At 46.2% G+C, this 51,502-nt stretch carries 50 protein-coding genes (2 of these 50 only partly in view); 12 read left to right on the top strand and 38 right to left on the bottom strand.

The annotated features are described in order from the left end of the window. The 7 genes from glpX to NSQ58_RS25095 all read right to left on the bottom strand — a co-directional run. Positions 1-687: the 5' portion of a class II fructose-bisphosphatase gene (gene glpX / locus NSQ58_RS25125; protein ID WP_013310165.1), read on the bottom strand. 291 nt of this gene lie to the left of the window's left edge; only the first 687 of its 978 coding nucleotides appear in the window; its start codon is at positions 685-687; its stop codon lies off the left edge, out of view. 148 nt (positions 688-835) lie between these two features. After that, on the bottom strand, positions 836-1,639 hold the full coding sequence (locus NSQ58_RS25120) for a pyruvate, water dikinase regulatory protein (RefSeq protein ID WP_023988443.1): 804 nt from the start codon (positions 1,637-1,639) through the stop codon (positions 836-838). Between the two features lie 13 nt (positions 1,640-1,652). Further along, positions 1,653-2,267 (bottom strand): helix-turn-helix transcriptional regulator, encoded by a 615-nt coding sequence (locus NSQ58_RS25115; protein ID WP_223822107.1) that lies wholly within the window; start codon positions 2,265-2,267, stop codon positions 1,653-1,655. 237 nt (positions 2,268-2,504) lie between these two features. Then, positions 2,505-3,716 carry an ABC transporter permease gene (locus NSQ58_RS25110; protein WP_023988441.1) on the bottom strand — a complete coding sequence of 404 codons (1,212 nt, stop codon included), beginning with the start codon at positions 3,714-3,716 and terminating at the stop codon, positions 2,505-2,507. Then, a complete protein-coding gene (locus NSQ58_RS25105; protein WP_023988440.1) occupies positions 3,713-4,432 on the bottom strand; it encodes an ABC transporter ATP-binding protein in 720 nt (239 codons plus the stop codon). The genes NSQ58_RS25110 and NSQ58_RS25105 overlap by 4 nt, the downstream gene beginning before the upstream one ends. 6 nt (positions 4,433-4,438) lie before the next feature. Further along, positions 4,439-5,899, bottom strand: a complete 1,461-nt coding sequence (locus NSQ58_RS25100; RefSeq protein ID WP_341058399.1) for an efflux RND transporter periplasmic adaptor subunit — start codon at positions 5,897-5,899, stop codon at positions 4,439-4,441. A gap of 13 nt (positions 5,900-5,912) precedes the next feature. Continuing rightward, complete coding sequence (locus tag NSQ58_RS25095; RefSeq protein ID WP_341058397.1) at positions 5,913-7,076, bottom strand: TolC family protein; 1,164 nt, start codon at positions 7,074-7,076, stop codon at positions 5,913-5,915. Between the two features lie 319 nt (positions 7,077-7,395). Here NSQ58_RS25095 and NSQ58_RS25090 point away from each other — a divergent pair, with 319 nt between their 5' ends. Continuing rightward, on the top strand, positions 7,396-7,584 hold the full coding sequence (locus NSQ58_RS25090; protein ID WP_013370989.1) for a hypothetical protein: 189 nt from the start codon (positions 7,396-7,398) through the stop codon (positions 7,582-7,584). Between the two features lie 155 nt (positions 7,585-7,739). Here NSQ58_RS25090 and NSQ58_RS25085 read toward each other — a convergent pair whose 3' ends face one another. From NSQ58_RS25085 to NSQ58_RS25075, 3 genes are all read right to left on the bottom strand, one after another. Further along, positions 7,740-8,063 carry an MGMT family protein gene (locus NSQ58_RS25085; protein WP_023988438.1) on the bottom strand — a complete coding sequence of 108 codons (324 nt, stop codon included), beginning with the start codon at positions 8,061-8,063 and terminating at the stop codon, positions 7,740-7,742. Between the two features lie 115 nt (positions 8,064-8,178). Next, positions 8,179-9,339: a rhamnogalacturonan acetylesterase gene (locus NSQ58_RS25080; protein ID WP_068939702.1), complete on the bottom strand. Its 1,161-nt coding sequence runs from the start codon at positions 9,337-9,339 to the stop codon at positions 8,179-8,181. Positions 9,340-9,570: 231 nt separating this feature from the next. Further along, entirely contained in the window at positions 9,571-9,993 is a 423-nt protein-coding gene (locus NSQ58_RS25075; protein ID WP_028542329.1) for a hypothetical protein, read from the bottom strand. A gap of 168 nt (positions 9,994-10,161) precedes the next feature. Here NSQ58_RS25075 and NSQ58_RS25070 point away from each other — a divergent pair, with 168 nt between their 5' ends. The 4 genes from NSQ58_RS25070 to NSQ58_RS25055 all read left to right on the top strand — a co-directional run bounded on the left by NSQ58_RS25070 (position 10,162) and on the right by NSQ58_RS25055 (position 14,029). Further along, complete coding sequence (locus tag NSQ58_RS25070; protein WP_053325353.1) at positions 10,162-10,587, top strand: CHRD domain-containing protein; 426 nt, start codon at positions 10,162-10,164, stop codon at positions 10,585-10,587. A 317-nt stretch (positions 10,588-10,904) separates the two neighbouring features. Further along, positions 10,905-12,095, top strand: a complete 1,191-nt coding sequence (locus tag NSQ58_RS25065) for an acyltransferase (RefSeq protein ID WP_341058396.1) — start codon at positions 10,905-10,907, stop codon at positions 12,093-12,095. Positions 12,096-12,205: 110 nt separating this feature from the next. Beyond that, entirely contained in the window at positions 12,206-12,907 is a 702-nt protein-coding gene (locus tag NSQ58_RS25060) for a response regulator transcription factor (RefSeq protein WP_023988433.1), read from the top strand. A 15-nt stretch (positions 12,908-12,922) separates the two neighbouring features. Then, on the top strand, positions 12,923-14,029 hold the full coding sequence (locus tag NSQ58_RS25055; RefSeq protein ID WP_028542331.1) for a sensor histidine kinase: 1,107 nt from the start codon (positions 12,923-12,925) through the stop codon (positions 14,027-14,029). Positions 14,030-14,094: 65 nt separating this feature from the next. On the opposite strand, the gene NSQ58_RS25050 is transcribed toward NSQ58_RS25055, so the two are convergent. The 5 genes from NSQ58_RS25050 to NSQ58_RS25030 form a co-directional block, all read right to left on the bottom strand. Then, positions 14,095-15,531 carry a glycoside hydrolase family 1 protein gene (locus NSQ58_RS25050; protein WP_034095026.1) on the bottom strand — a complete coding sequence of 479 codons (1,437 nt, stop codon included), beginning with the start codon at positions 15,529-15,531 and terminating at the stop codon, positions 14,095-14,097. 19 nt (positions 15,532-15,550) lie between these two features. Continuing rightward, positions 15,551-17,440 (bottom strand): beta-glucoside-specific PTS transporter subunit IIABC, encoded by a 1,890-nt coding sequence (locus tag NSQ58_RS25045; protein WP_341058395.1) that lies wholly within the window; start codon positions 17,438-17,440, stop codon positions 15,551-15,553. Positions 17,441-17,557: 117 nt separating this feature from the next. Further along, positions 17,558-18,400, bottom strand: coding sequence for a BglG family transcription antiterminator LicT (licT, locus tag NSQ58_RS25040; RefSeq protein WP_023988429.1), 843 nt, complete (start codon positions 18,398-18,400; stop codon positions 17,558-17,560). Positions 18,401-18,658: 258 nt separating this feature from the next. Then, positions 18,659-19,513, bottom strand: a complete 855-nt coding sequence (locus NSQ58_RS25035; RefSeq protein WP_341058394.1) for a DMT family transporter — start codon at positions 19,511-19,513, stop codon at positions 18,659-18,661. A 17-nt stretch (positions 19,514-19,530) separates the two neighbouring features. Continuing rightward, the gene (locus NSQ58_RS25030) at positions 19,531-20,994 is read right to left on the bottom strand and encodes a glycoside hydrolase family 1 protein (RefSeq protein ID WP_068940817.1); all 1,464 of its coding nucleotides are present in this window, start codon (positions 20,992-20,994) and stop codon (positions 19,531-19,533) included. Between the two features lie 154 nt (positions 20,995-21,148). Between NSQ58_RS25030 and NSQ58_RS25025 the strand changes: the two genes are divergently transcribed. Beyond that, a complete protein-coding gene (locus NSQ58_RS25025) occupies positions 21,149-22,126 on the top strand; it encodes a LacI family DNA-binding transcriptional regulator (protein WP_028542335.1) in 978 nt (325 codons plus the stop codon). A 12-nt stretch (positions 22,127-22,138) separates the two neighbouring features. Here the strand turns inward: NSQ58_RS25025 and NSQ58_RS25020 are convergent, their stop codons facing one another. The 8 genes from NSQ58_RS25020 to NSQ58_RS24985 all read right to left on the bottom strand — a co-directional run bounded on the left by NSQ58_RS25020 (position 22,139) and on the right by NSQ58_RS24985 (position 32,571). Beyond that, positions 22,139-22,894, bottom strand: coding sequence for a LutC/YkgG family protein (locus tag NSQ58_RS25020; RefSeq protein WP_028542336.1), 756 nt, complete (start codon positions 22,892-22,894; stop codon positions 22,139-22,141). Next, on the bottom strand, positions 22,887-24,407 hold the full coding sequence (locus NSQ58_RS25015; RefSeq protein WP_053325349.1) for a LutB/LldF family L-lactate oxidation iron-sulfur protein: 1,521 nt from the start codon (positions 24,405-24,407) through the stop codon (positions 22,887-22,889). Before NSQ58_RS25015 ends, NSQ58_RS25020 begins: the two co-directional genes overlap by 8 nt. Continuing rightward, a complete protein-coding gene (locus NSQ58_RS25010) occupies positions 24,404-25,132 on the bottom strand; it encodes a (Fe-S)-binding protein (protein ID WP_023988423.1) in 729 nt (242 codons plus the stop codon). The genes NSQ58_RS25015 and NSQ58_RS25010 overlap by 4 nt, the downstream gene beginning before the upstream one ends. A 268-nt stretch (positions 25,133-25,400) precedes the next feature. Next, positions 25,401-26,159 carry a DeoR/GlpR family DNA-binding transcription regulator gene (locus tag NSQ58_RS25005; RefSeq protein ID WP_023988422.1) on the bottom strand — a complete coding sequence of 253 codons (759 nt, stop codon included), beginning with the start codon at positions 26,157-26,159 and terminating at the stop codon, positions 25,401-25,403. A gap of 20 nt (positions 26,160-26,179) precedes the next feature. Next, positions 26,180-27,655 (bottom strand): rhamnulokinase, encoded by a 1,476-nt coding sequence (rhaB, locus tag NSQ58_RS25000; RefSeq protein ID WP_068940813.1) that lies wholly within the window; start codon positions 27,653-27,655, stop codon positions 26,180-26,182. Then, positions 27,652-28,872 carry an L-rhamnose isomerase gene (rhaI, locus tag NSQ58_RS24995; protein WP_068940811.1) on the bottom strand — a complete coding sequence of 407 codons (1,221 nt, stop codon included), beginning with the start codon at positions 28,870-28,872 and terminating at the stop codon, positions 27,652-27,654. The genes rhaB and rhaI overlap by 4 nt, the downstream gene beginning before the upstream one ends. A 352-nt stretch (positions 28,873-29,224) precedes the next feature. Beyond that, positions 29,225-31,294, bottom strand: coding sequence for a bifunctional aldolase/short-chain dehydrogenase (locus tag NSQ58_RS24990; RefSeq protein ID WP_068940809.1), 2,070 nt, complete (start codon positions 31,292-31,294; stop codon positions 29,225-29,227). 263 nt (positions 31,295-31,557) lie between these two features. Beyond that, a complete protein-coding gene (locus NSQ58_RS24985; RefSeq protein WP_068940807.1) occupies positions 31,558-32,571 on the bottom strand; it encodes an LLM class flavin-dependent oxidoreductase in 1,014 nt (337 codons plus the stop codon). Between the two features lie 245 nt (positions 32,572-32,816). Between NSQ58_RS24985 and NSQ58_RS24980 the strand changes: the two genes are divergently transcribed. The 4 genes from NSQ58_RS24980 to NSQ58_RS24965 all read left to right on the top strand — a co-directional run bounded on the left by NSQ58_RS24980 (position 32,817) and on the right by NSQ58_RS24965 (position 36,964). Then, positions 32,817-33,293, top strand: coding sequence for an RrF2 family transcriptional regulator (locus tag NSQ58_RS24980; RefSeq protein WP_013310143.1), 477 nt, complete (start codon positions 32,817-32,819; stop codon positions 33,291-33,293). Between the two features lie 31 nt (positions 33,294-33,324). Then, a complete protein-coding gene (gene hslO, locus NSQ58_RS24975) occupies positions 33,325-34,206 on the top strand; it encodes an Hsp33 family molecular chaperone HslO (protein WP_068940805.1) in 882 nt (293 codons plus the stop codon). Between the two features lie 156 nt (positions 34,207-34,362). Then, positions 34,363-35,196, top strand: coding sequence for a class I SAM-dependent methyltransferase (locus tag NSQ58_RS24970; protein WP_068940803.1), 834 nt, complete (start codon positions 34,363-34,365; stop codon positions 35,194-35,196). Positions 35,197-36,094: 898 nt separating this feature from the next. Next, positions 36,095-36,964 carry an aminoglycoside 6-adenylyltransferase gene (locus NSQ58_RS24965; RefSeq protein ID WP_068940801.1) on the top strand — a complete coding sequence of 290 codons (870 nt, stop codon included), beginning with the start codon at positions 36,095-36,097 and terminating at the stop codon, positions 36,962-36,964. Positions 36,965-37,013: 49 nt separating this feature from the next. Here the strand turns inward: NSQ58_RS24965 and NSQ58_RS24960 are convergent, their stop codons facing one another. The 15 genes from NSQ58_RS24960 to NSQ58_RS24890 all read right to left on the bottom strand — a co-directional run bounded on the left by NSQ58_RS24960 (position 37,014) and on the right by NSQ58_RS24890 (position 49,292). Then, on the bottom strand, positions 37,014-38,882 hold the full coding sequence (locus NSQ58_RS24960; RefSeq protein ID WP_341058390.1) for an alpha/beta fold hydrolase: 1,869 nt from the start codon (positions 38,880-38,882) through the stop codon (positions 37,014-37,016). A gap of 60 nt (positions 38,883-38,942) precedes the next feature. Continuing rightward, positions 38,943-39,524, bottom strand: coding sequence for a TetR/AcrR family transcriptional regulator (locus NSQ58_RS24955; RefSeq protein ID WP_226887689.1), 582 nt, complete (start codon positions 39,522-39,524; stop codon positions 38,943-38,945). Between the two features lie 66 nt (positions 39,525-39,590). Further along, positions 39,591-39,935 (bottom strand): cupin domain-containing protein, encoded by a 345-nt coding sequence (locus tag NSQ58_RS24950; RefSeq protein ID WP_023988410.1) that lies wholly within the window; start codon positions 39,933-39,935, stop codon positions 39,591-39,593. 121 nt (positions 39,936-40,056) lie between these two features. Further along, positions 40,057-40,392 (bottom strand): YolD-like family protein, encoded by a 336-nt coding sequence (locus tag NSQ58_RS24945; RefSeq protein WP_013310132.1) that lies wholly within the window; start codon positions 40,390-40,392, stop codon positions 40,057-40,059. A 12-nt stretch (positions 40,393-40,404) separates the two neighbouring features. Continuing rightward, entirely contained in the window at positions 40,405-40,599 is a 195-nt protein-coding gene (locus NSQ58_RS24940; protein WP_341058388.1) for a hypothetical protein, read from the bottom strand. A 154-nt stretch (positions 40,600-40,753) separates the two neighbouring features. Continuing rightward, positions 40,754-41,137: a VOC family protein gene (locus NSQ58_RS24935; RefSeq protein WP_023988409.1), complete on the bottom strand. Its 384-nt coding sequence runs from the start codon at positions 41,135-41,137 to the stop codon at positions 40,754-40,756. Positions 41,138-41,203: 66 nt separating this feature from the next. After that, positions 41,204-41,692, bottom strand: coding sequence for a hypothetical protein (locus tag NSQ58_RS24930; RefSeq protein WP_023988408.1), 489 nt, complete (start codon positions 41,690-41,692; stop codon positions 41,204-41,206). Between the two features lie 85 nt (positions 41,693-41,777). Further along, positions 41,778-42,140: a response regulator gene (locus NSQ58_RS24925; RefSeq protein WP_023988407.1), complete on the bottom strand. Its 363-nt coding sequence runs from the start codon at positions 42,138-42,140 to the stop codon at positions 41,778-41,780. Positions 42,141-42,473: 333 nt separating this feature from the next. Then, on the bottom strand, positions 42,474-43,463 hold the full coding sequence (locus NSQ58_RS24920) for a metal ABC transporter substrate-binding protein (protein WP_069079665.1): 990 nt from the start codon (positions 43,461-43,463) through the stop codon (positions 42,474-42,476). Between the two features lie 52 nt (positions 43,464-43,515). After that, entirely contained in the window at positions 43,516-44,364 is an 849-nt protein-coding gene (locus NSQ58_RS24915) for a metal ABC transporter permease (protein ID WP_028542348.1), read from the bottom strand. Beyond that, positions 44,310-45,017 (bottom strand): metal ABC transporter ATP-binding protein, encoded by a 708-nt coding sequence (locus NSQ58_RS24910; protein ID WP_341058386.1) that lies wholly within the window; start codon positions 45,015-45,017, stop codon positions 44,310-44,312. The genes NSQ58_RS24915 and NSQ58_RS24910 overlap by 55 nt, the downstream gene beginning before the upstream one ends. 217 nt (positions 45,018-45,234) lie before the next feature. Next, the gene (locus NSQ58_RS24905; protein ID WP_076160280.1) at positions 45,235-46,257 is read right to left on the bottom strand and encodes an ABC transporter substrate-binding protein; all 1,023 of its coding nucleotides are present in this window, start codon (positions 46,255-46,257) and stop codon (positions 45,235-45,237) included. Between the two features lie 64 nt (positions 46,258-46,321). Further along, a complete protein-coding gene (locus tag NSQ58_RS24900; protein WP_341058383.1) occupies positions 46,322-47,110 on the bottom strand; it encodes an ABC transporter ATP-binding protein in 789 nt (262 codons plus the stop codon). Continuing rightward, positions 47,107-48,216, bottom strand: a complete 1,110-nt coding sequence (locus NSQ58_RS24895; protein ID WP_034095024.1) for a FecCD family ABC transporter permease — start codon at positions 48,214-48,216, stop codon at positions 47,107-47,109. Before NSQ58_RS24895 ends, NSQ58_RS24900 begins: the two co-directional genes overlap by 4 nt. Further along, a complete protein-coding gene (locus tag NSQ58_RS24890; RefSeq protein WP_071558807.1) occupies positions 48,213-49,292 on the bottom strand; it encodes a CobW family GTP-binding protein in 1,080 nt (359 codons plus the stop codon). The genes NSQ58_RS24895 and NSQ58_RS24890 overlap by 4 nt, the downstream gene beginning before the upstream one ends. 234 nt (positions 49,293-49,526) lie before the next feature. On the opposite strand from NSQ58_RS24890, the gene NSQ58_RS24885 reads away from it, so the two are divergent. Next, complete coding sequence (locus tag NSQ58_RS24885; protein WP_068940793.1) at positions 49,527-50,528, top strand: permease; 1,002 nt, start codon at positions 49,527-49,529, stop codon at positions 50,526-50,528. 8 nt (positions 50,529-50,536) lie between these two features. Next, positions 50,537-51,502, top strand: the 5' portion of a protein-coding gene (locus tag NSQ58_RS24880) for a TIGR03943 family putative permease subunit (RefSeq protein ID WP_071558808.1). Its footprint extends 12 nt past the window's final position; 966 of the gene's 978 nt are visible here — the first part of the coding sequence; the start codon lies at positions 50,537-50,539; its stop codon lies beyond the right edge, outside the window.

Here is a 51,502-nt window from a genome sequence, read left to right as displayed (position 1 = left end):
ACCCTGGATTTCTCCGCCCATGCATTTCAGCGCTGCAGCGGCCAATACACCCTCAGGAGCGCCACCAGAACCGATATGCAAATCTACACCGCTATCCAGGCATGTTTCAATCGCACCCATCACATCCCCATGGCCAAGCAGTTTGATTCGAACGCCGCTTTCCCGCAGAAGCTTGATGATCCCGGCGTGCCGTGTACGATCAAGAATAGACACGGTAAGATCAGACAAGGATTTACCGAGTACTCGTGCAGCTTTTGACAATGTAGTTGGAATTGGGTCCTCAAGTGATAGCTTTCCAGCCAATGCCGGGCCAACGGCCATTTTTTGCATGTACATATCTGGAGCGTGGAGTAGACTACCACGAGGTGCAGCAGCAATGACCGACAGAGCGTTATTCAAACCATTTGCTACTGTTTCGGTTCCCTCTAGTGGATCGACAGCGATGTCCATAGCCGGTCCCCTGCGATTGCCTACTCTTTCCCCGATATACAGCATGGGAGCCTCATCCATTTCGCCTTCGCCAATGACGACCGTGCCGTCCATGGATACCGCATTAAAATGAGTGCGGATGGCTACCGTAGCCGCCTCGTCTGCGCTATTCTTATCTCCACGCCCTGTCCATTGTGCTGATTGCAGTGCCGCTGCCTCTGTTACCCGAACGAATTCCAATGCCATTTGACTCTCCATACCTATCCCTCCACCTCTCCTAAAAATTAATTGTTACCCTTAAGCAAATGAACTATTTAGGGCAACTTTGCTGCAATCTTTCTATTTATCTATTAAACTCCTGTATCCTACGATTTTAATTTTTAGTTATATGAGCAACTACTAGGCTCTATAACATTCTGATAATTAAACCTGCCGTCTCTTCAATCGCCTTATCTGTAACATCAATAACCGGACAATTCAGCTCTTTAAACAAAGACTGCGCATACCCTATTTCCTCTTCTACCCTCATCGCTGTAGCATACTGCACATTATTAGGAAGCCCCATAACCTTTAGTCGCTCACTGCGTATTTTCAACAGTAACTCTGGCTCGATCGTTAATCCGAATACTCGACCACGCTGAACATCCTTCAACTGAACAGGCGGTGTCAGCTCCGGTACAATCGGTATGTTGACCGTTTTATAACCTTTATGCGCGAGAAACATGGATAAAGGGGTTTTGGAAATACGGGATACTCCAAGCAATACAATATCCGCTTTGAGAATGGCGCTCACATCTTTGCCATCATCATATTGAACCGCAAAATCCAAGGCCTCTACACGACGAAAATAGTTATCGTCCAGTCGGTGCAGCAGACCAGGCTTCTCTTTGGGATCGTTATGGAACGTATCAGCAAACGCCTGCATCATCGGTCCCATAATGTCGACAGCCCGCACATTCAGCCGGACAGCCTCCTCTTTCATCGCTTCTCTCAATTCTGGCTGTACCAGCGTATAAGCTACGAAGCCTTTACGCTCGGCAACTTCCTCCATCACCCGGCTCAGTTCGTCTTCATCCCTCACGTTCATAAATCTTTTGATCTCTGTGTCCGGTAACTCAAATTGGCGCATGGTCGCCTGTACGACAGCTTCTGCCGTCTCGCCAATCGAGTCTGAACAGATCGCTATAAAATGACTGCTCACCTGAACCATTCGATTCCTCCCATTAATCCTCTGCTACCATATCGAGCAACATTTTAATAATATTCGTTTTTGTAATGCGTCCCACAACTTTCCAGTGCTCCCCTGGCTTGTCGGAGTCGGAAGGGACGACAACAGGCAGGCTGTCGATTTGACGGGCAATAATTTTGCGCGCTGCCTCTAATACCGTATCCTCTGGGGAAACGGTGACAACATTCGCCTGTCGGGTCATCACAAGGCTGACAGGAATGGTTGCTGCATTGGGATTCCCTAACGTTACCTTAAGCAAATCCTTGCGGGAAGCTACCCCTGCCAAATCTCCGTCTTCATCAGTGACGATCAAATTGCTCACATTTTCCAAAAAGAGAGCTACGACAGCTTCCTGAATCGTGGTTGTTTCTCGTACGATGACTGGAACCCCATGAAGATCGCCGACCTTCATTTGCAACAGCCGGAATTTTTCCTCCCGGTTCGGCGTGCCCCGCTTTCCAACAAAATATCCGACCTTGGGCTTTGCATCTATGTAATTCAGAATGCCCAATTTGGATAGGTCGGTCCGAATGGTCGCCTTGCTGAGATTAAGCATTTCCGCAATCTGATCCCCGGTAATCGGGGCATGCTTTTGTACGATGTTTAAAATTTCTACTTGTCTTGCCGTAAGGTCGATGATGAACGTCCCTCCTTTTTTCTTGCGATCTAATATTGAATATAATACGTCATATATAACAATAAATCAACCTTAAAAAGCATATAAAACATCACATATATAAAATTAAGGCAGTTATTCATGTCTTTTTATCATTTAAAACACTTATTTAACACAAAAAACGGGTACTTTGCACCCTGCTCTTTCGAGTAAGGCGAAGTACCCGCTCCCTTATTCGTATCTTAAAGCATCAATTGGACGCAGCTTCGACGCCTTTCGCGCCGGATATACTCCGAACAACACTCCAACCCCCATACAGCACAGAAAAGAGTAAAGCACGGGCTCTATCGAATACACAATCGGCATTTGGACGAATTTCTCGAGCAGCTTTGCACCTCCGAGACCCACCATTACGCCAACCAGTCCACCCATCAGACTGAGAAAAACAGCCTCAGCCACAAACTGCAGCATAATATCACTGCGTTGCGCACCAATCGCTTTACGAATCCCGATCTCCCTCGTACGTTCCGTGACGGACACCAGCATAATATTCATAATGCCGACACCTCCAACGCCAAGCGCAATTGCAGCTACACCGGCCAGCAGCATATTCATAATCCGATCAACCCCGGACACTGTTTTTAAGATTTCCGTCTGGGTCATGATCTGAAAGTCATCGCCCTCTGATGGCTTTAGCTCATGTCTGGCACGTAGCACCTGCCGAATTTCAGCACTTGCCTGATTAATCTTCTCCTCTGTTGTTGCAGAGGCGTTCACCTGCTGAATACTCATATTGCCTAGCCGTTCCATCCCCGTTGTAATCGGTACATATACCTGCTGACCACTGTTACTCATATTGGAATTGGAATTTGCCAGCACACCAACCACCTTAAAAGGAAGCTGTTTAATCATGATCGTCTCACCGACCGCTCTTGAGGCATCCGGACCAAAAATATTACGGGCCGCATCACTCCCAAGCACGGCCACATTCATTTGTTTATCCACTTCATAGTGGGTAAACGACCTGCCTTGAGCTAGTGACAGCTTTCTCACATGAACGAATGCCAGCGAAGTCCCCTCAATTTGCGCGCTGACCTTATTGCGACTCCACGTAATATCTGCATTGGTCATGGCACTTGGCGCTACCTCTGCTACTGCTTTTTGCTCCTCTAGCGCATCGATATCTTCCAGAGATATTCCTTTCGTCTGACTGAACGACATGGAGCTGGAGCCATCATATGGAGCATAAGGATAGATCATCAGCAGATTATTTCCCATACTGTTGATCTGAGATGTAATCGTAGCCGTTGATCCTTTACCAATGGCTACAATCATAATCACAGCGGCCACTCCGATAATAATGCCCACCATGGTCAGCAAAGATCGCAGCATATTGGTTCGCAAACTGTTGAGCGATACACGGATAATTTCCTTAAACTTCATGCCTTCACTTCCTCTGCCGCCATTCTTCGTTTCCCAACAGGCTGATCCTCTTCAATCCGCCCATCCCGAAAATGAATCAGACGCTTGGCGTATTCCGCAACCTCCTGATCATGAGTAACCAGTACAACCGTTTTCCCCTGATCATTCAGACGCTGAAAAATCCCCATTATTTCAACACTTGTTTTGGAGTCCAATGCGCCTGTCGGTTCATCCGCCAAGAGAATGACCGGATTGTTCACAAGTGCGCGCGCAATAGACACCCGCTGCTGCTGACCGCCTGACAATTCGTTTGGCCTATTGTTCATCCGATCGCCTAGACCTACGCTAGTAAGAGCCTCCATTGCCCGCAAACGACGCTCCTTGGCAGGAATACCCGCATAGATCATAGGTAGTTCCACATTCTCCAAAGCCGTTGCTCGCGGGAGCAAATGGAATTTTTGAAATACAAATCCGATTTTCTGATTACGTATAATAGCCAGTTCATCCTCGCGGGCATCTAATATCGAATAGCCATCCAAATAAAATTGTCCCGATGTAGGTAAATCCAGACAGCCGATGACATTCATCATCGTGGACTTGCCTGATCCAGACGGTCCCATGATCGCGACAAAATCACCGTCAGCAATATCAAGTTGTACCTCACGCAGGGCATGAATTTCCTGATCTCCGACCTGATACACTTTTTTCAAATCCTCAATCTGAATGACGTATCTCATACCCTTTTAAAAACCTCCCTGCATGCCGCCCATAGCAGAAGGGTCCGGCGGAGGTTCAGGAGCAGGCACAATAAGCGTGTCACCCTCCTTTACACCTGACTTGAGCTCGACTCGATCTGGCGTGTAAAATCCGAGTTCTACGGGCTTGAATGTGCGCGCCCCTGGATTCGCAGCGTTATTAGCCGAAACATACACGCCATCCTGTCCCCCTTCCGATCTCAGCGCAGTAGCAGGTACGAACAATACATTTTTGTGTACTCCCAAAATAACGGCCACATTCATAATCATGCCCGTTTTGAGCTTGCCTTTCGGGTCATGAACAGACAATTCCATCAGATACGTCGTCATCCCTTCATCCGTAGAGGCTTCCGGTGAGACGAATTGCACCTTCCCTGGAAATGATTCACCCGGATATGCATTGGTAGTCAACACGGCTGAAAGACCCTTCTTTACTTTGACAATGTCGGTCTGACTTACCTTCACAACCACCTTAAGATCGTTGGAATCCGAGTTATTCATGACAATGAATGGAGCCGTCGGACTGGTCCCTACATCCCCGTTCACCTTCAAGATTACCCCGTCCCAAGGTGCTGTGACCTGAAGCTTGTTCAATTCATTTTTCTTCTGCTCCAGTTCCGTCGCCTGTCTTCGAACCTCTATCCGTGAGGCTTGAATATTGGATGCATCAGCCGGAACCTGAATTTTGCGAAGCTCTGCCATTGCCGTACGATATCCGATTTCAGCTTCTGAAATGGTGCGACGTTTTTGCGACATGATTTTGCGGAACTGTATATCCAGACCATCATAGTCCGTCTGTGCTTTATCCAGTGCTTGCTCTGCCTGCTCCAATTCACTGTTGGACACCGCACCGGCATCATGTAAAAACTTTTGGTCTTCATATGCCTTTCGCGCCTGTTCCAACTGCTTTTGGGAAGTTTTCTTCTGACTTTCGGCTTCTTCCAGCTCAAATGATTCTTGCGCTGTATCGATAGCCATTTTGGCCCGAAGTACATTTGTTTTCTGAATTTCAATATCCTCTGCCTTCGGACCTTTCTCCAATTCAGCCAGCTTGGATTTGGATATTTCCAAAGTATCAGACGCAGTCTGAATTTGCATTTTAATTTCTGAACTGTCCAGAAGAGCCAGCACCTGTCCTTTTTTCACCTTGTCCCCGGCTTTCACATTTACCACTGCCAGCTTGTTATCACCTGCACTCGTGAAGTTTAACTTCACTTCCTTGGACGCTTGCACGGTACCGGACGTGTCCAGCTTCTCACTCACATCGCCGCGCTCTACTTTAAGCGTCTCATCCTGAACCAAAGGTGCCGCCTGCTCCTTGGGCAGACTCAGATATACTGCTGTTCCGCCTCCACCTACAACCAGTAGAACAATTGCAGTCCATATCCACTTTTTTCTCCGTTTTTTCCGTAACTTGATTAAAGCATCATTTAAAACCGTTTCTGCCAACGCCTTTTCCTCCCTATGTGCTCCATGGCTTGTTCAACGTATACTCATTTTGATCCAACTCGATCGCCAGCTCTTCCATTTGCCGTTCAATCTGGTTCACTTTCAACTGATTATTTTTCAATTCCATCTCGATAATTAGACCTCTGTCCCACTTTTTGCGTGATAACTCCAAGGCCTCTTTTGCCGTACGCAAGCTTTCTTCCAGTTGTACATATTTTTTTTGGTTTTCCTTAACCGTGGCATACAAATTGCGGAGTGATTCGGCAAAATCCTTTTGACCTTTGTCGAGCTCCTCTTTAGCCGTATCGACATCCATTTTAGCTAGATCGTAAGCACCTGCTCCGCTGTTAAAATCGAAGTATCTCACATTAAGTTCCGAAGTTTTGATACTATCCTCCAGCTTCCATAAATTTGGATTCATGTCTGTCAGCTGTTGTATATGTATTTCGATATCCAGCTTCTTCGGTTCCTTGTACACGGGCCGATCAACCAATTCATAGGCTGTTCCGTTAGGCTGTCCCATGAGGAAGTTCAGAGCATCCCTAGATTTTTGCAACGCAATTTTCCCCTGCTCTACTGTTTGCTGAGCCTGGCTTCTGGTCTGTGTACTCTCGTTTTTCGCATACTCAGACAGCTTGCCGCGCGCAAATTTGGCAAGTGCAATCTTTTCCTCCGCTTGGGCAATTTCAAGCGCTTCTAGATCATTTTTCACTTGATTCTCTGCCACGAACACACTTTGATAGCTTTTCATCACATTAAAATAAATCTGGTCTTTGGCGAACTGCGCCTGCTTTTTGCTGGCTAGATAAGATAGCGTCGAAGAGTTATAACTTCTCCAAGAGGTATTATCATCAACATATTCACCGTCTATAAAATCAACAAATGCATTTCCCAGATCCTTTTCTGCATTTTTCAGTTCCATTCTGCGACGCTCTACGTCCCGTTCGGCGGTACGCGTATTGTAACTGTTCGTCTGTGCCCATTCCACAGCCTGATTGAGTGTTAATGTAGGTAAAGCCTGACCCGTTACGGATGATGTCTTCGATGTAGCCGCAGTAGATGGACTAACCGACGTACTTGATGCTACATTTCCTGATAAACTCTCAGACTGTACAGTGGAGGCCAATCCTGATGATAAGGACAATACAAGCAGCACGACAGCCGCTTTTTGCTTCATAGATGAATCTCTCCCCTTTCGGTTCATTCCCCGAATCTTTTCCATTTTTTTCGACATAAACTTCCACGAACTCTTTGCATTCTAATTGTACTTTCAGGTTTATGTTGGTACAAGGTGTCAAAACAATACATTTTTGTAACCTTTACTTCCTGATTACTCGCTTTATACTACTTTTCGTCCAATGAGATATTGATTCAACCTATTTTTACCTGAACTTTACCTAATTTTCAGCTAATTTTAAGGAAACCAACAGCATCTATTAAGGTTTGGAACATATACTAGAGAAAGAATTACAGCCGCTCACTGGGAGGGTTAATAGATGATAAAAGAATCTCGCATGACAACCACTAACGAACCGTCTGATTTGTGGATGACCCGCTTTTTACGTGAATCAGAACAAAAAAAGAAACAACTGATCCGGGAAGCCCGGAAAAATAACGATATACCGCTGATGAACAGCATTTCTTTTCACCTTGCCCAACGGGATCAGCAGCATCTTATCGGATAAAATGACAAGTGAATCTTATGCTATAAATAACAGATTACCTCTAGTTATCTGCTTCATATGCTAGATGAAAAAAATCCGGGACAAATCGATAATTGATTTGTCCCGGATTTTGTGATCATCAAATCTAATATAAAACCGCATAGCTTGTTCCATTCCTATTCTTCCATCTCCGCCTGCGGATCATAGAGATATTGATCGAGTGGAATACGCCCGCTTTCATTAAAACGTATGCCTTCCTCCTCCAAGTACAGACGCTGCAGGGATGCGGACTCATCCTCCTGCAAAGCAATCTCCCCCAAACGGTTGACTACTCTATGCCAAGGAAGTCGGTGTTTTTGGCTCAATGTATGCAAAATTCGCACCACCTGTCTGGCACCTCTTGGGCTTCCGGCCTCTGCCGCAATTTGACCGTAAGTCATTACTTTTCCCTCAGGGATCAACAGTATAATTTGAAGCACACGGGCAGTGAAAGGCTGCATGTTCTAATTCCTCCGTATTACTATTGCTTTTTCAATAATTATAGCACCCTGAACAGAGGCTAAAAACCCCTGCTCCTACGAATGTAAGAAGCAGGGGAAAACCCATCGTTTAAATTTAGAATCCGCTCAGACCCTGCCTTTTTAAATCCTGTGCTACCAATCGGGCCAGTTCCCTTGCACCTTCATAGTTTGGATGGAGTGTATCGCCGTTCATATACAAGGCCAGTGTAGCGTCTTTACCAATAGAAGTGAAATAAGCTGAGCTAAGAACATTCAGGTCGACTAAAGGCGTTTGTTCCTCTTGAGCCAGTGCCAAAATAGCGCTTCTATACCATCTATTTTCTGCGTTGTGTACATTGTTAGCATTAAAGTCAGTCGCTCGTCCTTGCGGAGTTGACAGGATTACCGTCGCCCCTTTAGCCTTAACCTGCCGAATCATATCCTTCATCCAGTCCTTAAACTCGGCTTCGCTTTCGTTATGCTTTGGATTGGTGTCATTGATGCCCAATTGGAGAATAAAATAATCCCCCGGCTTAATATATTGGACGATGGCCTCCAACTGACCGTCCTGGTGGAAGCCTCTAGCAATTTGGCCTCCTGACGCCATATTGCGAATTTGAAAAGTATTCGTGTTCACAAACTCTGGCAGCAGTTGACCCCATCCCGCCTGTACGCTGCTATCTAGCGGATAATAGTTACAAACCGTAGAATCTCCACCGATATAAATCGTTCGATTCGTAACCGGATTGCTAGATAATTGCCTGATTTCCAATGCACTGAGTGTGAAGACCGCGCCCTCTTTGCCTTCAGTAACCAGCAGATTTAGCTGTCCATCTGTCACTGGAATTTGAAAACGATCCTTGGCCCCATTCCCTGTCATATTAATGACCTGATACACCCCTTCAGCCGCAATACTCGAACGAGAGGTATCTCCTAAAGTAACCGACACCTCATACAAACCAGGAGGAAGATCAACCTCAAAAGTATTCTCGCTTTTCGTACCTGTAGCCAGGAACCGTACCGCATCACTTGCCACTCCAGTCCCCGAAGCGCTGACATTACGCATATTCTCAGGGGTACGAAAGCCATATCCACGTGCTGAGTCATAGGACAGCGAAGCACTCACACCGGTATAACCCGTTTCGACCGTACCTCCGCCAAAATCAAACTTGTACTCGCCAGCGGATGCATGTGCCGGCGTAGCTATGCCCATACCTGGTGCACCACATAAAAAAGCTGCTAAAAGCATACCAGTCAATCCTTTTTTCCATTTCATTCTTCATTCCTCCTTCAGATTTTTAATTGTACGAAGCAAAGAATATTTTATTTTTGTAAGCGCATACATAAAATTCTACCAATTGTTGCAGGGTTATGCCTATGTGATTATTATGCAAAAGAAAAGTAGTTTATTCGTTAAGCTAAAACTTGTACTTGTACACAAAAAAGCCTCGCAGTTACAACTGCGAAGCTTTATGAAGCAATATTTCTTCATATCAAAATCACTACATTAATCCGCAACCAAAATTCCGTCAAAGCTCTCTGGACCTACACGTATTGTACCCAGCAGGTTAGCAGAAACAAAAGCAGTGTACACCAGTTGTGGCGTAATCGGCGGATTGAAATCATCTGCTGAGAACGCAATAACCTGTGGAGCTAATAAACTCAAACTAAAAGTGGATGTAGCCGAATAAACAACAGGGTCAGTTACCACAGTACCTCTTACAATAGTGATAGTAATTCCTACTAAAGCAAGCGGAAGTTGAAGCGATATGGTTCCTTTAAGCAGAACCCGTGGCGTACCTGTAGCTCCCTGTGTGTTTAATCCGATCTGTCCAAACAATTGAGGTGTATTCAAAACCGTGATCGGAATGGCAATAGAGTTGGCTGTCGAAGCATTTTGGGATGTTCTTCCATCAATAAATGTCCCCATGGTTTCCCCTCCTCTCTCTACCAGATACTCATAGACTATGAAAAAGTTTGTTTTGTGCTTGGACTGAATAACTTGTAAAACACACAACTTCTGATGAATAGGCTAATGTGCAGCCCTTTCTCTGGCCCTGTGAATACACTAAACCAACACTGGGAAAGGAGGGATGTCATGTCTAATAAGTTTAGAGCCACCTTAAGGGGGGCTAATGAAGTGCCTCCTGTCAGAACAAATGCGACAGGAACAGCCGAATTTCGTTACCGTCCAACGAGCCAACAATTAAGCTTTGAACTGACTGTGCGCAATATCTCACGGGTAACCGAAGCGCATATTCATCTGGGACGAAGAGGTGAAAACGGCCCTGTTGTTGCTACACTGTTTGGTCCTTCGAAATTTGGGATAACCGTTAGAAGAGGCGTCGTTACCGGCGTGCTACGTGCATGTGATCTTACCGGTCCGCTCAGAGGCAGAACCATTTATGATTTGGTGTGCCAAATCAGAGAGGGCAATGCTTACGTCAATGTCCACACCATCCGTCATCCGAACGGTGCCATTCGTGGACAAATTAGACGCGCACCTATCAAACGCTGCAAATAACGAATGATCATGAGTATAAAAAAAAACTTCCATGCCACTCATTTTGAGGCTATGGAAGTTCTTTTTAATTCAGGATTTTGCAAAATTCGATTCCAGTCGCTCCGAAGTACATATATAGACGGACTAAACCATTTCAATCTATATCTTGTTCATTGGAAGTCGCTTATGGGATTTTTGCAAAATCCTCAATTCTTAACAAAAGTTAAGAAGTTCATAAGCGTTTCTTAAGCCCTTCCCTTCAGGGTTGTTAAGAACTTTATCTTTTAATAGAAAGAGTTCAACAAGATACAGTTCACTCCTGAAAGGAAATGAAGCTTATGAAGCCTAAGACCAAAGAAAAAATTCCCGAATTGCAGTTGGTCAGAGCCATGGCGATTTTAGCCGTCTTGATGGTACATGCCACTTCTTATGCAACGGTTCAGCTTACAAATTCCAGTCTTTATGTTGTATACAATGCGATCAATGTGTTGATGAAGTATGGAACCCCCGTATTTATCGCGCTTAGCAGCATGGTACTGTTCTACAACTACAAGGATCGTCCGATGGGACGACAGCTCTTAAGCCGCTTTTATAAGCAGAGGTTGCTGTACATCCTCTTACCTTACGTCATGTTCTCTCTATTTTATTTCATCCTGTCCCTTATGGCTGGCAGCTCCGAACCATGGAATATAATCACACTTGCGAAAAGCTTTGCTCTGAAGCTGGCCACAGGCAAAGCGTATACTCATTTATATTATATTTTTATCATGATGCAATTCTATCTTGCATTTCCATTCGTACTGTGGCTGTTCCAGCGTTGTCGGCAACTTCCACAATGGTCTATTGTCCTTGGGCTGTTGGTACAGTGGTCATTTGTTATTGGAAATAAATTTCTATTTCAGGTTCAAAATAAGGGCAGTTGGGCACTGTCTTATATAGCCTGCTACATGCTGGGTGCTGCTCTCGGTTACTACTACCCACAGCTGAGAACGTGGTTTCTGATGCGTAAGGGGGAACGAAGTGTTGCCGGAGTGTTGACATGGATCGCAATTTGGGCTTTATGGCTGATTTCAGCCACCATGCATGTCTATATGTGGTACGAAAATAGAATGTACGGAATCTCGTACAATTCGCTAGTTTTTGAACTTATGTATAATATGTACAGCCTGTCTAGCACGCTGGTAATACTACAGATTTCCTTTTTAATGTTTAGACGACAACATTCCTTTGTGACTCGCAAACTGGAACGTCTGGGCACACTGTCCTTTGGTGTGTATCTGATTCATCCGTTCTTCCTGCTCCTGTATCGGCAGTTTTCACCACATATCGGTTCTCCGCAGCTTATTCATGTGTGGTATGCCGGAGGTTTTTTCTTTGCACTTCTTTGCTCTTGGCTCGTCGTGTCGATCATCTCCCGTTTCCTGCCATTTGCTTGGATCTTGTTCGGTCAACTACCAGAAATAGAAAAAAGACAATTCAAGCAAGAAAACCGTATTACTTCAACTGAAACAGCACTATCCAAAGGCTGACGACCCCAAGCAAGCGAACTGAGATGAGTGTCCATAGCCTCCATCTTTAAAAAGGTATATAATACGCCCATATTGTATACTGCTGGAAAGAACAGAAAGGGTGCACAACCATGCATAACGGAACCATTTTATTAGTAGACGATGAACCTGAAATTATTAAGCTGATGCAAATTTATTTGGAAAATGAAGGATATCGACTGCTTATGGCACGAGACGGACTGGAAGCGCTGGAGCAAGTCAGTCGGGAATCGATAGATGTGATGGTGCTTGATGTGATGATGCCCAATATGGACGGGGTTGAAGCTTGCATGAAGATCAGAGAAACCGAGCATTTTCCGATTATTATGTTGTCTGCGAAGGGACAAGATATGGACAAAATCACAGGACTCAGCGTTGGAGCCGATGATTATGTCACTAAGCCGTTCAGCCCGTTGGAGCTGGTGGCACGCATCAAATCCCAGCTGCGCAGAGTACGGAAATATACCCACTCCTCCCCTGCATTGGAGCATGAAATGATACTGGATGAACTCTCCATTAATTCTGCTACGCATGAGGTCACTCTCGCCGGAGAATCCATTAAGCTGACCCCGCGTGAATTTGCCATTGTCGAGCTGTTGGCACGTAATCGTGGTCAAGTGCTGAGCATGGAGCAGATCTATGAAAAAGTATGGAAGGAGCAATATCTGGAATCCAACAACACGCTGATGGTTCATGTGCGTAAAATTCGCGAGAAAATTGAGGCTGATCCGAGAAAACCTAAATACCTGAAAACGGTGTGGGGAATCGGCTACAAAATGGAAAAATTCGATTAATGGAGGATTCACGTCTTGAAGGCAAAACGATATGACACATTGGGATGGAAGCTGGCAGCCCTTAGCCTTGCCGCCTTCACTTTAACCGGACTGATTTTGATGGTGTTTTATTATGGAGCATCTTTGCTACTATGGCTGAACCCTTCCCGTTCATTTTTTGGCACTCGTCTAATTCGCTGGACCGTGAATCATATTGGGTCCCCACTCATCATGCTGATTGGAGGGCTGCCTTTATATATTTATTTCTTTTTCCTTTTTACCAAAAATACGATTGGCTATCTTCGCGAAATTACGACGGGGATGCAGGAGTTTGCTGATGGAGATCTGTCCTATACGATCCCTGTTTCTTCAGCGGACGAGCTGGGTACCTTGGCGAAAAATATGAACACCATGGCGGACAAGCTCCGTCTCTCACTGGAAGAAGAACGGGCTTCCGCCAAAGCCAAAAACGACCTGATCACCGGCGTATCTCATGATCTTCGTACCCCGCTAACATCCGTGATCGGTTTTTTGGAATATATTGAAACCGACCGCTATCGGGATGAAATTGAGCTGCGCTATTATGTGAACATTGCTTATGAAAAGTCATTGACGCTTAAAAAGCTGATCGATGAGCTGTTTGAATACACGCGTGTGAGCGGTGGCAGTCTGCCACTGGAGCTGGAGCCTGTAGATCTCGGCAAATTGCTTACCCAGCTTGCTGAGGAATTTGTACCCTCGCTGGAACAGGCGGACATGTCCTACCGTGTCCGAATCGTCGAGCCTGTTCGGATTCTAGCCGATACCGACGAGCTGGTACGCCTGTATGAAAATTTGTTTTCCAACGCTATTCGATACGGAAAAGACGGCAAACGCCTCGATATCACCATAGGACGCGAAGACGACGAGGCGGTGGTAATCTGCACTAACTACGGCACCCCAATTCCTGCGGAAGATGTCCCGCACTTGTTTGAGCGGTTTTACCGGGTGGACAAATCACGTTCCAAGGAAACCGGAGGCACCGGACTGGGCCTTGCGATTACCAAAAGTATTACCGAGCTGCATGATGGCCGCATTTCGGTTAGGAGCAATCGCAGACAAACAGATTTTGAAACCCGTTTTCCCCTCTACTCCTACACATAAACAAACGAACCAGCCAAAGATCGTATCTCTGGCCGGTTCATTTCTGACTTTTATTTAATACAGGACTATTTTCCTTTATTTTGTTCAAATAATACTTCCCCATTGGATTCAATAATCTTTTGGTACCAGTAGAAGCTGTTCTTTTTTCTTCTTTCCAGCGTACCCGTACCATCGTTGTTTTTGTCTACATAGATAAAGCCGTACCTTTTTTTCATTTCTCCCGTTCCCGCACTGACAATGTCGATTGGACCCCACCAGGTATAGCCGAGCACTTCGCAGCCATCCTCAATAGCTTCATGCAGCTGGATCAGATGCTTGTTCAGATAGTCTACCCGCTCGGGATCATGAATTGAACCGTCTTCCAAAATTTCATCATGACTGCCGTAGCCGTTCTCTACAACAAACAGAGGTTTCTGATATCGGTCGTACATCTCATTACACACATAGCGGAAGCCCTTCGGGTCAATTGGCCATCCCCACGGCGTTTTTTCCAAATAGGGATTGTCGAGTCCCATAATTCCCCCTGTGTTGCCCAAGATGGGCATACCTGCTTTATGTGTCGTACTTCGATAATAGCTAAATCCTAAATAATCCGCTGTATGCTCCCGCAGTAATTGTTCATCTCCGGGCTCCATTTGGACCATGATGTTATGCTCTTTCCAGATCCGTTTGGCATAGCTTGGATAATAGCCTCTAAGGATCACATCGGAATAAAATAAGGATCTTCTTCTCAGCTCATAGGCTTCAAACACATCGTCCGGATTACAGGTATTCGGATAGATCGGACTCAGGGATAACATAGCGCCCATCATCGCTCCTGGGATAATTTCATGACACAGTTTAGTAGCCAGGGCACTGGCAACGAAAACATGGTGACTAGCCTGATAAATAGTCGGCAGTTTGTGCTCATCGTCTTGAACAACAATGCCTCCTGCCGCCAAAGGAATGGTATGGAAATGGTTGATTTCGTTGAAGTTCATCCAATATTTCACTTTGTTTTTATAACGTTTGAAGACAACTTCCGCATACTTTACATAGAATCCAATCAGCTCGCGGCTTTTCCAGCCTTCGTATTTGCGAATCAGATTCAGAGGCAGCTCAAAGTGAGAAATGGTGATGACCGGCTCAATTCCATACTTCAGTAGCTCATCAAACAGATCATCGTAAAATTGCAGCCCTTTTTCATTTGGCTCGGCATCATCCCCATTCGGAAAGATTCGGGACCATGCAATGGAAGTCCGAAAACATTTCATGCCCATTTCGGCGAATAGGGCGATATCTTCTTTATAACGATGGTAAAAATCAATCGCTTCATGGCTGGCGTAGTACTTGTTTTCATCAATCGTATCATCAAACGTCCCGCCTACTATTCCTCCCCGAAATGCATCGCTGATTGCTGGCCCTTTACCGTCCTCGTTCCATGCCCCTTCAGCCTGATTCGCTGCTATAGCACCACCCCATAGAAAATTCTCAGGAAAACTTTTGGCTATTTGTGCTGTCATAATTCATTTCCTCCTTTATTTAATGTACGGTGAGCAAAACACTTTGCAAATCAACGGATTTTTGCTGTGTCTGGGTAACCTTTTGGTAAGCAGTGCTGTTGGTAACAATAATCGGAGTGGTCAGGTCATAACCGGCTGCCTGGATTTTCGGAATATCAAATTCAAGCAGCAAATCGCCTCGTTCAATCCGTTGCCCTTGTTCTACATGCTTCGTGAAATAGTTGCCTTTCAGCTTAACCGTATCTAGTCCCACATGAATTAACAGATCCAGATGGTTATCTGAGGTGATGGCTATCGCATGGCCGGTTCGAAATACGAGCGAGACAACCCCGGAAACCGGTGAATATACCTTTCCTTCACTCGGTAGAATGGCTATTCCTTGACCCATTGCTTCTGTAGAGAACGCAGGATCAGGAACCTCATGAAGCGGAACAATTTGGCCATGGATAGGCGCATAGACATTCTCGGTGACTTCGGTATGTCCAGGTTCAGTTTGTAAGGCAGGCTCAGATTTTTCTGCTTCCGTCTTTCCTGTCTCCGCATCCGTTGCCCCGTTTCCTTCATTAAAGCCCAGAATATAAGTCAATACGGTAGTAACCACAAATGAAATGATGATACTAATCAAATAAAAAGCAATTGTATTCGTAAAGAATGCCGGAATAGTTGTTATTGCCGGGAACACATAAGCAAGCACGGTCGTTTGGAAATGTCCGGCAATGGCCCCTCCGATCATTCCCCCGATGACGGCGGCAATCATTGGTCTTTTCAGCTTCACGGACAATCCGTAAACGATAGGTTCTGTAATACCAGCGAACAGTGAAGGGAAAATAGATGACAGTGCGTAAGCTTTCAGCTTTTTGTCTTTGGCTTTCAGAAAGACCCCAAGAGCGACACCGGATTGGGCGAAGGTCGCAGAAGCCATCATAGGTCGAATCGTATCAAACCCTTTGAGGGAAAGATTGTTGATCATCGCAGGTGCAATCCCCCAGTGTAAACCAAACATCACCAGGAAGGTCCAGCCGCCTCCCAGAATGGCTCCAGTCAAGAGACCGCTTTGCGTACTCAAAAATTCAATACCATCCGCAATACCTTTACCGGTGTACACTCCCAGTGGACCGATCACAATGGCGGTAAGCGGAACCATAATTAATAAGGAAACAAGCGGGACCATAAACAATTCAATGCTTTTCGGAACCACCCGCTTCAGAAACCGTTCCAGATATGAATACAGCCAAATGGCTAAAATTGCTGGAATAATGGATGTCGTATAACTCATCAGGACAACGGGAATGTGGATAAAGGAAGCAATATCCCCCGTGTTTTCCATCAGCTTGGTGAAGTTAGGCTCCAGCAGAGCGGCCATAATGGCAGCAGATACGATAGGCTGGGTCTTGAATGTTCTCGAAGCTGAAAACGCCAACATCAGTGGCAGGAAGAAAAATACGCCGTTGCCTGCGGCAGCAAGGATAGCATAGGTACTGGAGGCACTGTCCAACCACTCTAACTGTGTAAGAATAACCAGGATAGCTTTCAGCATCCCTGCACCAGCCAAAGCAGGTACAATCGGCTGGAAGATAGAGCTCATGACGGTAAAAGCACGACTGATGAAATTACCTTCCTTTGCATTATCCTCTTTCTTTTCGTTGCCGCTTTTTACCTGAAGGTTATAGTTCTTCGCAATCGTATCATAAACCTCGTTAACATGATTGCCGATCACCACCTGGTACTGCCCTCCGCTTTCTATCACGGAAATGACACTGTCGGAATTTTCCAAATCCTGTTTATTGGCTTTTTGCTTATCCTTAAGTGTAAATCTCAGACGGGTCATACAATGGTACAGATCACGTATATTTTCTTCTCCGCCTACATTAGTTACAATGAATTTCGCTAATTCATCATGTTTGCTCATAATGCCTGCCTCCAATGCTCTCTGGTTGATATAAAAAAAACCTGAGTAATCCCCGATACCAAAATGCAATTTAGTATCGAAATCACTCAGGTAATGCCCACGAATGGTAACACCCTGTTAGTTTTCAGTTCTGTTGACCAATCTGGAAATGTGAATCATAAGATACATCATTTCATCATTGGTTAATTTCTGCTCAAACTGCTTATTCACATACACCCCTATTTTTTGTACACATCTGTGCTCTTCTGGAAATTTGATTTTCAGGTCTTCGAACAAATTCATGTACTGCGGGTCTGCCGATTCGTGGGCAAAAAGCCGCTGGGCAAAAAATTTAAGATGGGTTACAAAACGGTTGTAATTCCATGAATCTTCATCAATCTCGACATTGAAGTGGTATTTTACAATATCCATAATATCCTTGATGACTTTTGACGTTTTTAGCGTCAGATCAAGCTTCTGGTTATCCAGGCGGGCGTTGACGAAATGCAGGGCAATAAACCCGGCTTCATTCTCATCGAACGTGATGTTGATCCTGTTACGAATCATCTCCAGCGCATGTTTACCGATCGCGAATTCTTCGCGATAAAACCGCTTGATCTCCCATAGAAACCGGTTTTCAATCGGTGTTCCCCGTTCATGCCGTTGGATGGCGAATGAAATGTGGTCGATCAGGGCTAGGTAAATATAGTCACTAATGTCTCCAGCCAATCTCGGTCTGGCATACTCCACGATTTCATCCGCGATTTCAATACATTCCATCTTCACATCTTTCAGCAAATCCGCCAGCTTCGCGGATAAATCCTGAGTTTTGACTACAAACAGCTTCGTGATTTTTCGCTCATCGATGGTATCCCCCGGTTTCAGGTTGAATGCGATTCCATTTCCTGTCGCAATGACCTCTTGGGCGTCCTCTTCCTCTGCTAAAACGACATTGTTGTTAAGCGCTTTCTTCAAAATCATGCGACCACCTGCTTTTATTTACTGGAAGGCCATTTTTTAAAAGACTCTGTTAAAAAATGTGCATACACTAAAAAACCTGAACAGAATACCGCTTCATAGACGTTATCGCCCATTTACCGGAACTCCATTCAGGTTATGCCTAAAATAGTAACACCCTGAAAATTATGAGATTCATTTTTGTAATCGTTTTCTTGGCTTCATTATAATAGAGTTTCTTTTTTTCTGTCAACCCTTTATTAAAAAAAGCCTTCCATCCGCTTACTGCGGCTTCGGAGTCCCTGAACGATTCACAATCCAGATGCCCGCCAGTACTAAGAAAATGCCAAGCAAGGTAGCCGCTTTGAGCGCCTCGTGAAGAAAGATCCAGCCGGACACAACACCGATGATAGGAACCAGCAACAGCGTAACAGAAGCTTTACTAGCTTCCATTCTAGTGAGAATATGAGTCCACAGCAGGAATGCAAGAGCAGACGCCACAATGCCGGAATATAAGATATAAAAGATCGACGCAGCGCTAAAGTTCGGCTCCCATCGCTCAAACAACAGGGAGTACAATAACAATCCGAGCGCACCGAACGCCATCTGCCAGGTCGTGAACTGGGTTTTATCGCAATGCTGGAGCTTGAGCTTGATAATCAGGTTCGAAAGTGCCCAAGCAATCGCTGAACTCACCCCAAGCAGCATGGCCCACAAATTGCCGCCCAAATGAATGTCCATAGCAAATAATAGCCCCAAGACCCCTGTAGCAATTCCAATCGTTTTGCGTGTATTCAGCCGCTCACCTGAAATCATAAAATGGGCCATAATGGATAAAAACAGCGGCATGCTGTACGTAAGCACGGAGGTTAAGCCCGCATTAATGTAGTTCAGGGATATCTGAATCGCAATATTAAAATAGGTAGTCTGGAGAATCCCGCAGAGTATATACCATTTTATCGTGTGCCTGTCAGGGTTCGGAACCCGTTTCCACATCAGAATTCCGAACAGAAGCAGCGTCCCTGTGAGAAACCGAAGAGCCGCAAATTGAACAGGTTCAAAGGCTCCATTGCCCAATTTCATGATGACAAAATTAAAGCCCCAGATCAGGCATAAGAGCAGGCTCAAGCCTTTCATGCATCATACGCCTCCGTTTAGAGCACTTCTCCGCCCGATTCAATCACTTTTTTATACCAGTCAAAGCTTTTTTTCTTGTAGCGGTTCAGTGTTCCGTTGCCCAGATCATCCTGGTCGACGTAGACGAAGCCGTATCTCTTGGATGCCTGTGAGGTCGAAGCACTGATCATGTCGATGGGACCCCAGGCGGTGTAGCCGAACAGGTCCACTCCATCCTCAATGGCTTCCCTCATTTGCTCGATATGTTTTTTCAGATAGTCGATACGGTAATCATCGTTAATGGTCCCGTCAGGATTCATTTGATCTGTCGCACCCACGCCGTTTTCTGAAATGAACAGTGGCTTTTGATAGCGGTCATACAGGTTATTGAGCGCATAACGTAATCCTTTAGGATCAATCTGCCATCCCCACTCGGACTGCTCCAGGTAAGGATTCTTCACGCCACCAATCAGATTTCCGCTTGCTTTGGCATGCTGATCGGCAGTGGCACTGGCATTGTTGGACATATAGTAGCTCAGGGACACGAAGTCCACGAGGTTATCTCGCAAGATTTCATCGTCGCCAGGTTCTTTATGCAGAACAACACCCTTTTCTTTGAACATACGTGCGGTATAGGACGGATAATATCCTCTAGCTTGTACATCACTGAAAAAGAAGGACACTCGTTCTTCCTTTTGGCATTCAAGCACATCATCCGGATTGCAGGTATTCGGATAAAGCAACAGATAGCTGATCATACACCCAATCTGGGAGTTCGGTATAATCTCATGACAGGCTTTGACTGCCAGCGCGCTGGCTATAAACTGATGATGGGCAGATTGATACTTGTCCTGCTCCAGATTCGGGTGATTCTCTTCAATGATCCCCGCGCTGACAAACGGATGATGTTTGACACAGTTCATTTCGTTAAACGTAATCCAGTACTTTACTTTATCCTTGTAACGGGTAAATACAGTCTCGGCAAAACGGACGAAAAATTCAATCAGTTTCCGGTTTTTCCAGCCACCATATTCGGTGACAAGATACAAAGGCATATCGTAATGGGTCAGCGAGATGACAGGTTCAATTCCTTTGGCCAGCAGGGCATCAAAAACCTTGTCATAGAATTGCAGCCCTTTCTCATTGGGTTCTGTCTCGTCGCCATTCGGGAAAATACGTGTCCAGGAAATGGAAGTGCGAAAGCATCTAAAACCCATCTCGGCCAGCAGATTAATATCTTCTTCATAACGGTGATAGAAATCATTTCCCCGACGTTTTGGATAATTTTTGGTGCTGTTTGGGTCCAAAGCTTCCTTGACCTGCGCATGGGTCATCATATGCCACTGATCCAGCCAATGCTTTTTGTCGAGTGCTGGATCAAAGGTAAATACATCAGAAATCGAGAGCCCTCTTCCATCTACGTTGTAAGCCCCTTCAATCTGCATGGCAGCGGCTGCCCCGCCCCATAGAAAGTTCTTGGGAAAACCTTTTGCCTGTTCCATGTTGCATTCCTCCAAGTAGGTTATAATTTGTGAAGAAGTATGCGGAACCCATGTCCTTCAAATGCATCCCGGATTGCTGCATACGCTTTATGCTTTCATGCTACAATCTGGGATGCATTCCAGGTCAAGAACTAAATTTTTGGAGTTGAATGTCATGCATAATATAAAAAGAATTGCTGAAATTGCGGGGGTATCGACAAGTACCGTGTCTCGTGTGCTTAATCATCATCCATATGTCAGTGAAGCAACGCGGACCAGGGTGATGGAAGTCATTCGGGAACTGGATTATATTCCGAATATTAATGCGGTGCAGTTGAAAGTAGGCCGTACCAAGGTTATTGGGATCATGACCCCAACGATTAATAATTATTACATGCAAATCATCAAGGGAGTATCCAATGCGGGTAAAGAGCAAGATTATCAGGTTTTGATCTACCAGACGGAGGAAAATCAGGATTTGGAAAGCGCGGCGTTAGAGCTTTTGAGGCAGAAAAAAGTGGACGGGATCGTCATTTTACGGCGTATGCTGGATTGGTCTGCTGTGAGGCATTACACCAAGTATGGGCCGATTGTGACCTGCGAGCCATTAAAAAATAAAGAGATTTCATCCATTTATCTCGACCATTATGAAGGATTTCGGATTGGATTAGAGCATTTGGCCGAGCTGGGATTTGAAAAAATCGCCTGCACCGTAGGCAGAAAAAACAGCGTAAACAGCCAAAGAAGACTCCAGGCCTATTATGACCTGCTCGCGGCAAGGAAGCTGCCAGTGAATGAGGAATGGTTGCTCAGTGGTATCCATACGGTGCAGGACGGAATGCGAGCGTTCGCCAAGCTGGAGTCTTTAAAGGAACGTCCCCATGCCATCATGACAACCAATGATTTGGTGGCATGCGGTATTATCTCAGCTGCTCGTAGTAAAGGGTGGAAGGTTCCAGGAGATTTGGCAGTGGTCGGCTTTGAAGCTGACGAAAGTCAGGTAGCCGACGCCATGGGACTGACCAATATTACGAACCCGTTGCAGGGAATCGGACAGGAAATGTTCCGTACATTATATCAGCAATTGAACGGGCAGCCTTTGGAGCCAGCCTCCCTTGCTTTTGAATTGAAGGTCCGCCAGTCTACCTGCTAATCCATCTACAAACTAACCAATCAACAGTGTATAGACGATACCCGGCCCGTGTACACCGATCGTCAGATCATTTTCAATATCCGACGAGCGGCTCGGTCCAGTAATAAAATGAATGCCTGCGGGCAGTTGCTCACGCCCGGCTTCGTCAAAATGGCTTAGAATTTCGCCCAGCCGTGTTCGCAAGCGCTCTACTGGCAGAAGAATGATCAGTACAGTTGGCAAAAGGCTGACCGCACGGCCTTTCTCCGGCGAGGATAGCACCGCTACCGAACCGGTGTAAGCAGCCGCTTCGTCGGCGATGACGATGCCGATATCCGCCTCGGCGGCGCGGGCCTTCCAATCCTCGACTGGATCGGTGTTCCACACCGATAAACGGACTTCCGGCAGCGCCAATTCCAGCTGGAGCGCATCCAGGTCCGGCTCATTCTGCCGGACGATATAGGCCGCTCCCAGCTCTCGCGCTTTGTGCGCGATCCAGTCTGCGGTCTGCTCCAAATCCGACAGACGCACGACATGCCCGCCAACACTTGTAAAGTTGGCGGTGAACTCTTCGATGCGCTGCTCCGCGCTCCATTCGAATTCGTGCCAAAATGCAGGTGCCCCGCGAAACGGCTGAACTGGCGGTTCCGTTTGTCGTGGACGCTTGAGCCGCGTCGCGATGTCGTCCATAAAGCGTACCTGCTTGGCACGGGATTCTGCTTCCATTTGATGAAGCCACGTTTCATGGGCCGCTTTTGCTTGCGCAGAAGGATTACTCTGTTCACTCATGCTGCGTCCCTCCTTTACTTCTATCTGCCAAAATCTTCTCCATTCGACTGAGAACATCCGGCTGCATCACATTGCGTTCCTGCTCCAGCTTATGCTCCAGCGTGTTCCATTGCTGACGGAAGGATTTTTTCGCCAAAGAGGGAGCCACACGGTACGTATTCCATCCCTTTAGGGGGCCCAGCTTTAGGGTAATTTCGCCCTTACGAACGACCGCTTTCTGAGCAATCTGCCCTAGCCGAATCGCCGCTGCGAATCGCTTCGAGCTGGAAACCACGGTCGCAAAACCTTTCATTCCTACTGTTTCCAGCTTATCTCCTTGTCCCGCCTCTACCTTACGTCTACGCAAATATACCAGCATATCATGCAGCGGTATTTTGACCGGACAGGCTTCATAACACGCACCACACAGACTGGATGCACTCGCAATATCGTTCCACTCTTCGATGTTGCCATGAAGGGCAGGCGTAAGCACTGCACCGATAGGGCCACTATATGTCCCGCCATACGCATGCCCGCCAATGTGTCGGTACACTGGACAGGCATTCAGGCAAGCCCCACAGCGAATGCAATTCAGCAACTCTTGAAACTCGGGATTGCCTAGCTGTAGTGAACGTCCGTTATCTACGATGATGATGTGCATTTCGTCAGGCCCATCGGCATCTTGGCTGCGCCGAGGGCCTGAAATACCAGACATGTACATGGTCAGCTTCTGTCCAGTAGCGGATCGTGGCAGTAATGTAGCCATCACCTCCAAATCCGTCCAGGATGGAATAATCCGTTCCATGCCCATCAGCGTAATTTGCGTTTTGGGCAAAGTGGATACCATTCGTGCGTTGCCTTCATTTTCAAACAGGACCATGGAGCCTGTCTCGGCGATGGCAAAATTACACCCGGTCATGCCAATATCCGCTTCTAGAAACTTCTCACGCAGCTTTTTGCGGACAAAGCCCGCCAAAATCGTCGTATCCGCGGACAATTTCTCCCCTGCTTCTTTGGATAACAGCTCGGCAATCTGATAACGGTTTTTGTGAATCGCCGGAATGACGATATGAGACGGGGGCTCTCCTGCCAGTTGAATAATATATTCACCGAGGTCACTTTCAATCGTCTCGATACCCGCACCCTCCAGCGCCTGATTCAAATGCAGCTCCTCCGACACCATCGACTTGGATTTGACGACGGAGCGGGCTTGGCTATGCGCAGCAATATCCAGTGTAATACGTACGGCATCGGCTGCTGTATCGGCAAAATGAATATGCACCCCGTTGGCACGGGCATTTTCTACAAATAGATTTAAATAATAGTCCAGATGGGCAATGGTATGCAGACGAATTTGACGGCCCCGTTCACGCCATTCCTCCCAATTTCCGTGCTGCTCTGAAGCCACCCGCTTGCCGTTGCGCAGCCGCTCCGTAGTGAAACGAACTGCATTCCGCAGAAAATCATCATTTAGGGCCAGCTCTGCGCGTTTTTTGACCTTTTGGTTCATGGAATGTGAGTGTACGGCGGTCATGCGTGCTTCACCCCTTCGTACAGCAGCTCAGCCAGATGCATCACCCGAACTGGCTCCTCCCGATACCGAAGATTTCCAGCAATGTTCATCAAGCAGGCCATATCTAGTCCGACCAGTACCTCGGCTTCGGTCTCCCTGATGTGGTCCACTTTTTCAGTCACCATCGCTCCCGAAATATCCGGCATTTTCACCGCGAAAGTCCCGCCAAAGCCACAGCAGTCCTCAGCAAAGGGAAGTGGTACTAATTGCAGCCCCTTTACACTGCCAAGCAGCTTCATCGGTTCCTCCTTCACGCCGAGCAAACGTGTGCCATGGCAAGACGGATGGTAGGTTACCGTATGCGGAAAAGACGCGCCCACATCGGTCACGCCAAGCACCTGCACCATAAATTGCGTAAACTCATACGTCTTTTGCTCCAGCCTCCGTGCCGAATCGAGCCATTCGGGTTCATCCTTAAACAACTCCGGGTAATGATGAATCATATATGTGCACGAGCCGGAAGGAGATACGACAAAATCGCTGTCGTTAAACGCTTTCAAAATCGTTTTAGCCGCAACCCTCGTTTCATCCCAATAGCCGCTATTATAGGATGGCTGTCCGCAGCATGTCTGTACCTTTGGAAAATCCAGCTGAACACCATATCTGACAAGCAAGCGTGCCATCGCTTCCCCTACCTTGGGATAAATCGCATCACTCAGGCAGGTAATAAATAAAGATACCTTCATACGGAACACCCTTCCGTCCATGGAATAGCTATTACTTTATAACTGAAAGGTTACCTATAGTGCCGCTGCGCAGTCAGATGGTGCTTCCCATCGCTGTTGCCCCCAGATTCTTTACTCAATGCTAAAAATCCGGGGGAAGTGATACTTTAGAAGCTTGCAGTGGGATTCTCACTTATAACTTTTTTACATCATCAAAGAATCCCACTGCAATAGCGATCGTAAGACCAAATGAAACGCAAAGCAGCCTTCACCTTGGAAACTCCCCGCTTCACACAACCGTAACTGGAATAGCCAGCTCCGCAAGTTGACTGCGAATCGGGTCCGACAACCGCGAATCCGTAATAATCTCGGATACCTGCGACAGGTTCACGACGTGCGTAAACGCCTGTTGCCCAAATTTGCTCGCATCCGCCAGTAAAATCACACGGTCTGCAATGCTGACCATTTTCTGCTTCAAACGTGCTTGCAGTTCATTCGATTCACTAATACCGCGATCCAGATGAACCCCCTGGCTGGAGAAAAACAATTTATCCACATAATAGGTTTCTAGTGAACGCTCTGCGAGCGGGCCTACAAATGACAGCGAGCGTTGAAGCAACTGCCCCCCTGTCGAAATAACCTCGATTTTTTCCTTACCCGCCAGCTCTGTAGCTACCCGAATTGAATTTGTTAATATTGTCAAAGGAATATCCGGTAAACTTGACGCCATATACCAGGCGGTTGTGCTGGCATCCAGCAAAATACGATCATTCGGCTGAATCTGCTTGACCGCTTCCTCGGCAATCCTACGCTTTTCCTCTGCGTTCATAATTTCCCGTACCGCATAGGGCGTTTCAGGCTGCTCGTTTTTGACACTGACCGCTCCCCCATGCGAACGGCGCAGTCGTCCCGCCTGCTCCAGGCGGTCCAGATCACGGCGGATCGTTTCCTCCGTTACTTTGCACAACTCACTCAATTCGGACACCCGTATGCTTCCTTTTTCATTAACGAGCTGCACAATCATCTCATATCTTTCTGCGACCAGCATGGCAATCTCACTCCACATCTTTAATGTACAAAAAGTCCCGCCACCCGCCGGAATTGCCCGTAGGCATCCTCCCACGCTTCTGACTCGGCAGGTTCATATTCCTCCACGGAAATAGAATCCGCGATGACCCGGCGTGCTTCCCATATATCGGCGAACTTTCCCTGTGTCATCCATTGTACCGCAAGATTGCCGATTGCGCTCGCTTCTGCAGGTCCCGCCCACACTGGTTTTTGAACCGAATTAGCTGTCCATTGGCACAGCAAGCGATTTTGAATCCCTCCTCCGACCATATGCAAACCATTAAACCGTTGTCCTGACACCTGCTCCGTAAGCTCCAAAATGTAACGGTACTTTAACGCCAGACTCTCCAAAACACAGCGCGTGATTTCTCCCGGCGTCTCGGGCAATGGCTGCCCGGTGTTGCGGCAATATTGGCGAATACGTGTTTTCATATCCCCGGCGTGCAGAAACAGTTCATCGTCCGGGTCAATCAAAGAAGTGAATGCTGGAGCCTGTTCTGCCATATGAACCAGTTCGGGGAAGGAATAGGAGTATCCCTGCCGCTCCCATTCTCTGCGCGCCTCCTGTAAAATCCACAAGCCCATAATGTTTTTAAGCAGCCTGTAAGTTCGACCGACCCCACCTTCGTTCGTAAAATTAAAACGAAGCGTATCGTCATTGATTACAGGCTGTGCCGTTTCCGTTCCCATCAGAGACCATGTTCCGCAGCTCAAGTACGCAAACGAGTGCTCCAGCGCAGGCACGGCAGCCACAGCAGATCCCGTATCGTGCTCTGCTACTGCAATTACAGGAATCGCCCCAATACCCAGATCGGTCATGACCGACGAGCGGATAGTTCCTGCAACATTTCCTGGCTCCAGTACCTCACCAAACCAGGAACGGGGAATATTGATTCCAGACAAAAGCTCATCATCCCATTTTTGCTGCAACGGATTATATAATTGCGTGCTGGTCGCATTCGAAAACTCATTGTACATTTCACCTGTCAGAAAATACCGCAGCAGATCTGGAATCATCAAGAAATGCTTTGCCTGCTCCAGCAACGGTGAACTCGCATTTCGCATAGCAGCCAGCTGATAAATCGTGTTAAACGTCAAAAACTGAATGCCTGTACGCTGAAAAATGAAGTCTTTTCCCTGCCGTTCCTGTATTTCTTCCATCACCCCGTGGGTGTGCCAATCCCGATAATGATAAGGGTTCCCCAGCAATTCTCCGGTTTTCCCAATTAATCCAAAATCGACCGCCCAGGAGTCAATCGCAAGACTGGACGGATTCACTCCCATATGCTTGGCTTTGAGCAAGCCTTGCTGAACCTCGTGATACAGACGCAACAGATCCCAGTGCAGACGCTCCCCAACCTTGACCGGATCATTCGAAAAGCGGTGAATTTCCTCCACCACTATACGTGAACCTGTCAATTCTCCGAGTAGAACCCTGCCGCTGCTTGCCCCCAAATCATAAGCGAGGATGCTCACCAGCTTGCACCACCCTTGCCTCTTTGCAAAATCTGCGTGCCATACTCAGACGCTAAATAGGCTTTCATCGGGTCTGCCGGTAACCCTTGCTCTTCACGGATCGCTCTGAGCAATGGTGCCACATCGAACTCAAACGCTTGGCGCACGGCATCCTCCGCACCCAGCACATCCTGGCGACTCGCCGCTTCCTCCACCTCTGCATGATTGATCAGAAGTGCCTTCGCATATTGAGTCTGCACATTCAGCACCGAGCGAATCATCGCCGGAATTTTGGGTTCAATATTGTGCGATTGGTCGATCAAATAAGCAATTTTATCGACGGTATGGCGAATATCCGCATCCGCATCCTGAGCCGCATTCAAAATCTGATAAAAAATCAAGAACAGTTCATACGGATTCGCGGAGCCCACGATCAGATCATCATCCGCATATTTGTAGCTATTAAAATGAAAACCACCTAATCGCTTCTCATCAATTAGAAACGCGACAATATGCTCCACGTTGGCTCCCGGCAGATGATGCCCTGTATCCACCAGCACCTGTGCCTGCGGCCCCAGCTTGGTTGTGAAATTGTACGCCATACCCCAATCGGCAATATCCGTATGATAAAAGGCTGGCTCGAACGCCTTGTATTCAATCAACATGCGCATGTCTGGAGTAAGCGCCTTATACATTTCACTGAGCGCTTCCAGCATCCAATTTTTCCGTTTGCGAATGTCTCCCTGACCGGGATAATTCGTTCCATCTGCGAACCATAAGCTAAAATCGTTAGAGCCCGTTTCCTTCGCAATATCCACGCATTCCAGCAAATGGTTGATGGCCTTGCGGCGGATGGCCGGGTCTACATTGGTGACACTGCCGAGCATGTAGTCCTCGTCTTGAAACAGATTGGGATTCACGGCCCCAATCTGTAGTCCCAAGCTTTCGGCATGACTGCGAAGCTTGCCGTAATTGTCTACTGTATCCCACGGAATGTGGATCGCAACGGATGGACATAGGCCTGTCACGGCATGAACTTGCGCGGCATCCTCCAACTTTTCGAACGGGTCACGCGGCACGCCTGTTTTCTGAAAGACTTTAAATCGTGTACCTGAGTCACCATATCCCCAGGATGGTGTTTCTATGCTAAGCGCTTTCAGCTTTGCCTTTACTTGCTCCAGGTCAATGCCCCGTTGTTGCTGTTGCTCCTCGAATAAGGCGTACGCTTTGTCACTCATCGTGGTTCCTCCTTGGAAAATGAAGTGAGTTACGGGAGGCCGCTTCGCGTGCGGATTGTTCTTCCGATCGCTGTTGCAACGGGATTTTTCATTTTATAACACATGATAAGGTTAAAATCCCGTTGCAAAGGCGAACACATCGTTTCTTCAGAACAATTCCGCCCGCTCTGCTGCTGACCACCCATAAAGTCACTTCTATTTTTAAAGTGTTAGTGTGTATAAGCCCTTCGAAACTATCGTCATGTGGCTTGGATTAGTGAAATAGATTAGTACATTAAATTAGTTCATTATAATCCTAAGTGTTGAGCCGTTGAAATGAGTCTATCGCTTACATAGGTTCATTTTAATTCGGCTAGCGCGTAAATGCTGCAGGGACGCCACCGTCGATGGTCAGCATACAACCTGTCGTTTTCTCTGCCTTGGATGAGGCGAAAAAGGCAATGCCCTCGGCGATATCCTGCGGGTAAATGTTGACCAGCAGCGTCGTCCGTTTGCGGTAATGTTCCTCCAGCTGGTCGGGCTCAATCCCGTAGGCGGCAGCGCGCTCGTTGCGCCAATTGGAGTTCCAGATTGCCGAGCCTTGCAGAATGGCATCCGGCAAAATGGTGTTCACACGGATACCATATTCACCGCCTTCTGCGGCAATACAACGGGCTAAATGCGCTTCCAGCGCCTTGACCGAGCTGTAGGCTGTTACATTTTTTCCTGCGTAGACCGAGTTTTTGGAGCCGACGAACACCATGCTGCCGCCAAGTGTCTGCTCCTTCATGAGCTTGAACGCTTCTCGTGCAACCAGAAAATAACCCGTTCCCAGCACATTCACATTTAAATTCCATTCCTTTAACGATGTTTCATCGAACGGACTGGATGTAGCAAGGCCTGCATTGTTGACGATGGTATCTACACCGCCATAGGTCAATGCCGTTTCTGCATAGGCAGCCTGAATTTGCTCCTCCTGCGTCACATCCATTTTTACGGCGATGGCACGATTTTCTCCGTAGCTACTATTTATCTCTGCGGCTACCTTTTGCGCGCCTTCCAGATTCAGATCTGCCAGTACGACATGTGCGCCTTCATCTACCAAACGACGTGCGGTTGCACTGCCAATTCCGCCTGCACCGCCTGTAATGAACGCAATTTTACGGGAAAATTCAGCTTCTGCTGGCGCGAGTGACAGCTTATAAAGCTCCAGCGGCCAATATTCCACGTTATATGACTCGTTCTCGCTGAGTGAAACAAACTCTCCTAACGCCGTTGCTCCTCGCATGACAGCAATAGCCCGATGATACAAGGCGCCGCTTACCTGCGCGTTGCTCCAGCTTTTTCCTGTGTTGATCATACCAATACCCGGAATCAAAATTACACGTGGCGCAGCCTCAAACATAACATCTCCCTCATGCCGATTGCGCTCGAAATAAGCTTGATACTGCTCCTTATAGGCTGCTATACCCTCGGCAAGCTTAACTTTCAAGCCCTCTACATCCTCCACATCCGGTGTCCAATCTACATAGAGTGGCTTCATCTTGGTATGGACCAGATGATCCGGGCACGCAGCCCCGACCTGGGATAAAGCAGCAGAATCCCGGCCGTTCACAAACTCCAACACATCCTCCGCGTCATCAAAGGTGAGGATCATCTTTTTCTCATCACTGACTGCACCACGGACGGATGGCATGACCTGGGATGCAATGCTACGGCGTTCTTTATAAGTAAGCGCTTTATATTTTGTGCCTCCAAATGCCTGCTTTTCCTCTTGACGAGCTTTAATATAGCTTTCTGCTTCTTGAATGATTTCGATTGTTTTCGCATAAGCCGCTTCGGATGTCTCTCCCCACGTAACCAGACCATGCTTTTCCATCAATACCAATTCAGCTTGTGGATGATCGAGTACACCTTGGGCAATCATTTTCGACAGCTTAAAGCCAGGACGGATATAAGGCACCCATACAAAACGGTCACCGAAAATTTCCTTAGCAATTTCCTTGCCGTTGTGCGCACAGCACAAGCTAATAATCGCGTCCGGGTGTGTATGATCCACATGTCTAAAAGGCAGAAAAGCATGCAATAGCGTCTCAATTGAAGCCCGTGGATGCTTGGCATCTATCATACAGTTCGCCAAATATGCGACCATATCCTCGTCAGACATATCTTCCCTTTCAAATAAAGGACGAATATCCTCCATACGAAGCCCTGTGAAGTTATGCGCTTTCATTGTTGCGAGATCGGAACCGCTGCCCTTAACGTACATCACTTCTACTTCACGCCCACGAAAATCTTGTATCATCGTTTTGGCCGAAGTGTTGCCGCCTCCCCAGTTGCACACACTCCTATCTGTGCCAATCAGGTTAGAACGGTATACGAGCTGTTCCAGCGTGCTTTTCTGCTCAGATGCTTGTGAAGAAATCCACAGACTTTGTACCATAGGAAAAAGACCTCCAAGTTTAGTTTTAGTTTTGAAAGGCTTTATTACAGTGGTTATTCTTTGTTTATGGAGACTATAACACTTTTGTTTTAATTTGAAAATAAGTAATACAAAAATAATCAAAAATAAATTTTAATTTTTACCCATCTATAAAACGGATATATTCATTGTAAAACGATTATTTCCACGCAGAAAATAAAGGCCATGTCAGAATCGGTTATAAGAACCTTTCTGGCACAGCCTCATTTGTTTAACTCATCTAATTACCCAACTATACGCATCACTTTGGCTAGCAGCTCGTACGAGCGCAGGCGCGCTTGATGGTCATATACCTGAGAGGTTGTAATCAGCTCATTGGCTCTCGTCTGGTCGATTATCAAATCCATCTTTTGCTTGACGGTGTCAGGACTGCCGATGGCTGAATACCCCAGCATATTACCACGAACCATCTCCTTCTCGTGCTCACTCCAAAGCTTTTCCATGTCATCCACTGGTGGCTTCAGTCCTCCGCTGTGCCCGCGCAGCACATTTAGAAACTGCTGTTCTTGTGAAGTAAAAAGCCATTTTGCTTCCTCATCAGAATCTGCAACAAGCACATTAACACCGACCATCACATATGGCTTATCCAGTGCTTTGGATGGCCGAAAATTGCGATGATACAACTCTAAAGCCTGTAGCAAATGAGCCGGGGCAAAGTGGCTGGCGAACGCGAACGGCAACCCAAGCTGACCTGCCAGCTGTGCGCTGAATCCGCTTGATCCCAGTAACCAGATGGGAATGTTCAGCCCTTCTCCAGGAATCGCTCTTACTCCCGGAACGGCTCCGTTTAGCGCTGGATTCAGGTAAGAACGCAGCTCATTCAATTGCTCGGGGAAATCTTCCCCAGTACTGTGAAGCCCTCGCCGCAGTGCCCTCATCGCGGGTTGATCCGTGCCTGGAGCCCGGCCAAGTCCCAGATCAATTCGTCCCGGATAGAGCGACTCTAGGGTTCCAAACTGCTCTGCAATCATGAGTGGAGCATGGTTAGCCAGCATAATACCGCCTGAACCGACCCGAATCTTGTTTGTATGTGCAGCTACATGCCCGATGATCACGGACGTAGCCGCACTAGCGACCGCCTGCATATTATGATGCTCCGTTAGCCAGTACCGATGGTACCCCCATTGTTCAGCATACTGGGCAAGATCCACCGTGTCGCGGAAGGAATCGGCAGGAGTGCCGCCTTCAATGACAGGTGCAAGATCTAATATAGATAGTGCAACGTTACGCGTAGTCATTATATATAAACCCCCTGTCAAAATATTATTTTACATATTTCCCTCAACGTCTTAATTCTTTGACCCATCAATTGATACGTCAATTATGATAATGTGTTCCGTTATGAATTGCAAATGATTTAAATTTTTAGTTTTTATCAAAAAACAGTTTACTTTTATAATAAGCTCATCTATTATGCAATATATGTGGATAATATTTATCCACGTTAGCCTGGTTATAAATATTGAGGTGATTGCTAGTGCATATGAAAACAGGTGTCGAACAATCTGTCTACGCTCTTCTTCTACTCACGATGCTGCCGGACAAAGCCGTTTTACCTGGGGAGGCCATCAGCCAGCAGTTAGGTGCTTCACCTACTTATTTTCATAAACTGTTACGAAAATTGGTTAGCTCCGATTTGATTACTTCTGTACCTGGTGTCAAGGGCGGGTTCAAATTAAAGAAAAAACCTGAGGATATACGGGTATTTGATATTTATCTAGCGATTGAGGGACAACAAACCCTGTATTCTTCCAGTGGTATATACAACGAAATGCTTGAATTAAAGAAAGACGATCAGTGTTGTTTACTGGCAAATTTGATGGAAGAAGCGGAAGCCTCCTGGAAGGCCGTTCTGAAAAGAGAAACCATCGCGTCACTATCCGCTGACTTTTTTAAAGAAGGATATGATGACAAAATTACTTCTTTGGAGAACTGGATTCAGGAAAAAATGGTCTTGTAAAGAACTCTAATTAACAGAAAGGAATATGAACATGAACGATTATTTAGTAAAAGCTCTTGCCTACAACAATCAGGTACGGGCTTATGCCGTGAGAACAACGGAAACGGTAAGTGAGACCCAACGGCGTCATTATACCTGGCCCACAGCATCGGCTGCATTGGGACGTTCTATGACGGTCGGCGTCATGCTGGGAGCCATGCTTAAAGATGAGGATAAACTTACGATCAGAATCAACGGTGGCGGACCTATCGGCACCATTCTTGTCGATACCAACTCCAAAGGTGAAGTTAGAGGTTATGTAAAAAATCCACAAACCCATTTTGAGCTTAATCAGATAGGGAAATTAGATGTCGCCAGAGCTGTAGGAACAGATGGAGCGCTAATTGTATCCAAAGATATCGGCTTAAAACACCCGTTTGTTGGACAGGTCCCTCTCATATCGGGTGAACTGGGCGAGGACTTCACATCTTATCTTGTCCAATCCGAACAAATTCCTTCTTCTGTGGGAGCGGGAGTTATTGTTAACCCGGATAACTCTATACAGGCGGCTGGAGGTTTTATTATTCAGCTGATGCCAGATACACCAGAAGAGGTTATCAGTTTTATCGAGAGACGAATTGAGAGCATTCCAAGCATCTCCGCAATGGTCATGGAAGGTCTTACACCAGAGCAGATTCTGGGTCAGATTTTAGGAGAAAGCAACATGAACATACTGGAAATCATGCCTGTACAATTTCATTGTCCCTGCTCACAAGAGCGCGTTACCAATGCCATTATCAGCTTAGGGAATAAGGAAATAGAAGATATGATCCATACCGATGGAGAGGCTGAAGCTCATTGCCACTTTTGTAACGCACACTACCATCTTACCAAAGAAGATCTCGAAGGCATGCTGGAAACAAACATCATTTAAATATGGGCTGTTCCCAAAAAGTAGGTTTAGCTACTGGGGAACAGCTTTTTTCTTTCCCAATGCTTCCGATGGTTTCTTAATCCTAAACACGGTAGACTTGTTCATGATGTAAGTGATAATGTTATATTATTCCAATCACTTGAGATGAGGTGCGCTATGCTCGAAAAAGATACGCATGAAATTCTGGCTTATTATGATGGCGGTGCAGAAATAGGCAGGTTAGAGCGAGGCATAGGAAAAATAGAACTGGAAAGATCAAAAGAAATCATTTCACGTTATCTCAGGGAGTCTACTCATGTTATTTACGATATCGGCGGCGGTGTAGGGGTCTACTCTTCGTGGCTGGCGGAGCTGGGATACGAAGTTCATCTATTTGATCTATCTTCCCAAGCCATTGAATTCGCTCGTCAGCAGCAACTGAATAAACCCATCATCAGCAAGCTGGAAACCGCGGATGCCAGAAATCTTGATCGTAAAGATGAAAGCGCGGACATCGTGCTATTGATGGGACCTTTATATCATTTAACGGAACAGAAGGAACGAGTAAAAGCACTGCAAGAAGCGGCGCGTGTCTTAAAAAAAGGTGGAACGCTGATTACTTCAGCTATTTCCAGGTTTGGCTCGCTACTGTGGGGGCTATCGGTGTACGGTGAGTGCAATACCATTGTGGAGGAAGATGCGTTCATGGATATGGTCAGACAGGAGCTAACAGATGGTCAGCATGTGCGCCCTGCTGCTTATCCCTCTTTTCTCACACGCTCCTACTTCCATACACCGGATGCTTTGCGCGCAGACTGGCAGGCGGCTGGATTACCGAAGCCTCGTATACTGGGTGTGGAAGGACCCGTCTGGATTGCACCCGGATTTGAGGAAAAGTGGGTGCTTCCTTCCCATCGCAGCCGCTTGCTGGATATATCACGGCAGGTTGAAGAGCAGGAATCCGTAATCGGTATGAGCCCGCATATGCTTGCGGTAGGTACCAAGTCTTAAAACTCAGCACCTCTACAATTACGGTCAGATGCCGCTGCTTTAATAGTTCACGATCTATTGCTACGATATCCTCTCCAAGCGGGTTAGCTATACCGTCCAAATGCTGAGTAAACGTCATTCGTCCACTCTTCATAGGCCGTAAATCCTTCATCACGGTTTCAAGAGCAGCTTCCCACTTCTCATCTGTCGGGTAATATAGCACGTAGTCTAATTCTCCTTTGGATGCCAGTTGAGGTAATAGGATTTCTTGAAGCAACATGTTGATTTCTTTTAAAAAGGCTTTATTGTCCGGACTTCCTCCCAGAAAAATGCCTTGGGGGTTGCTCAATACAGCGGTATCCCCATTATTAGATAAAAAAATTCTACCCGGTATGGTGCCGCTAATAACACCTTGAATCGATATGTGATGCTTCATTGTAATAAAAAGACCGAATGCCTTATAAAAATAAGATTCCGCGAGTTCTATTCCTTTAATCATGTGATGAGCACACATCTGTCCGATTTGCCTCCCATAAGCCTATGAGAGATTCTTTCTTATTCATCTAAATACATAAATCTCTCATAAGCTTTTTGATTTGTTTGTTCGTATTCAAACATCATCACTCCTTTAAACGTATTAGAGGATTAGGCTCTAAGATGGTCTGTACTTGATGCCTCGCTTCATTATGGATAAAACATACAATTCGGTCAAGTGTACTTCTGGTAATGAAGAAGGCCTCGGCAGCACAATTGAATGGCTTCTGTGTATAGGCTATTGTAAGGATAGGAGACTTTTCCCAGATAAAAGAACTTACAGGAGGTTGTTTTCCTTGATGATCCTTGAGCTAGTGGCCATTATTTCTATTGCTCCCTTGTCCACGTTTTTCTCCTTTAGATACCGCTTGTGGAGACAACTATTATGAGAAGTGAACATGAAATGCTTCATACCATTCTCCATCTTGCTCAAGAGGACGAACGGGTACGTGCCGTGATTCTGAATGGTTCACGCGCCAATCCACATGCTCCACGGGACATTTTTCAGGATTATGATATCGTCTTTCTCGTATCCTCCATGGACAGCTTTATTCAGGAACGTCGCTGGATCAACCATTTTGGTGAATTGATCATTATGCAGACGCCCGATGAGCATATGGAACCTACTCCGATGCCCCGTGATCGTTTTGCTTTTCTCATGTTATTTACGGACGGCAATCGCATAGATCTTACTCTCTATCCTACAGAAAACATCACCAATTGGACCCGAGACAGCTTAAGTGTACTGCTGCTGGATAAAGACGGGCTTGTGCAGCCTTTCCCACCGCCAAGTCTTCAAGATTATAAGACGATACCCCCAACCGCCCAAGCCTATGCGGATTCCTGCAACGAGTTCTGGTGGGTCAGTACTTATGTGGCTAAAGGATTATGGCGACAAGAGCTGCCCTATGCTAAATTTATGCTGGATCGGCCTGTTAGAGATGCGCTCCACTTGATGTTGGAATGGCATATTGGTATACGAACAGACTTCGCGGCAGATCCGGGTAAGCAGGGAAAATATTTTGAGAACCACCTTGAACCTGGACTTTGGACACTCTACATCCAAACGTTTGCGGATGCAGATTATGAACATATGTGGCAGTCTCTTTTTATCATGGGAAATTTATTTAGAGAAGTTGCCTTGGAAGTAGCGAACCATTATGGTTACGAATATCCGACTCTGGACGATCAACGTGTTACGAACTATCTCCATCACGTAAAAGCTCTCCCAGCAGATGCTAAGGACATTTATTGATAAAAAACCAGTCGGCACTTGATTTATATGTGCTAGGCTGGTTTTATTTTTATACACTAACGTTATTCTGTCGTATGTGCTGCTTTAGATATTGCGCTGTTCGTTCCGGTTGCGAGATCGGAAAATGATGGGCTGCCGGAATATTCAGCGTATGCAGGGCATGAAATGGCTCGGGCAACTTATAGATCTGATCCTTCACACCCCATAGAATCGAAACCTCCTCTTTATCCATTCTTTCGGGTATCTCAGGGAGCGACCGGAAGCTATCGGACTTGGTTAGCATGGCTAGGGCTTGCGCAGTCGTCTTTCTTACGCGTGGGGAACGCATTTCTTCAAGAACATACGTGATGTATGCTGGCGGGATATCGTCGATACTTTCAAAACAAGTCTGCGCAAGCAATTGCTTGCGTAAGCCTGACTCGCTGAGTCTGCCTAGCATACTCTCCGTAATTCGTGCGCTCCGATATCTGCGCGGAGCAGTATGCAATACAGGCTGCAATAGGTGTAAGCTACTGATACGCTCAGGTACGCGTTCCCATGCCTTAGCAGCTAGTAGTCCGCCGAACGAATGACCTACAAGGCAGATTGGCGTTTCCAAAGCCTGAATAGCCTGCACTAACGATTCAATGTGGCCTTCTAGTACATCCTCCTTATGATGGTATGGGGAACGGCCAAAACCGGGAAGATCCACCAAGCAAACAGAGGATTCCGGAAATTGATTTGCCAGCGGTATCAAACAATCTGCCCCGCTGAAAGTACCGTGAACTAATACGATCGTTGGATTTCCATTCTTCACCCTTCGCTCCAGGGTAGCTAATGGCCCACGTCTGTTGCGGACATATCCATCTGTATCTATGGTGGAATGAGCAATCCTGAAATCAAGATCAGTAATGACAAATGGGAACATGCTTTTGTTCGTTGCCTGTGACAACCCGTATTTACGTTGAATCTCTCGTGCTGCATCCAGTGGGTAGTCCACATCCACGATAAAATCGAGTGATTCCTTCGGAATACCTAACTTTTGGCCCAGAGGAGTACCCAATATACTGGTTAGCCAAGCTGGCGAGATCGAACCGAGCGGTTTACAGACACGAAGCTCCTTCGCCATATTCGTTCCCAGCTCTATCATCGTTGGACTCTGCTGCCTGTCATCCATCAAGTAGTATGTTTCACTAGCAGGATGTGATTCCTTCGTAAGAACACTGATCAATTCGGCTGCATGATCTACATGGACCAAGGGAAGCCAATGAGATTTTCCGCCGGGGACAAGTCCCATAAGCTTGCGCGCTGTAGAACCTACGAGAATGCCTAGCCCACCAGTTTGGGGCGTATCCCCAGACTCTGAGTCACCCATGACAACGCTCAAATGGACAACCGAAAGCGGAAATCCTTCCTTGTGTGCTCCTTGACGAATACGCAAATCAGCCAAAAATTTCATCCTTTCATATGGAGGCGCCTGTTCCAAATGAGCGATGACGGGCTCGGGAGTAATCCAGTTATGATCATTAAAAGGGCTTTTATACCCAACCAAATGAATAAAATGTCGTAACCCTTTGCTCGCATGAATATGTGTAGCCAACGTTATCATTTCTTCTGCCGCTTGTAGAAAAGCTGCTCTCGCATCCTCCTCTCCCAGCAGAATATCCATCGGGCCTCCTGCGTGAATTATCACATCTGCTGTCTCCACGAGTTGCCTGTCAACAGGATTTAATCCTAGAGCAGGTATACTCAAATTGCCAATAACCGGTGTTAATTTCCCGATATGCCATGCTGTCTCCAAATCCATTTGCCTGCATATTTGTTCCCACTTCTGCTGCGAACGAACCAGGACGGTAATAGTGTGTTCCGCCTTTGAAAGTTGTCGTAACGTATGCATGCCGATAAACCCTGTGCCGCCCGTGATAAAGATATGTGCCATATACGAAACCTGCCTTTTTTAATTTTTAGTACTTCGTAGTACTAATAAAGATTAAAAAAATCACTTTAGCAGAAGTGCTAAAGTAAATTTTAAATTTTCGAGTATGCTCGGGTCCTGGCTTGCATGCTGCAGAAAGAGCGCACCTTCAATGGCCGAGACGATGAATTGGGCCGTCGACCTCGCAGGAAGTTCAGCCTGAATCTCTAATCTTTCCCTTCCCTCGTTCAGCAATATTTCTACGGTAGTGATTTGGCTTTGGAAGAACTGGCTTATTTTATTCCGAAACAAGGCGCTATCTTGAGGCATTTGCGTATAAAGAGTAATAAAGGGACAGCCTCCCAAACAATCTGTCTCTTGCTCTGTCAGCAATTGAAGAAGGATTTCAAAACGTTCCTGAACAGACTGATCCTTACGCGAAACAACTTCATAAATCATCTCATTATACGTTTGAATCAGTTGATCCAGAATGGCTGAAAGTAGCTCTTCTTTACTTTTAAAATAATAGTAAATGTTGGTTTTGGACACATTGCTCACAGCCACAATTTCATCCATACTTGTTGCATGATATCCTTGGGTAAGAAACAATGAGGTGGCGATGCGCAGAACAACATCCCGATTCGTGATTTTATTTTTTTTCATCATATTTAGCACTATACGGTACTAAAAAAGACTTGTCAACCTTCGCTGGAACATGTCTGCTCCAAAATATTATTTTTCGGCCAGAACCCGGTCACCTCTGCTCGCAGGCTGAGAAATAACCAAAAATTCAACATCCTGATTCGTTTCATTAAACATTTGATGAGGCGCCATAGGAGGAACCTCACATCCTTCCTGAGATCCTAATTGGATTCGTTCACCATCCACTTCAAGTACCGCTTTACCTGATAAAATAAAGAAAAATTGGCGCGCATGATGATGATAATGTCTCACCTCATGTGTATTTCCAGGCATCCGCTCATGAATAATGCTCAAATCATTATTTTTCACCAAGCGCCAACCATCACATTGATCTCCCCATATATAATGTTCAGCATTATTTTTACTTATTTTCATATTGAACTCCTCCTTTTGCAATTACAGTTTTATTTTAAATATGGATTCATAGAGCTACAATCTTAATTTTAAAAAACGGCGGGACAAATGTAAAAAACACTCCGACTTAGTCAGACTGTTTTTATATATCCGCCTCGATAATTTCCTCCAACTTTATCCAGCTAAAATCCTCTTCCCCACGGGATAGCTTCACCTCTCGCCGACTTGTGTTAATCACCGTGACCAGTCCACGCAGCTCCTCATCATCAAATGGATTGAACACTTTTAGCGTAATAGGCTTACGTTCGTTATAGGATACGATAATGGCCTGTTCAATCTGCTGCATTTCCTGATCGTCCAGTGCTGGCTTGCCGCGCCTTCCTTGCTCCTTCATCAGTCTTAAATATGCCTCCCGATGCTCAGGCAAAATCATGCGCGAGCTTTCCCATATGCCATTTCCTTCAAGCTTTTTCCCCATCGTAAGCCCCTCCTATGCTGTTCTGGTTACCGGATGCCATGCCAATACATGATCTAATCGAAAAACACGTGGCCGGCCTGTCTGTAAACAGATGGCTCGTATCAAGCCATTCTGCACACGATGCACCTCGATACGCCGATGAGACAGTTTGCCCTTCCGATCCAAATACACGATTTCCACGATCTGCCCCACGTATTTTTCCAACATGATCCTTCACTCCTTATCAGAACGTTTGTTTGTATTATATGCGAACATGCGTTTGATTATCAATGTAAAAAAATCCCCTGAGGGATTTGACTCTCTCAAGGGATTTCGTAACAATGTAATCTGAACTTAAAAATTTAACTTCTACAAAAATTTATTATTTAGTTCGTTCCCTTACAGCAAAGTAATTTTCTTCATTATCTGCAAAGTTAAACACTCTTCCGAAAGGCATAGTTACAATTTCTCCAACTTTGACATTTTTATTTGATAAGTCGTCATATAATTGGTCAAGATTTTCCGAAAAAAACATTAAAGAAGGTGTACCGAGATTTAATTCAGGTGACATTTTAGCAACGAATTCCTTATTGTGGAGAATAATGCTTGTTTCTGCACCCTTTGCAGGAGCAATTTCAATCCATCTCATTCCTTGACCATTATTTTCTTCAGAAATTACTTTAAATCCTACTTTTTTTGTCCAAAAATCCAGTGCCTCATCCTGGTTATTTACATACAACATAATTTGACCGACTTTACTAATCATTGATTTTTCAACTCCTTTGTATAAGTAATTACCAAACCTCGATGGCCCTAATCCCATCTCCTCACTTTAAAATTCATAGGTGGATAGCTTAATATCTTCTTTATTCAAATCTTTCAGCGGATAGACAGGGCCATTCCAATAAGTCAGAATATCAAGCGGCTCATTAGTACCATGTTCTTTTAAAGAAAGAGATAATTCAAGTAATAAATGCGGAAGTTGATAAGAGCTTGTTAAAAACTGATATTCCTCTGGACTTTCACAGTCTTCTGCTCGATAGAACACAAAATATCCCTCGGTATGATCCCCAATGAGTACAATATAGCGAGCAAGAAACATAATTTCGCCATTGGCAAAAGGAATGGAATGTGTCGAAGCAGAGATCAAATCGGTCTCTAATCCCTCAATACGAAGGGTAAGTTCATTGTTAAGAGCATCCATTCTTTCCCTTTGTTCGCTGACGAGGTGTTCATAATTTACAGGGACAAGCCCTCCATTCTTGATCGTAGCGATCAGTTCGTCTATAAATACTTTTTGAGACAACACTCGATTGCTCATCCTATTCATCTCCATATTCGTGAAAATAAGCATGGAATTCTCGCTTTAACATGTTCAATATTTATGTATTAAAAATCTTGATTCCTTAACTCCCCAACATTTTTGTGACGGCATTCACGACCCTTTCCATCTCAAATGGTTTAACAATAAAGTCTTTTGCACCTGCCTGAAATGCTTTTATAATCGCTTCCTGCTGCCCCAAAGCAGAACACATTAAAATGTTAGCTTGAGGATCAAGCTCTACAATCTTTTTAACAGCCTCAAGTCCGTCCATCTTAGGCATATTAATATCCATGGTGATTAAATCGGGACGAAAGTGTGCGTATTTCAAAACAGCATCATACCCATTTTCTGCTTCCGCAATAACAGCGTGACCTAAATCCAAAAGAATATCCTTAAGCACAGAACGCATAAATAAAGAGTCATCCACTACTATAACTGTTGCCAAATTAACCTCTCCAATCCGTTGTCAAATGATATGCACGCCCAAACTTCAATATCGGTGAATAAACTAGTAATATTAATAGAAAGAATCTGTAAAAATAAAAACGCTACCAATGAATTATAAAAGAAATTTGAAACTAGCTACTACAGAATTAGTTTTCAAAAAAACGTTTCACAATGACGTAAATCATTTCTGAAAAGCAAATTACAAAGGACTATATATCTACTGTATCTAGAGCACTAGCCCAGAAAGTACAATCTTCTTAGATAGTTATAAAAAAACTGACGCCGGTATCATTCCGACGTCAGTTTTTAAACTTATTCGTTTAAGAATTCCTTATTCATTCAGAGCTTTTTTCAAAGCCTCCAGATTGTTTTTCATCACACCAAGGTAATCCAGGTTCTTCTGTTTGTCTTCATCCGTCAATCCTTCGAGCGGATTCAGTACATCGGTTTTTGAACCGATTTCAGTAGCTACGGTCTCAGCGACCTTCGGATCAACAAGAGTTTCGAAGAAAATCGTTTTAACATTATTTTCTTTAGCAAATTTGATAATACCCGCCAGCTTGTCCGGTGTAGGCTCTTGCTCTGGAGATAATCCGGCAATAGGTACTTGGGTCAGACCATATTGCTTAGCCAAATAACCAAAAGCAGCATGCTGCGTAATAAAGTCTTTACGTTTTACATCTTTCAGACCTGTTTTGAACTCGTTATCCAGATCCTTCAGCTTGGCGATATAAGCATCAGCGTTTTTCTCATAATCAGCTTTGTTTGCCGGATCGGCTGCCACAAGCCCTGCTTCAATGGACTCTACTTCTTTTTGGGCCAAGACTGGGTTAAGCCATACATGAGGGTCCAGCACATGATCATGATCATGGCCTTCCTCTGCGTGTGCTTCTTCTCCTTCTTCCTCCTCAGCAGTGCCTTCCATCAGGTTCAACCCTTTGCTCGCTTCAACTACAACACGCTTATCGTTGGACGCGCTGCTCAAAGCCTGTTCTGCCCAACCTTCGACGATACCGTTATAAACAAATACGTCAGCATCCTTAACCTGTGCCATATCTTTGGCGCTTGGTTCCCAGTCATGCGGCTCAGCACCGGCAGGAATCAACGCGGTTACGTTAGCATGGTCTCCAGCAACTTGCTTGGTAAATTCATACATTGGATAAAAAGTGGTGACCACATTCAGCTTGTCTGCTGTTTGTGCCGCATTCGGCTCGGTTTGGGAAGCATTTGTAGCTGTATTATCAGATTTGGCTCCGCAGCCAGACAAAATAAGTGCTAGTCCCGCAGACAATACAAATGATTTTTTGAACCATGTATTCATATTCATTACTCCTTTATGTGTTAGTTTTTAGTCACTCTCACTGTAATTACACTCACTGGCCTGTCGCATTCTTCCGTCGGGAAGCCTGCTGCTTGCCCAGCTTACGGACCAGCTTTTGAATACCAGCTCCTACGATCAGGAATAATAACAGCACCATGGCAATTGTCCCCCCTGGGGGTGTACTAAGTTCATACGACGCCGTTAAACCCATAAATACGCCGATCAATGCAGTGATCATAGATATCCAGATGGCTGCCGCGAAGCTCGGTGCGATTCGAATCGCCAGCGCCGCAGGGAGCACGATGAGTGAGGAGACAAGCAGCACACCGACAATCGGCATTGCAGCAGCTACAATCATCCCTGTTAAAATACTAAATGCAAATGAGATGGACTTGACAGGAAGACCATTAGTCTTCGCCGTTTCTTCATCAAAGGTAATCTGATACAATGGACGCCGGAATACAAAAAAGAAAATACCTCCGATCACAGCCACTACAATCATCAACATCAGTTCTGTCTGATTGACCGCTACTACCGAACCGAACAAATAAGCGGAAAACCCTTTGTTGATGCTCTGATTCAGATTCATTAAAATAACGGCCGTCGAGAGGCCACCTACCATAATAATAGCCACAGATATCTCACTATATGTTTTATAAGACCTGCGGACGTATTCAACGATAATCGCGCCGATTACGGCAACAATAAATCCAGTTATCGTTGGGTTAATGCCTAAATAGGCACCCGCTGCCACCCCTGCCAGCGATACATGCGATAGCATGTCCGCCATGAGAGCCTGACGCCGTAGCATCAGATAAACTCCAAGCACCGAGGCCAGCAGTGCAATTACCCCACCGGCACAAAATGCCCGCTGCATGAAGTCGTAGTGCAGCATTTCCATCCGCCATCTTCCTTCCTCTCAAGCTCAATAATTCGATCCAGATAATGTTGCACTTCCGATAGTCCATGGGTCACCATGACCACAGTTCTTCCATATTCCTTAACCTGCTGATTCATCAGATCGTAGAAATGATGGCGGTTTTCCTGATCCATTCCGGTCGTGGGCTCATCCAAAATGAGCAGATCCGATTCCTGAGCGAGTGCTCTTGCCACACAAATACGTTGCTTCTGTCCACCCGACAATTCTCCGATTTTACGGTGACGCAAATCCCACATGCCTACCTGACGCAGCGCCTGCTCAGTCAGATCATGATCCTCAGGCCGCATACGGCGCAACCAAGAGCCATGAGTATATCTTCCTGAACGGACAAATTCCAGGATCGTACTTGGGAATCCGCCATTGAATGCAGCAATTTGTTGGGATACAAAGCCGACAACGAGCTTTTTGCCTTCACCTGTACGGTTAGACATGAACACCTTGCCCTTCCAAGGCTGAAGCAAGCCGAGCAACAGTTTGAGCATGGTTGATTTGGAAGCACCATTCGGTCCGGTAATAGCTACAAATTCTCCCGAAAAAATTTCAACATTGGCATCCACCAAGTTAGGAACGTCTCCGTAGCCAAATGTGACCTGTTCCAATGAGGCCAATAACATGACGCAAATCTCCTTTTCCTTTAAAAAGCCTGGAGCCATCTAAGCGATCATCATTTGCGCAGATTCTCCAGGTCGTTTATGATCATTAAACCATCTACCGTAATTATTACGATTTGGTAATAAAAAAATAAGCGTTTGATAAACGTAACCTTTACGCATTAGCAAGTTTAACAGTTTAGGCAAGGTTCGTCAATGTTTTGGAAACTCTTTTGTTTGTTTACTTCACCTTGTCCGGGTATAAGCCTGCCGCCAAGGTTTTCAACGCGATCGGAGCGCGCACGCCTTCAGCCGCTGCGGATAATGGCAGTACTATAAACCGTTTGTTTTTGATCGCTTCCACACCAGCCAGCGCAGGCTTGCTCAGGAGCAGCTTCTCTTTATCCGCCAGTGAAGTATCTCCATAGTCGAGAATGACAATGACGTCAGGATTACGGTTCACAACCTCTTCCCAGCTTACCTCGGTAAAACTTTTGTCGATATCATCAAAAATATTTTTCGCCTTCACACTTTCAATCAAAGACGTTAGGTAATTGTTGGCAGCCGTAAAGGGCTTGTCTTCTCCGCTGTCATAGACAAACACCTTGGGTGGCTGTTCAACAATACCAATTTGAGTCTGAATGGACTGCACTTGTTCACGAATGTCATTTACCAGCTTTTCTGCACGCTCCTCAACCCTGAAAATACGCCCAATATTTAGTATATCCTGATACACATCTTCTAACGTGGGACCCGGTTTATTGGAGGACTCCTGTACATAGGTCAGCACCCCTTGTTTGGCTAGCTCCTCACGGGAACCCAGATTTTTATCATTAAAGGCACTCTTCCAGCCCGCATAGGCAAAATCCGGTGCAGCGGCCATAAACACCTCTTTGGACGGATATTGTCCGGCCAGTACCGGGATTTTGTCATATTGAGCCTTATATTTTGGCAAAATCTGATCATCCAAATACGCAGTTCCTACCATAGAGGATTCCAGTCCAAGAGCCAGCATAACCTCAGTCGCATGCTGGTTCAATGTAACCGCGCGTTTGGGCGCCTCGGGAAATACCATTTTAACGCCCATGTTCTCAAGCTCTACCAACGTCTTATTGGTTGCCGATTGCAATGCGGCAGGTTGCTGCCCGTTTGCCAATGGATCGCTTGTTTGAGCTGTGTTTCCTGCTGCGCAGGCTGATAACAACAGCATCATCGCCAAAGCGAGCATAACCAGCGGTAACGCGGGCTTGCTATATTTTTTCATATGTACCGTCTCCTCTTTTATTTGTAGTATATCTTACCTCATCGTATCACCTTTTCTGTTGACGTTATGGATAGCCTCCTCTCCTGAGAGAATCCGGTAAAAAGGTAATATTCGGCTTCCCGGTTTTTGGATGAATGCAGATTTCTGTCTCCACCCCGAATACACTCCACAGCAGGTCTGGCTGAAGCACGTCCTCCGTTATGCCAGAGGCTACCACTTTGCCTTCTTTTAATACATACATTCGATCACAATAAAATGCCGCCAAATTCAAATCATGTAGTGCAGCTAGCGTAGTTATCCGAAGTGTTTTGACCAAATCCAGAATTTGCAGCTGATACCGGATGTCCAGATGATTTGTTGGCTCATCCAAAACAAGAAATTTCGCCTGCCCGGCCAAAGCTCTGGCGATCAATACCCGTTGCTTTTCGCCACCGGACAAGGTGGAAAAGCCCTGATCCGCCTGAGCATTCATGCCTACCCGCTCCAGCGCCTGCTCGACCAGTTCATGATCGGCGACAGTATCTGCTTCCAGCAGTTTCTTATGCGGATGGCGACCCATCAGCACGGTGTCCCGTACTGAAAAATCAAACGTTTGCGGCGCATCCTGACTCACCACTGCCATTTGTCGGGCCGTCTCTTTATACTTCATCCGCAGCATATCCTGGCCATCCAACGTAACCAAACCACTGTCAGGCTTTAGCACACGATACATATTTTTGAGCAACGTCGATTTCCCGCTGCCATTCGGACCGATCAATCCGACCAGCTCCCCTGCTTTTACCTGGAGACAGATGCCGTCGATCAGCCGTTTGTCGTGAATACTGAAGGTCACGCATTCGACTTCTATATTCATTTTTCGCCTCCAAACGAGTAGGAACTACGACGCAGCAGCCACACAAAAAAGGGTCCTCCGCACACAGCCGTCACAATACCAATCGGCAGCTCCTGTGGAGCCAGCACGAGCCGGGCACATACATCAGCCCACACGACAAAAATAGCTCCCGCCAACAGACTGACGGGCAGTACACGCCGATGATCTGATCCCACTATCAGCCTAACGATGTGCGGAATCATAAGCCCGACAAAGCCAATCGAGCCACTAACTGATACGACTGCCCCGGTTAAAAGAGACGCCACAACAACCAGTAATACGCGGAACGCCTGTACGTTCACACCGAGCGTTACTGCGGTCTCTTCACCCGTTAGCAAAGCATTCAGCGAACGGTATCGGGTCAGGAGCACAGCCGTTCCAACGGCTACAATGAGGCTTGGAATAAAAAGCGTATCCCATTGAGCACCTGCCAGACTTCCCATCATCCAATACATCGCGTCACGAATGCCTTTTTCATTCGGGGCCATCGTAACGATAAAACTAGTCACAGCCGACAGCATCATAGACACCGCCACCCCTGCCAGCAATAAGCGGGTCGTCGATATGCTCCCAGCCACACGGGCTAACGCGAACACCATAAGCATTGCAGTTAACGAACCTATAAAAGCAGATAAAGGCAGCGCAAGTCGTCCTAAAAATCCGAAAGCTCCGAACACAATCACCAACGTGGCTGTTACCGAAGCCCCAGACGAGACTCCTAAAATATAGGGATCTGCTAACGAATTACGGATTAATGCCTGTATAGTCGCTCCTGTAACAGCAAGTCCTGCTCCTACGACAACACCTAGCAGCACGCGTGGAAAGCGGATTTCCCAAACGATATATTGCTCAGGCTTGGTCCATGTCACGGGTATCCACTGGTCCAGCCAGGGAAGATGGGACAGTGCAATTCGCCATATCGTCCCCGGTGTGACAGCTACAGGACCCAGCATAACCGCGAGTGTGACCGAAAGCAACAGCCCAGCAGTCAGCAGCAGAATTGTTGTAAATCCCCAAGTAGGCTTGCCCGCTAGGTGTGCGCGAGAATTATGTTGTGATGGATTAAGGTTGCTCGTTCTCGAAGTCATGAACTACTCAATGGCTTTTCGGCCGCTTCCAGCTTTCTCAATTGTCCCTCGATCTCGGAAGCAGAGAAATTCTCACCCATGACAACCGCTACATCGTTCACTGGCTTTTGCGGGCGGATCGGAATGATTTCCAGCTCCCGATAGGCAAATTGAAACATCATCTGGCCCTCTGATTCCAGAAACCGCACAATTCCTTTGGCCCGGTAAATTTCAGCTGGCAAACTGCGGAACAACTGTTCAAACTCGGAGCGTGGCACAGGTTGTCCAAAGAAATGCGTGTGAACAACTACATGGTCGTAGGAATGATAATGCTCCCCATGTTCGTGGCCATGGGCGTGATCACGGTGATCATGATCATGATGATCTGTATGGTCATCATGATCATACGTGTGCAGATGATTTTCCGAATGAGGATGTTCACTCTCAATATCAACTGCGGATTCCTTATGCCGCGAAACGTCCATACGCTCCTCTCCTTGAGTGGAGAAAAAAATACCCGCGTCCACGTCACTTCGTTGCGTGCTCACAGTCAGAGCATATGGATTTAACTCTTTTACGAGGGCCTGTACTTTCTGCAACTCGCCCGCAGCCAATAAATCGGTCTTGTTAATAATCAGTTTGGAAGCGCACCGAAGCTGATCCTGCATCAAACGAAGCGACTTGCTTCTCTCGTTCCCCGAGGCAAAGTCCAGAAATTGATGCGCGTCTATGACCGTGATAACGGATTGTAAAATCATAGAGGAATAGATGGAGGCGTCTGTCACTGCATCTACAATCTCCATCGGGTTAGCCACTCCGGTACATTCTACAATAATCACGTCCGGCTTATATTCATCAGCAAGATTCATGAGCTCGACGCCCAAATCCCCACGAATGGTACAGCATATACAACCGCTGAGCATTTCCTTCATGGGTGCTTGGCCATTCACCAAACTGCCGTCCAGATTAACATCACCCAACTCATTCATCAAAATGGCTGGCTTGAGGCCCTTCTCCTTGTAGTAAGCCAGCGCATGCTGAAGAAGAGTGGTTTTCCCGCTACCCAAAAAACCGGATAAAACAACAATCGGTATCATATAACCCCTCCTTGTCTTTGCAACATTTAATATGGATCGTACCGTAAAAGTTTCCTTCTTGCAATCATTTATCGAAATTTAATCGTAATAATTACTAATAACAAACATAAATATATATGACCACTCTTTGAATTGTCAATATAGGAGGTGAGACAAGCACAATCCAGCGGGCATGATTGTCCCTCTACAGACATAGGATGTAGATAAGAACCCTTATTCCCAAGGAGACGTGGAATGAAAAACAGTACGCTGTTGAAGATGCTGCCTTTTATAATTCCGTTTGCCTTTCTCATCCCTGTGCTTGTCACGCTATCTCCCCAGTGGCTTCGTTTGTTAGATATGGGCCAGCTGCAACCGTTAAAAACGGTATTTATGGGCATTTTTCTGGAAGCTGTTCCGTTTCTCCTTATCGGTGTACTCGTCTCATCCCTTTTGCAGTGGCTTGTACCGGAGACATGGATTCGCAAAATAGCGCCTGCGCATCCTGTACCGGGTGTCCTGCTGGCCTCCTTACTAGGTATGCTATTTCCCATCTGTGAATGCGGCATGATCCCTGTCGTTCGCCAATTAATGCTCAAGGGAATGCCTGCCTATATGGGTATCACTTTTATTTTAAGCGGGCCCATTATCAATCCCGTGGTACTGGCTGCGACGATGATGGCTTTCCCTTCCCATCCCGAGGTCACTGCCGTTCGAATGGGTTTGGCTTTTGCCGTCTCCGCGATCATCGGGCTGATCGTGTATGCCTTTGTACGAGTGCATCCGCTCAAACGGTCGTTGCTCTCTTTTAACCAGCAAAAGCAGAACAATCAGACTCATCGGCATAGTCGCACATGGCGGGGCTTTTTTGTACATGCTGGTGACGAGTTTTTGGACATGAGTAAATATCTCATTATCGGCGCACTATTAACAGCCTGCATTCAAACCTTCATCCCACGCGATGAACTGCTTTCGTTAAGCAACGGAACGGTTGGATCGTACGCCTTTATGATGGGTTTTGCCTACATACTGTCGCTGTGTTCCACCTCCGATGCCTTTGTAGCCACTGCTTTTTCACATACCTTTACACTGGGTCCGCTGGCAGCCTTTCTTGTACTCGGTCCGATGCTAGACTTCAAAGGCACGCTCATGCTGCTAAGCACCTTCCGCACCAAATTTGTCGCCATCCTGGGCTTGCTCATTGTTTCACTCGTCCTAGTGGGTTCTATAGCTGCTGAATGGTTATTAGGGAGGTGAATACAAACGTGAATTCAACCTTTAGCATTCGCTGGCAATACGGCATGCGCTCCTTGCTCCTGATCGGATTGGCTGTGTACATCGTCTCATTAAGCCGCACGAATGCACTTCATTACTACTTGGCTCCCCATATGCAAAAGCTGCTCCTACTCTGTCCTGTACCACTCTTGTTCATCGCATTGGCGATGGCATGGCACGGAATCATCGGGGAGCGGGACGGTGAGGATGTATGTGATTGTGAGCATCCGTTGCCGCAAAGCTGGTTCAAAAAAACACTCGTATATGGAATGCTGCTCATCCCGCTCCTGTTCGGTTCTCTGCTGCCCAATCAGGCACTTGGTAGTGATATGGCCGCCAAAAAAGGCATGTCCTTCACGTATCCCAACCCGGATATCCGACGAAAAACAGATACACAGACCACGAAAGCATCCACCGCCTCCCTTTTATCAACTGCATCTTCCGTCCCAACTTCGTCCCCTCCAGAGGGAAAATGGAGTCAGGAAACGCTGGATAAGCTGTTCGTTCCGCCTGACAAGTACAATGTAGAATTCGCCGAGCTGGCGAAACGCCTGTATCAGCAACCTATCATACAGATCAAGCCTGAGATTTTTTCCGAAACTATTGGAGCCATTGAGTTATATAAACAAGCTTTTGAAGGAAAAAAAGTACAGGTGACTGGCTTTGTCTATAAAGACGACAACCTGCCGGGTAAGGGCCTATTTGCAGTAGGAAGATTCCTCGTCATGTGCTGTACTGCCGATGCCATGCCATTCGGGATCATCGTCCAATCCCAGAAGGCCCCGTCCTTTGACAAGGATACCTGGGTGACCATTGAAGGAACACTGCATGCCACACAAAAGGGCAACGCTCCCGTACTTGAAATTCGATCCGAAAAAATAACCGCTGTCGAGCAGCCAGAATCCCCTTATGTCTATACCCAAGCAGACTCGGTAGCTACCTTTGATCGCTTGAAC

Source organism: Paenibacillus sp. FSL M7-0134, assembly GCF_038007865.1.
GTDB classification, from domain to species: Bacteria; Bacillota; Bacilli; order Paenibacillales; family Paenibacillaceae; genus Paenibacillus; species Paenibacillus polymyxa_B.
Note: the sequence above shows the minus strand (reverse complement) of the source record. Positions and strands in the feature narration are given on the sequence as shown.

Bases quoted from the DNA above. Each gene is read 5' to 3' on its own strand.
- NSQ58_RS25120 (WP_023988443.1), bottom strand. From the start codon at position 1,639: ATGGTTCAGGTGAGCAGTCATTTTATAGCGATCTGTTCAGACTCGATT.
- NSQ58_RS25110 (WP_023988441.1), bottom strand. From the start codon at position 3,716: ATGAAGTTTAAGGAAATTATCCGTGTATCGCTCAACAGTTTGCGAACC.
- NSQ58_RS25105 (WP_023988440.1), bottom strand. From the start codon at position 4,432: ATGAGATACGTCATTCAGATTGAGGATTTGAAAAAAGTGTATCAGGTC.
- NSQ58_RS25095 (WP_341058397.1), bottom strand. From the start codon at position 7,076: ATGAAGCAAAAAGCGGCTGTCGTGCTGCTTGTATTGTCCTTATCATCA.
- NSQ58_RS25090 (WP_013370989.1), top strand. From the start codon at position 7,396: ATGATAAAAGAATCTCGCATGACAACCACTAACGAACCGTCTGATTTG.
- NSQ58_RS25085 (WP_023988438.1), bottom strand. From the start codon at position 8,063: ATGCAGCCTTTCACTGCCCGTGTGCTTCAAATTATACTGTTGATCCCT.
- NSQ58_RS25080 (WP_068939702.1), bottom strand. From the start codon at position 9,339: ATGAAATGGAAAAAAGGATTGACTGGTATGCTTTTAGCAGCTTTTTTA.
- NSQ58_RS25075 (WP_028542329.1), bottom strand. From the start codon at position 9,993: ATGGGGACATTTATTGATGGAAGAACATCCCAAAATGCTTCGACAGCC.
- NSQ58_RS25070 (WP_053325353.1), top strand. From the start codon at position 10,162: ATGTCTAATAAGTTTAGAGCCACCTTAAGGGGGGCTAATGAAGTGCCT.
- NSQ58_RS25065 (WP_341058396.1), top strand. From the start codon at position 10,905: ATGAAGCCTAAGACCAAAGAAAAAATTCCCGAATTGCAGTTGGTCAGA.
- NSQ58_RS25060 (WP_023988433.1), top strand. From the start codon at position 12,206: ATGCATAACGGAACCATTTTATTAGTAGACGATGAACCTGAAATTATT.
- NSQ58_RS25050 (WP_034095026.1), bottom strand. From the start codon at position 15,531: ATGACAGCACAAATAGCCAAAAGTTTTCCTGAGAATTTTCTATGGGGT.
- NSQ58_RS25045 (WP_341058395.1), bottom strand. From the start codon at position 17,440: ATGAGCAAACATGATGAATTAGCGAAATTCATTGTAACTAATGTAGGC.
- licT (WP_023988429.1), bottom strand. From the start codon at position 18,400: ATGATTTTGAAGAAAGCGCTTAACAACAATGTCGTTTTAGCAGAGGAA.
- NSQ58_RS25035 (WP_341058394.1), bottom strand. From the start codon at position 19,513: ATGAAAGGCTTGAGCCTGCTCTTATGCCTGATCTGGGGCTTTAATTTT.
- NSQ58_RS25030 (WP_068940817.1), bottom strand. From the start codon at position 20,994: ATGGAACAGGCAAAAGGTTTTCCCAAGAACTTTCTATGGGGCGGGGCA.
- NSQ58_RS25025 (WP_028542335.1), top strand. From the start codon at position 21,149: ATGCATAATATAAAAAGAATTGCTGAAATTGCGGGGGTATCGACAAGT.
- NSQ58_RS25020 (WP_028542336.1), bottom strand. From the start codon at position 22,894: ATGAGTGAACAGAGTAATCCTTCTGCGCAAGCAAAAGCGGCCCATGAA.
- NSQ58_RS25015 (WP_053325349.1), bottom strand. From the start codon at position 24,407: ATGACCGCCGTACACTCACATTCCATGAACCAAAAGGTCAAAAAACGC.
- NSQ58_RS25010 (WP_023988423.1), bottom strand. From the start codon at position 25,132: ATGAAGGTATCTTTATTTATTACCTGCCTGAGTGATGCGATTTATCCC.
- NSQ58_RS25005 (WP_023988422.1), bottom strand. From the start codon at position 26,159: ATGCTGGTCGCAGAAAGATATGAGATGATTGTGCAGCTCGTTAATGAA.
- rhaI (WP_068940811.1), bottom strand. From the start codon at position 28,872: ATGAGTGACAAAGCGTACGCCTTATTCGAGGAGCAACAGCAACAACGG.
- NSQ58_RS24990 (WP_068940809.1), bottom strand. From the start codon at position 31,294: ATGGTACAAAGTCTGTGGATTTCTTCACAAGCATCTGAGCAGAAAAGC.
- NSQ58_RS24985 (WP_068940807.1), bottom strand. From the start codon at position 32,571: ATGACTACGCGTAACGTTGCACTATCTATATTAGATCTTGCACCTGTC.
- NSQ58_RS24980 (WP_013310143.1), top strand. From the start codon at position 32,817: ATGAAAACAGGTGTCGAACAATCTGTCTACGCTCTTCTTCTACTCACG.
- hslO (WP_068940805.1), top strand. From the start codon at position 33,325: ATGAACGATTATTTAGTAAAAGCTCTTGCCTACAACAATCAGGTACGG.
- NSQ58_RS24970 (WP_068940803.1), top strand. From the start codon at position 34,363: ATGCTCGAAAAAGATACGCATGAAATTCTGGCTTATTATGATGGCGGT.
- NSQ58_RS24965 (WP_068940801.1), top strand. From the start codon at position 36,095: ATGAGAAGTGAACATGAAATGCTTCATACCATTCTCCATCTTGCTCAA.
- NSQ58_RS24960 (WP_341058390.1), bottom strand. From the start codon at position 38,882: ATGGCACATATCTTTATCACGGGCGGCACAGGGTTTATCGGCATGCAT.
- NSQ58_RS24955 (WP_226887689.1), bottom strand. From the start codon at position 39,524: ATGATGAAAAAAAATAAAATCACGAATCGGGATGTTGTTCTGCGCATC.
- NSQ58_RS24950 (WP_023988410.1), bottom strand. From the start codon at position 39,935: ATGAAAATAAGTAAAAATAATGCTGAACATTATATATGGGGAGATCAA.
- NSQ58_RS24945 (WP_013310132.1), bottom strand. From the start codon at position 40,392: ATGGGGAAAAAGCTTGAAGGAAATGGCATATGGGAAAGCTCGCGCATG.
- NSQ58_RS24940 (WP_341058388.1), bottom strand. From the start codon at position 40,599: ATGTTGGAAAAATACGTGGGGCAGATCGTGGAAATCGTGTATTTGGAT.
- NSQ58_RS24935 (WP_023988409.1), bottom strand. From the start codon at position 41,137: ATGATTAGTAAAGTCGGTCAAATTATGTTGTATGTAAATAACCAGGAT.
- NSQ58_RS24930 (WP_023988408.1), bottom strand. From the start codon at position 41,692: ATGAGCAATCGAGTGTTGTCTCAAAAAGTATTTATAGACGAACTGATC.
- NSQ58_RS24920 (WP_069079665.1), bottom strand. From the start codon at position 43,463: ATGAATACATGGTTCAAAAAATCATTTGTATTGTCTGCGGGACTAGCA.
- NSQ58_RS24915 (WP_028542348.1), bottom strand. From the start codon at position 44,364: ATGGAAATGCTGCACTACGACTTCATGCAGCGGGCATTTTGTGCCGGT.
- NSQ58_RS24910 (WP_341058386.1), bottom strand. From the start codon at position 45,017: ATGTTATTGGCCTCATTGGAACAGGTCACATTTGGCTACGGAGACGTT.
- NSQ58_RS24905 (WP_076160280.1), bottom strand. From the start codon at position 46,257: ATGAAAAAATATAGCAAGCCCGCGTTACCGCTGGTTATGCTCGCTTTG.
- NSQ58_RS24900 (WP_341058383.1), bottom strand. From the start codon at position 47,110: ATGAATATAGAAGTCGAATGCGTGACCTTCAGTATTCACGACAAACGG.
- NSQ58_RS24895 (WP_034095024.1), bottom strand. From the start codon at position 48,216: ATGACTTCGAGAACGAGCAACCTTAATCCATCACAACATAATTCTCGC.
- NSQ58_RS24890 (WP_071558807.1), bottom strand. From the start codon at position 49,292: ATGATACCGATTGTTGTTTTATCCGGTTTTTTGGGTAGCGGGAAAACC.
- NSQ58_RS24885 (WP_068940793.1), top strand. From the start codon at position 49,527: ATGAAAAACAGTACGCTGTTGAAGATGCTGCCTTTTATAATTCCGTTT.